The following is a 57,671-nucleotide window of genomic DNA, read 5'->3' as shown; positions in this document are numbered from 1 at the left end:
AATTTATATTTAACAGTTTGTTCTCCAGGCAAATCTTCAATCGATAACTTTTTCATTTGGACTCGATTCCTTTGAATGAAAGTCGGCTGGTAGGTTGGATCGGAAAATTTAACAGATCGAATTCTTTGTTGTTCATTCGATGGTGGATGAAGGATCGCAATTTGTGCTTTTGACAAAGAAACAGAATCAAGTTTGAATTTTAATGTCACTTCTAAATTGTATTCCTCTTCGCCAGAAGCAATAAAACGTTCTGTTTCTACGAAGGGAATGTTTTTGATTTCTTTATTTTCCCTATCTACAACCCAAAGTTTTGATCCACTGAGCAAAACACCACGAATGGAACGAAGGTTTGTTTTAATCGATCCTGTAATTTTTCCTGTTTTAGTATCATAACGGTAGATACTATTATCTGCCGAGTCTGAAATCCATAAAGAATCTCTACCATAACAGATGTCACGTGGTCTAGTCCGATCCGTAAAAAATCCGCCAATCAAAAGTGAAGTGGATTGATCATAAATTTGAACTTTTCCAGAATCCAAATCTAACATGTAATAATAATTTCCGACACTGGCAATCCCTGCAACATTGGAAAGGGGGATCTGAATTTTGTCTGTAATCCCGCCGGAATTGGGATCTAGTTTCAAAATCTGTTTCGGTGCCACTACAAGAAGTTTGCCTTCACGAGCATCAAAACTAATGCCTCGAAGGTTTGCTAAACCTAAGTTAAAGATCTCTTGTTCTCCAATTTCATTGATTTTGATAATCGCACGACGATTGGTATCGATGTACCAAAAATTGATGCCATCCCAAGCAAGACCATAAGCTTTCTCTGTAAGTTTGTATTCCTTACTTTCCTGAGCCAATAGTCCAAAGGAAAAAAAAGTTAATAATAATAAAATACGAATCATGAATCCAACCCAAAGTTATGTGTTATCAGACGAAAAATATCTATAAGTAAAGAGGAATCTTCAAATTCTGAACCCAAGATAATCGGTTTCGGAACAAAAATGATTAGGAATGTTACTAACATCGCAGCTCCAAAGTAAAAACGAAATTTTCCAATTCCCGATGCTGAATCACGTATGAAAGGGTGTTCGATCTTCACAACATAGTAGATGATAAAACCCCAAAGTAACCAAGTAAAATGAATCAGAGCAAAAATTAAAAAAAATACAAACAAACGATGAATCCAATTGCGATATTTTTCACCAAACATAGAATAAATGACATGACCTCCATCCAACTGCCCAAAGGGAAGTAGGTTTACTGCTGTGATCAAAAGACCTACCCATCCTGCTTTGGCGAGTGGATGCGCTTGTATATCCATCGTTGAAAGATCAATGGGCCCAAGGATCCACTGGGTTGTAAAATATGTGAAAAGACTATCTCCAAAAAACAAAAAACCAGATCGATCAAAATCTGGCGGTATTTCAATCACTTTGGACAAACTAATACCAACTAACCAAGCAATGACGGAAAGGATTAAACTTGCGGTGGGTCCTCCAATTCCAATGTCGAATAAAACTTTTTTATCAGGAATTTGTTGTTTGATTTGGATTACAGCTCCCATGGTTCCAATCGGCCCCACAGGTAAAGGAATGAAATAAGGCAATGTAGCCTTAACACCATAATGTCTTGCGGGTAAATAATGCCCCATTTCATGTGCAAATAAAATGAATAACAAAGAAACCGAATAAGGCCAGTTCTCAAAAAACATAAGTTTATAATTCTCTAATGTTTGAGGCACTTGAGGATTGAGAAATATATCAGAATAAGTCAAAGTAAAAAAAGTAAGAATGAATAAAAGAATGTGTATTGTTTTTTTTGATTCCAAAGTCGGAACAACCTAGAAATTTATTTATACTCGAAAGAATATAGAAGTTAACTATAGAAGCAATTAGAAACCTGATTAGTATAAGAAATTTAGAAGGGTCTATGCGATCTGAACTTAATTCAGATCCAAGTCTAACCCGGTACCATTTGGTAAAACTGTGTCAATTCCTTACGAATTCGGAAAGTTGATTCGCTTTTGCAGTCCCACCTAATGAAAATTTTCTTCCTCAAATGGGGACTTGGGATTCCATTGAACAAGTGAATTCTTTGTACAGAACCTCAAGCCTTTACTCTTTTAAATCTTTCCCAACTCTTGGAAAAGTTGACTAGTCTAATCAGTAATTTTAAAACCAATTAATCAATGTTTGAAAATATAAAAATTATCAAAAAATTTGACCCGGCGGCAAAATCCTATTTGGAAATTGTTCTTTGTTACCCGGGACTACATGCCCTTTGGCTCCATAAATTTGCTCATTTACTCTATAAACTTCGATTGCCCATCATCCCGAGACTAATCAATTACATTAGTCGGTTTTTGACAGGAATTGACATTCATCCTGGAGCCAAAATTGCCCCAGGTGTCTTTATCGATCACGGCTCTGGAGTTGTGATTGGGGAAACCGCAATTGTAGGCAGCGGCTCTCTGATTTTTCAAGGTGTAACCCTTGGGGGAACAGGAAAAGAATCTGGAAAACGTCACCCTACGATTGGTAAAAATGTAGTGATCGGAGCTGGAGCCAAGGTTCTTGGAAACATAACTGTCGAAGACCATGTTCGAGTTGGTGCTGGATCCGTTGTTATGCGAAATGTTCCAGCGGGTTGTACCGTGGTAGGAATTCCAGGTAAGGTTGTGAAAGCCGGTGACACTGCATCTGATAGCGTAGAACAAATGTTAGAGCACAATCAAATGCCAGATCCAATTGCCAAAGTTTTTTCTGTTCTATTGGAAAAAGTGGAAACCCAACAACAACTCATTAACAAACTATACGAAAAACAACAACGGTTAGAAAAATCTTCTATAGATGCTCCGGAAGATGATCGATTCATTCAAGAATTTATTCATGGAGATGGAATTTAAAATTCTTTTAAAAGTTCTGTTTTTTTGCTGTTGTATTCTTCATCTGTAATGAGTTTGTTTTTTCTCATTTCCTCTAATGCTTTTAGTTTTTCTGGAACTGACTTCCATTGTTCTACTGGTGCGATGATTTCTTCCTCTTTGGGATACCGATAGAGAGGGGGATTGGGAATCAGTTCTGGAATCTGGTAAACAACTACATTTCCATAAATTGCATTTTTGACTGCAAACTTATCTTTATATAGACTCATCTGTTGTTTATCTCGTAGCCAAAGTTCTGGTCTGTAAATTGGTTTGATTAAGGAAGGATGAAAAATCACCCAGTCTTCAAACGAATACTGTGTTTGGAAACTGATATTGGTATTGATTTCATGAAATAATAAAACCAAACCATCTTCTGTACCTAAGATATAAAAACTTGTTTTTAAAATTTTGACATTTGGTGAGAGGATGTCATCTAACTTAAATATACACAAATAGACTTTAGGTTCTTTGTTTGTAACTATCTTCTCAGCAAACTTTTGTATTTCAGGAAGGTAACTTTCTGGAATCAGAACATCCCATTCTTCATAAGCCAGGACACCACGTTTGTATTGGATGGATTTTAATACTCTAGGCAACTCGGCTAAATTTTTTGAATTTATATTAAGTTTAGAAATTTCAGTCGGGAAAATTTTTCGCCACTCCTCTTCCTCCACTTCAAAAAATGCTAAAGAGGCAGAAGAATCAATGAGTTTGATTTTGCTTGAAAAACTGGAGCAACCAAAGATAAAAAAAATAAGAATCAAAACGAAGAATTTTTTTGAACTTGCCGTTAATGAATTTATGAATACACTGAAGACCGTGGTTCGGTTTTTAATTTTTTTATTAGCCTTTGTTTTTATCTCTGGTGAAAAATGGAATGCACAGTCCATGCCACAATTTCAGATGAAGGACCAATATGGGCAATCGTATTCTGACAGTTCTGTAAAAGGAAAACCAGTAGTACTCATGGGATGTTTTCTCCGCGATCTGGAAATCTGCCGCAAACAAGGTCGAAAACTCTATTGGAAAATGCAAAATCTGCTTTGGAAAGATAGTTCAAAAGTCCAATTTCTTCTTTATTTGGATTTTCAAGAAACCAACAAACTTGTAGAGGATTACCTAGAAGAATCCAAAACTAAACAATATGAAAGTATTCTTTTGGATCGCAAAGGATACCTCTCCGTTGGTCTAACCAAAGGCGAATCCTACTTACGAATATTTAATAAATCGGGAAAATTGATTTCTTCATCCCATCAGGAACAAATGGATGAAGATCTCATCCAAGAAATATATGGCATTCTTAAAAAAGAAATATAACTTACAAAATTATTTATTATGTACACTAATCTTCGTTAGTGTTTCTAATTGTTTTCAAAAAAATAAAAACTATTATCAGTTTTGGAAAGGGTATGACCACCTACAACGTTCCATCAAATCCACTTCAAAAAACGAAATATATTTTGCAGCCCTTGCAGGTAGTCTCAGCGAAGAGAACGAATCCCAATTTCAAAAAACTCCTGAAGGTTATCCCTTCCTTTCCCTCTCAGGTAGCATTGACAACCAACAGAATTGGAATCTGCATTGGAACGAACCAGAGCCACCTAAATATGATTATTTGGCAAAAGTTACCTTCGTTCCAAAACTTTGGGAAGAACGAGAAATTTATGCCGTTGAAAAGAAGACCATTCATAAATTAAACGGATACCAACCGCGCGATTTTTTCAAATGGTTCCATGATTTCGCATTGGCGATCAATGACCACAACGCTTATCAATCCTTAAAATCAACTTCTCAAAACTTACAGTTTCTTTGCAGTGCTATGTTATGCCATGTAACGGAAAATGCGGAATGGCATACATTAGAATTTACAATCAACGAGGAAACCAAAAGTAGATTTCCAGGCTTCTACCAACGCACAGGATCTCGCTTAGAGAAGACAAAGTTAAACATTGAGGTCTGGGATAAATCCAACCCAACGCATAAATTTAAGATCACAAACCAAGGTAAAACAATTCAATTTCATTTTCCCATTAATCCACCTGCGGATTATTTTCTTTTTCCAAAGGAGATTCGTTTTTTAGGTGATATTGAAATTCGATCTTTTGGTATCACCGTGAAAATCAACAACTTGGAGTATAAATTAAAAACTAGTTTTGAAAATCAAACAGATATTCTAAGCGGAAATTTTGTACGAATTGGAAAAAAGGAAATTAACGGAAGTTTTTTCTATATCATCCCACAAGGCTTTGTAAACTTTTTTATCCCAGGCAACATGGATGAGTACTTTAATGATTTTTTTACCCTACTCATCCAAGGAAGCCAAGGAAGAGGAGGCTCTCAAATTCACGCAACATTTAGAAAAACACCGCGAGGACAAATCAATACAATTACTACATACAACGAAACCAAACGAAAACGTTTTTCTTTGTTTGGTGGTGATGATTCTCAAAAAGCTAGCAATGATTTTGATTTTTTTGTCGCATGGGAAGAGGCTATGTTACAAGATTTAAAATAATCTAAAAGATATAGGTCGCAAATATTTTATAATATCTTGCTATTGAAGAGTTATATTTTATAGATTTCTCTGTGCAGATTAAAGATGATCAGGAATTGATAAAATTTCTTAGTAGGTCTTTTCCTTCTTCCGATCCAAACGATTCTGGATGGAACTGTACACCTTCGATTTTTAAAGTTTTATGCCTTAGTCCCATAATTTCCCCCTTCCCCTCACCAGAAGAAACTCGGGCTGTAATTTCCAAATCCTTTGGCAGCAAAGTTTCTTTTGCAACTAATGAATGATAACGCATAATTTCTATTCCTTGTGTGAGGCCTTGGAAAACACCTCTTCCATCATGTTCAATGGGAGAAAGTTTTCCATGCATTGCCACATTGGCACGAACCACTTCCCCACCAAAGACTGTTGCCATACCTTGCATGCCGAGGCAAATTCCAAGTATCGGAGTGGTTTTACCCAACTCTCTTAGAATGTCAGCACTCACTCCAAAGTAAGCCGGATCTGCGGGATGGCCCGGGCCTGGAGAAATAATAATTTTATCATAGTTAGCTGATTGAATCACTTCAAAAGATTTTTCGTCATTTCGAATCACATCTAGTTGGAAGGGTTCTTCCCTTTCTTCTAATATTTCGCCTACAATTTGGTAGAGATTGAATGTAAAAGAATCGTAATTATCGAGGATGAGTACTTTCATATTGGTGTAATTTTTCCTTCGGTTTTTATTTGTTTCTCAATTGGTTTGGGCATTTTTGTTTAAGATTTTTTATGTAAATCGAGAGCTTTGCGAACAGAGGCCATTTTATTAATGATCTCTTGGTATTCATCTTCCGGTTTGGAATCAAAAACAATTCCACCGGATGCCCGAACAAATCCTTTGTTCCCATTCACAAAAAAACTACGAATCGGAATCGCAAAAGTACAATCTCCATTCAAACCAAAACTTCCCACAGCACCACCATAAGGACCTCGTGGTGACTTTTCAATGCGTTCAATGATTTTCATCGATTCAATTTTTGGTGCACCAGAAAGTGTTCCCGCTGGAAATGAGGAAGCAAGTCCCGAAAACATATCTTCTTTAGAAGAAAGAATTCCTACCACTTCGCTCGAGATATGTTGCACGTGAGAAAATCTTTTTACATCAAATCGCCTTCGCACTTTGACCGTTCCAAACTTTGCTACGCGTCCTACATCGTTCCGGTGAAGGTCGATGAGCATATTATGTTCTGCAATTTCCTTAGGATCGGTGAGAAGTTTTCTTGCAAGGAGAGTATCTTCTTTTGCATCAACTCCACGTTTGGTGGTTCCTGCCAACGGAAAGGATTCCATTTCTCCTTGTCGCAATCGAAAGAGTAATTCTGGACTCGCACCTAAAATAGCACGAGATCCAAATTTTACATAATACATATGGGGAGAGGGATTGATCTCCCGTAATGTTTCATAAATTGCCAATGGATTTCCATCCACTTGGTAAATTTCTTCGAATCCAATTTGGCATTGGAAGGTGTTTCCTGCTTTCACTTCTTCTAAAGCTTCTTCCACCATTTGTTTATGAACTTCTTTGGATAAACCTGGTTGCAGGAGAGAAACTTTGGCTTCTGGTTTCTCTGATTTTTGATTTACTGCAAGTTTCAGAATTTGGTTCACTTCTTCGATACGGTTGGTTCCATTATCAAAATAAATCAACTCACCTGTAAATTTATCGTAAATGAGTCCATCCAAATACAAACCGAAAATCATCGCAGGAAAATCAGGGTGTGGTTCTAGTTTTAATTTTGGTTCAAAGAATTGCATACTTTGATAACCCAAATAACCAACAAATCCTCCCGCATAACTAATGCTTAGCGAATTGTAATCAGTCAGTTCCCTGAGAGCATAGTATGGGTTTTCAACAGAGTATTTTTTTCCATCAATTTCTAAAACACCAGTCTCTCCCACAAGAAGATGGGAAGGTTGGAAACCCATAACCGAATAACGAGAGTCGTATTGGTTGTCCCCTGCCGATTCTAGTAAAAAACAATTCTCATATTTTGTCTCAACCACCCGAAAGAGTTCCCAAAACTCGATTCCTTCCGGCAATAGTAATGAAGTATAATTGGGTTTTTTGGGGATCTTGATTTTCGGAAGTGTTTGGCTCATAAAAAACTCTGTATTAGGTACCAAGATTCATTTTTGAATCTTTTTATGAAATAAAAAAGGCAGGAGCCGGATTCCGGAACCTGCCTTTCGTGCTATTGTTTTGAATCCGTTCTTATTTTAAGTTTTGGTTCGCAAAGTCCCAGTTTACTAGATTCCAGAATGTTTCCACATATTTTGGTCTGGCATTACGGAAATCGATATAGTAAGCATGTTCCCAAACGTCGATTGTAAGCAAAGATTGGAGTCCATCTTTTAAAGGGCTACCGGCATTGCTTGTATTCACGATTTCTACTCCGTCACCTTTTTTTACGAGCCAGGTCCATCCAGATCCAAAGTTAGTAATTGCCGATTGCGAAAACTTTTCTTTGAAAACATCAAAAGAACCAAAAGACTTTGTGATAAGATCTGCAACAGCGCCTGTAGGAGCTCCGCCGCCTTTTGGGGAAAGGGAATGCCAGTAAAAAGTATGGTTCCAAATCTGAGCTGCGTTATTAAAAATTCCGCCGGAAGATTTTTGTACGATTTCCTCAAGACTAGCGTTTTCAAATTCAGTACCTTTGATTAGGTTGTTAAGGTTTGTAACGTAAGTTTGGTGGTGTTTTCCGTAGTGAAACTCGAGAGTTTCTGCAGAAATATGGGGCGCAAGGGCATCCTTTGCATAAGGAAGTTCTGGGAGTTTATGTTCCATGGTGGGTGTCTCCTGATGGATTCAAGTGTATTTGTATTTTGTATCTAGTATGGATCGCAAAAGCAAATCGTAAACTAAAAAAGTAGAATGGTTCTAAGCATTCCCTCTATCAATTTCGACTGACTGTAGAACGAACTGTCTTTAATAAATTTAAAATTTCTGAATGTAAAACTCCATTAGAAGCCACTAATTCAGGAAGTCCGGTATAATAATGGACTCCATTCAAGTCAGTCAATTTCCCACCGGCTTCCGCTAAAATTACAGAAATGGCAGAAACGTCCCAATGTTTGACTGTTTTTTCCCAAATGGCATCCATCACACCTTCGGCGATAAAACATGCATCCAAAACAAAGGAACCTGTCCTACGAAAGGAACGTGCATAGGTTAAAAAACCAGAAAGATCAGCCATAATTTCTTGGATCATATGGGCTCGTTTTGTCGGAAGGTTGGGAGAAAAAATGGCCCGGTTTAATTCTGAAATTGTGGAGGTATGAATTTGTTCCCCATTTTTATAAGCGCCCTCTCCCATCACTGCTGAGTAAACAGATTCTTGAGGAGGAACAATCACCACTCCACCGACAGGTGTTTCTCTATGTTCTAAACCAAAGGAAATAGCATATAAAGGAAGCCCACGAACAAAATTCATAGAGCCATCCACGGGATCTAAGATCCACTTAAAATCGCCACCATCAATGGTTGGTTTGTCTTCGCAAATGATACCATCTTTTGGAAATGATTTTTGCAAAAATCGAATCAGAATATCACCTAACTTACCATCAGCGGCATCAATTCGTTCCTTTTCGTGCGCATCAGTCTCTGATCGGATGGATGAAACTTCTCGTTGGATCTTTTTTGCTTCATGGATAATTCCCATAGCATTTGCTTTTACGTATTCGATCCGTTTGATGGTTTCATCTACGGGGAAATTAATGGTTGGTGAAGATATGCCCATATGACCTGCTACTTAATTATCGGATGATTTCGGAATGACTTTCCACAAAATATTCCCAGACTTCGACTGAGTTCTTTCTACTTCGAATAAAGAAAGGTATTCATGGTATTTCTTTAAAGTTTCATCCGGAATTCCCGCATCTGTTTCCGTTAGAATCGGATAAAAGTTTTTGAACTGTTGGATGGTTTTTGGCAAACTAGGGATTAAAAATCTTAGAGATAGAGACAAATAGTCTATTCCAATGGGACTGTAGATCCTTCCTAATTTCCAAACCTCAGCATTGATTCCTAATTCTTCACGAATTGTAGATTCAGTTTCCGAAAAGTCAATTTCATCAAAAATTTCGGAAAACTTACGAATGGGTTTGTGGTCATCATTTTCTGATTCTACACGAAACACCCCACCTTGAAATCTTTTTGCTTCAAAATCAATAATATCCTCTCCGTCTTCTTTCGTGGAATGGAGGTGAATGATTTTGGTTTGAAAGTACAACCTGTCCGTAAGGATAGATGGAGTCATATTTTGAGAACCAGGTTTTTTAATCTCTTCTGACTTTGCTCCACCCAAATACAACATATCCACCGAAAATACATATAAAAACCGAGAAGAACCAAATAACATGGGTCTTACAAAAAACAATTTTCCTGTCTCTCTTTTGGGCCGAGGTTCTGGTAATAAACAAGTTCCCTCAATAGCTTCAGGAATGTATTTTAGAATTGTATGTACAAAATCTTTAATATCACCAAACTCTGGTTGTGTGACAGAAGTTCCCGAAATTACAAATTTTTCTGGAAATTGAATATAAGGTGAATGCAGATTATCTACAAAAATTTCACCAAGTTTATTTTTTGCGGATGTTTCGCTTAGAATTCGATTGATTGATTTATAATCTTGTATTCTCATTTTCTATTTTCAAATAACAGATTTCTATTTTGGAATTCTTCTGATTTTATAACCAAAGGGTTTCAAAATGGAAAGTCCAGCCAACTTGTAACGATTCGAATGGTTCATCGTAATTTCATAATCATATTGTTTTCCTTCACGGTGGTGGCGTTCAATGCTCGCACCCAGAAAACTAAATCGAACACCTGCTTCTTTTAATATCTTTCGGTATAAAAGGATAAAACTTTCAGGAGTTAAAGAAGTTCCTACATAATAGACTTTCCCTTTACCATAAGTATTGACAGAGATGGCCGGTTTTCCCGAATAAAACTTTTTTGAATCCTTGCATCGTGCGATCACTTTGGCGGTTGTAGGCTCTAAAATTTCACAAAACTTAGACCCTTTGAGTGGTAAAATTCCCATCCGAATTCCCACTTTGTCTGTAGCCGGTGCCTCAAATTGAAATACTTCCACACCCGCCATCTCGGAAAAAACACCTGGAACCGGTTCTTCTACCATCCAATGGTCTTTGTCCTTAATTCCAGCTCGGTATCCGAGAACCAAAGTTCCCCCATTTGCCACATAGGCTTTTAGTTTATCCACAACGATTGGATCAAACATTGTATAAAGAGGAAGTGTGAGAACTCTGTACTGAGACCAATCATTCTCAGCACGAACTGGTAAGGAATGGGAATTTACATTTAGCACATTGGTTCCCGCAAACCAGGTAGCAAGTTCTATGTCATAACCCACTTGTGCGAAAGGAACAGGTGCAAATTTTAAACCATCACTCAAAGGTTGGTGTTTGTAATTACGAGAATTTTCGATATCATGTAGGATTGCCACCTCTGCCTTGTAAGGCGAACCTGCCACATCAAAGGCAAATTCTTTGATATCCTCGATGGTATCTTTTAGTTCAAAGTATTTGGCTGTTTTTCTTTTCCCATGATCCAAAATCCCATAACATAATTGTTCCTGACCAAAACGAGCTGTCCGATAACGAAAGAAATAAATTTGATTGGCACCATTCACAATGGCTTGTGTCAACCAAAGTCCAATTTGTCCAGGGGGAGGAAGATACCCTAAGGTATCATGGCCTTGTACTCCAGAGAACTGTTCCATCACAGTGTATGGTATGTTTTTTAATCCTCTTGAATACTGTTGGGTTGCTGTGACGAGTGGATGTGGGTATGGTTCTTGTTGGTTCCCCCAAACAGGATAATTGTCCCAAGACACATAGTCTAACTTAGAGAATAATTCCGACATATCCGTCACTGGTAAAAATGGTGAGGGATAAAGATTGGTAGTCAGTAGTTTGTTTTTACTATACTTTCGCAATATGTCCGCTTGGAAGTGAATATAGGATACAAGTTCATCCGACTGGAATCTATAGTAGTCTTGGATCATGGCAGGATTAAAATTACTAGCTACGTGGGCGGCGGGTAAGGGAATTTCACTCCAATCAGAATAAATAACTCCCCAAAATACATTCCCCCAACGTTTGTTAAGCGAATCTAATGTTTTGTATTTATTCTTTAGCCAAATTCGAAAATTTTTTAATGCCAAAGGGGAATAATCTACATCCGAACCTTCGTGCCCTGGTTCATTATCAATTTGCCAACCAACAACAGCAGGATGATTCCCAAAATGTTTTGCCATTGCAGTTACCATTCGTTCTGTTGCTTTTTTATAGGCAGGAGAAGAAAAACAAGCTTGGCGTCTTGTGCCAATTCCTCGAACAATTCCCTCTTTAGATACCTGAACAATTTCGGGAAATTTTTTGTACAACCAGGGCGGGAAGGTGGCTGTGGGAGTTCCTAAAATTGCAGTCATCCCGTGTTCTTGAATTTTTTTTAAAACTGCATCAAACAAAGAAAAGTCGAACTTACCTTCCTTCGGTTCCATGATTCCCCATGCGAATTCTGCAAGCCTTACCGAAGAAAGACCCATTTCTTTCATTATTTTTAGGTCTTCATCCCAGTCCTTAGGGTTCCATTGTTCGGGGTAATAACAGGCACCAAAGATCATATTTTTCCTTTTTGCGATTGCAGAATCTATCTTGTGACACAAACTGAATCAGAAAACACCCCTTTCAATCAAATAATGTCTGACAAAGTTATTTTAGGTATATCCAACTCCCATCACTATCGATTTACTCTAGTGAATCTCACAGAAACTGCGAAAGAAGCGATGTTTCTACATTCTCTTAACAAAGAAATGTCCGTATTCCTTTCCAAAACCATGATGGGTGCGTTGTTTCTCGCAGAGATGACAAAAAACCAACAAAAGGTTAGCATTCAATGGAAGGATGATTCCAATAAACAAGCATTAGCCTATAGTGATCGCTATGGAAAAATGAAATCTGTGGCCTATTCGGCAAACCTGGAAGAGGGTGATATCCGAAACGAATTTATATTAGGACAAGGAATTATGAAAGTGATTCGTTGGGACTTTGATTCTGATACATATCAGTCTTATACCAACCTCGTAGAAGATACTTTCGAAGTTAATTTTATAAAATACCTAACTGAGTCTGAACAAATCAAAGGTATTGTCGGGATGGAAGTTTCCCCTTTTGATTTTCCTGGAAATGATTTTTCTGCTAAGGGTTTGTTTTTTGAAGCCCTCCCCGATGCACCTGAAGATAGTTTTTTATTTTTAATTTCAAAAATCCAACCTTTGATTCAAAAAGAATCCTTTTGGGCTTTGGGTTTGGATGAAATGTTTCTATCTTTACAAACCGAAATTGGATCCGATTTAGAAATTTTAAGTAACGAAGCTCCTGAATTTTTATGCGATTGTTCTAGGCATAAGGTAGCTGACATCATTGCTTCCCTTGGCAAACAAGAAGCCGACTCTATCATTGATGAAATGGGAAAAATCGAAATCACGTGTGAGTTTTGTAGAACCGCTTATCAATTTAATTCCTTCGATGTGGAGAAGTTCTTTAACCAATGAAGGCAACTTTTCTCTCCCTGAGAGAATCGGAACTGAGTTCCCTATTTTTAAGTTTAGACCAGTTAGTAACCCAGTTTCTAAAGAAAGGTCAATTCCCGATTCTACTGCTTACTGGAGAAATGGGAGCTGGGAAAACTACTTTCATTCGGGAATGGTTTAGTCGATTTGAAACGGAAAGTTCAATTAACTCCCCTACCTTTTCTTTGTACAATATTTACGATTCGCCTAAGTTTCGTTTGTATCACTTTGATTTGTATCGAATCAAATTTCCAGAAGAACTTGATGAATTGGGGTTTGAAGAAATTTGGGGAAAAGACGGAGTTTCGGCAATCGAATGGTGGCAAATTGCAGAACCTTACTTACCAAAAACAAATCGAATTTTACTTTCCATCGAGTCTGATTCAATCGACTTTCGCTCTTATACTTTAGAATGGTCAGAAAACGAGATTCTATGAATATCCTATACTTCGACACTACGCAGGATTGGATCCAGGTTCTTGTTGGATCGTATCAGCCTGAGTCCTCCCTCCAAATTTTATCAAAACTAACTGAAACTACTCCAAAAGAATCATCTTACAAATTAGTAGAGATGATTCGGATTTCTCTCGAAGAGGCAAAAGTAAACAAACCCGAGCTCATAATTGTCACTACTGGACCTGGATCATTTACTGGGATTCGCATAACAGTAACTACAGCAAGAGACCTATCACAGTTATGGAAGATCCCGGTATTTGGAATAGATAGTTTGGAAGCTTATTTGGTAGGTTTACAAAGCCAAGGGTCTGAGGGGAAAACATCCCTGCTTTGTTTAGATGGTAAACAGGGGAAATATTACACTAAGTATTCTACCGGAATAGAACTTTCTGAATCCCTTGACCTTACTCCAGAATTGATCGAACTAAAGATTAAAAATACTGAATGGACACCTAACAATTGGTACTATACTGGAAATTTACCTAAGTTTTACCCAGAATCAGCGACAAAAATTGAAGCGACAAACTTGAATCTTTCGTCTATACTAGAGTATAGTTTGAAACAATACAACAAATCTGAACTAAATAAAAACGACTATTTATCTCTCCTGCCCAATTACATTCGCGGGACCTATGTAGATCACAAATGAATTTATGGATACCTATAAAATACAAAGAAAAATAATAGAATTTCTGGACCAACGGTCTGGAAAGGACATCACAAGACAAGAGATCAAAATAAAATTTACCGAATCAAGTGAATTCAAACGACCCGACCCAAAAACAAAGAAGGTAAAATCCTTTAAACGCAAAGAAAAAGTTCCTAGAAAAGAAATCGAATCCCTTATCGACCAACTCATCGACCTGCTCGAAGCAGAGGGATTATTAATACCTAATAAAAAGTATTTAACAGTTGCCAACCCTTTTCGCCTAACAGGAAGAATCTCCATCTCCAGAAGAGGTGATGGTTTTATAGCCCTACCTTCTAAAAATGATATCTTTGTTCCAGGGCCAATGACCAATTCTGCCATCACAGGTGACAAAGTTGAAGTCATTCCGCTAGGAGTGGGAAAGAAAAACAAACTCGAAGCAGAAGTTACCAATATTGTCAAACGTGGCCGAGTTCTCTATAGAATGCGAGTCAGAGAAAAAACAAACAAATTTGTTTTTGGAAACTTTTTGGATATGTTGGGAGATAACAAAGAAGGTGTTCTTCACGTTAAATCCATATTAAAAGATACTTTTGATTCTATTAATGTAAACGACATTCTCATCGTAAAATTCAAAGAAGGGGCTCCACCTCAAGAGAACATGTATGATGTGAGTTTTATCCGTTTTGAATCGGACACGAAAGAGGATAGTGACTTACAACGGATTCTAATGAAATACAACTATGATCCGGTTCATCCAGATTTTATACCTTTGGATTTTCCAGAAGAAGTTTCTGAAAAAACTGTTTCCGATTGGAATCAGCGAACCGACTTACGTGAGTTATATGCTGTAACCATCGATGGAATTACTGCTAAAGATTTCGATGATGCGATCAGTTTTGTCGATGAAGGAAATAGACTTAGAATTTGGATTCATATCGCGGATGTTTCCTACTATGTAGAAAAAGATTCTCCACTAGATAAAGAAGCCTATGAGAGAGCTACATCCGTTTATTTAGCAAATCGTGTAGTTCCCATGTTACCACCAATCCTTTCCGAAGACCTATGTAGTTTGGTAGCCAATACCAATCGGCTTGCCTTTACAGTAGAAATGGAAGCAAGTAAAACTGGTGACATCTACAATGCAAAATTTTATAAATCGGTAATCAAAGTCAAAACACGTTATACCTACGAAATGGCCGAGGAAGAAATCAAAGCCAAAGATCCAAATAATTGGATGTATCAGGTTTCTCAATTCACGGAAGCCTTACGTAAACGCAGGATGGCTGCAGGCCGAATCGATCTGAACTTAAGAGAGACAACCATCACTTGGAATGAACGAAAAGAACCCATTGGAATTGAAAATCGAGAACGTTTGACAAGTCATATTCTGATCGAAGAACTTATGTTATCTGCCAACTTGAAAGTGGATGAATTTTTGCGAAAAAGGAAAGCACCTTCACTCCATCGAATTCATGAACCAATGGACGAAGAGAAATTAGAAACATTAAATCATTTTCTGCAACTGAACGGTTACAACGTCCAAATCAAAGATACAAGTTATGCAGAAATTATGAAAGCTGTGAAAGAAATTGAAGACAACTCTGTTGGAAAAATTTTCAATTATCTACTTTTGAGAAGTTTTATGCAAGCCTACTACGGAGCAGATCCGCTTGGCCACTGGGGACTCGGGTTTAAAGACTATTGCCATTTCACTTCCCCAATCAGACGTTATCCGGATTTGATTGTTCATAGAGTTTTACAAGCTACACTTCTAGAAACAGAAAGAACCTATTCTGAAAATGAAATTGCTGTCATGGGATTACATTGTTCTGAAGAAGAACGAAGAGCCGCTGATGCGGAGCGTGATATTGTCAAAATCAAATCCTTCCGGTATTTGGAATCCACCGGGATCAAAGAATTCAAAGGTTTTATCGTGGGAATTCGACCTTCTCAAATTTTTGTAGAATTGGATATTTCCAATTTGGAAGGAGTTTTGGATAAAGCGGAATTTACCGATGAGTTTGAAGTTGTGATTAAAAATGATTTCTCCTTCTATTCAAAAAAATATTCAAAGATATTCTTTATTGGTGATCCGGTTTCGGTAAGTCTTGATCGAATTGATTTTGAAGACATCAAAGTTTATTTGAAATTAAAAGACTTCAAAAAAGACGAAACCACTCCCAAAAAGAAGTAAAATAATCTCCGAATCTATTTTAGAAAGATAGATTCGGAATCTCTTCTCGTCTCCATACTTTTCGAAAAAACTTTTTTTCATTCACTTGGATCGAAAGAATTTTATTGATGATCGCTTCTTCACTTACATGATACATTTTCATAAGCTCCCTATCGAATGATAGTTGAGAATGTGCGACCCATTTAATCAAAGAACGTTTGTTTCTTTCCGATTCAGGTAATAATTCATTCACTGTCGCAAAAAATTGTTCATGGCTCAAAAAAAGACCATTGGAGATTTCAGGCATGGGAGCAGCACCATGATCAGCAGTTACCACCATAACAAAGTTATCTCCAAAATGGTCTTTTAAAAACTGAAAGATGGTTTCAATTTCTTTGTCAGTAGCTTTTAGAACCTGTTCTGCTTCTTTTGATTCCCAACCATACAAATGACCCACCGCGTCGGTTGCTTTTAGAGTCACATAAGCAAGATCTGTGATTCCATCTTTATCTTTTTTAGTATTAAGAATGGTCTCTGAAACAGTATCTCGAAACAGTTCCCCATCCATTTTCACTTGAAATTCTGAGCCTTGAAAATGATGGATTTTTGCAATCAGATCAATTGGATCCTTTGCCTCAAAATGTGTTGAAATTTGTTTTTTGTTCTCTAAGTAAAACTTATATAAATTGTATTTCTGCGCAGAGTTTGGTGTAAGAAATGCATTCGTGTAAGTGGACCAAGATAGACTTTTAATATCCTGCCAATACACATGATCGGAGTCTGAAGAAAGCGAGTTCTTTTGTTGTAAAGCAGTATTAAATAGTTTTCCATGGCCAGCCATGCCAACTGATGCTCTAGCCGCATAACATTGACTAATAACCACAGGTTCGTTATTGTTGAAGAGATCCCATTCATCTGCAAAACTTGGAACTGCTAATTCACTAAGATCCCAATCTTTATTTGCGCCTTGGTATACTGGTCTATGAAGGACTTTTCCATCAGCATAAGAATAGATTTCGTTTGAGAATATTTTTGAATCTTTGGGAAAAGCTCCTGTTCCAATCGCCATGTGGCCAACGGCTGTATGGGATTCCAAATGGCCCACTTTTGCTTTTTTAAAATAGGCAGAATTGTTTTTTAAACCCTCTAAAAAAGGATAAGAACCTTTGTGAGCTTTGTAAAGTTGCCTGCCACCTTGATCCACGACAACTGTGACAATGATCTCTGGTTTTTCTTTTTGGTTCTGGAATATTTTATCTAAATAGGAAGTATTGAGTGTATTGGAAAATTTGAAATCGAGGAGTCTTCCGTAAATAGAAGGGATATGCTGTTGGTTAATGGGATCAGAATATTGGCCGTTTCGAATCCATTTAGGACCATAGATCCAAATGGGAATTTCTGTATCATAAAAATATTGTGTATAATGAGAGGTATAATTTACTTCTTTAGAAAAATTTTCTTCCTCTGCATCCAATTTCCATTGGGTTTTTAACTCTTCCCAAGACAAATCGTGATCCTCTAAAATATTTTTAATCTCTTCTTTAGAATAATGAGAAAGAGTGATTGCATCTCTTGCCTCTCTATCAAATATATTGAATGGATAGGGAGCTAAAATTAAATCTGTATCAGGTTGCATCGATAAAAAGGCAGCACGTTTATAATCCTCTTCCCAACCACAATTGATAAGAATGAACAAAAAACCAATGATCAATCCATACTTTTGTTTTATACTATTTTGGTTTTTCACTATTTCCTTCCTATCTTGCTACACCTTACCTGATGTTTACTTTTCGAGGCAAGTGCGAATTAAAGTGGTGGGTGATCTCATGTGTCACAACTCACAAATCTCTACTTATTATAGACCAAAAACAAAAGACTATGATTCTTCTGGTAGTTTCGAATTCGTTTCAAAATTATTACAAGATGCAGATTTAACTTTAGGAAATTTAGAAACAACGATCGCTACTGACCCGAATGAATTCACTGGTTATCCAAGGTTTGGTTCGCCTATCGGATTTTTAACAGGAATTCAAAATGCAGGATTTGATATTCTATCTACAGCGAACAACCATTCTGCTGACAAGGGATCTTTTGGAATTGATTTTACAATCGATTCCGTTTTCACCAAAGGAATGATTCCTATTGGAACTTTTAAAGGTAACGCTGATTACTTGGAACGAAAAGATTTTTTTCAGGAGATAAATGGAATTAAAATTGCCATTTACAACTACACTTATTCTACAAATGGAATTCCTGTTAAAAATGATAGGATTGTTCGTCTGTTACATGAAGTAACGATTCAGGAAGACGTGCGTTTTGCCAAAGAAAATGGAATCCATTTTGTTATACTTTGGTATCACTATGGAAAAGAATACGAAGAGAAACCAGATAATTCTCAAACAAAATGGGTAAACATCGGACTTGCGGCAGGTGCCGATATCATTATCGGCGGCCATCCCCATGTGGTCCAGAGAGTGGATCTATTCCAAGAAGAGAAGAATTTTGAAGATAGGTTGGTTGCCTATTCTCTCGGAAACTTTTTATCCGCACAAAATAGGGAAGCAACCGATGGAGGAATCATCCTTTCCTTTCAACTTGAGATAGACTCACAACAAAAGAAACGAATCAAAGATGTGACTACGGAACCTGTTTGGGTTTTTCCACACGGGTATAAAGTTATCCCGATTCAAAAATACAAACAAAATGAAATTTCCGTAAAAGTCCCCAAACATTCAGAAAAACGAATGTATGCTTATGAATCTCATCTTAAGAAAATCCCAGGTTTGCTTTTTTAGTTTGGATCACTCATACGTTGAGAATGGTATTTTAATTAATTCTATCATTTGTTAAGTATTAGAAATTTCAGAAGATACCAATTCATACCCTTTTCCTTCACGGATTAAATCGATAGAATCATCATTGATTTGTAAAATTGTCGATAGTTCTGTTTTCACAATTCCGCCATCGATAATTCCCTCAACTTGGTTTCCGTATATGGTTTCCAGATCATCTATATCGATAATAAATTCATCATCACAAAATGCTGATGTTGATGTTAATGGAGAATCGTGAATTTTTAAAAGTTCAGAAAGATAAATATGGTCTGGAATTCGAATTCCAATTTGCCGGTCTCTATGATGAGCGACTGATGGTTTGGGTAGGTTTTTATTTGCCTTTAAGACAAATGTAAAAGGTCCAGGAGTGACTCTTTTCATCAGCCTATACGCTGAGTTGGGCAGGTATTCAATAAAATTCGAAGCCATTGAGATATCTTTACACATTAAGGAAAGTGGTTTGTCTTTGGATAATTTTCGAATTGCGTATATCTTCTCTACACCCAACTTCGAATGGGCGTCCGCAATGATTGCGTACACTGTGTCCGTTGGAAAAATATAAACTGCTCCATCCTTCAATCGTTCGGAAATCTGTTTGAGTTTTCGGATTTCTGGATTTTCAGGATGAAGGTATAAAATCATAATTTAAATTGCTGCTACTGTGCAGTCAGCCCCCCGTCTAGAACAATGCATTGGCCAGTCATGTAGGAAGAAGAATCGGATGCCAAATAAATCGCTGCCCCGAGAATTTCTTCAGGTTTTCCGAGTCGTCCCATCGGAATTCCAGCAAGCACTTGTTTCATGATAAATTCTTTATCTTTAATCATATCTGTCATCTCAGTATCAATGAGTCCTGGACAAATTACATTCACTCGGTAACCATTATTGCACCATTCAATAGCTAAGGCTTTGGAAAGTGTAATCACAGCTCCTTTAGTCCCTGAATATACAGAAGCAAGTTTACTACCGACCATACCCAAAACTGAAGCCACATTGATAATGTTCCCACCTTCTTTTTTATGGTGTTTGTAGTATGCTTGGCAATTGCGGAAAACTCCGACATAGTTTGTTTGAACAATATTTTGTAATTCGTCTTCTTTGAATCCAGAAGCAGGAGTGTTGGTGGCAATCCCTGCATTATTAATGAGTGTATCGAGCCTTCCGTGTTTCGTTTTGATTTGACCAATGACTTCAAAGGCAGCTCCTTCATTACGAACATCGAGGACTACTCCATTGATCCCTTCTTTGGCCATCCATTCAATTGATTCTGGCCGAGAACCTGCCCCATAAACAATAGCACCGGCATCTCGAAATCCTAAAGCTAATGTTTTTCCAATGCCACGGCTCGCACCAGTGATTAAAATTGTTTTTCCTTTTACATCAAACAAACTCATTTTACCTCGTGATTGGAAGGATAACAATCGCTAGCTTGAGGTTTTGTGTCTTCCATAAGTTTTTTATAATCTAACGTATTATCGTCCCGAACTAAATCTCTTCTTATGTAATGGGTTCCTTTATCGTAATAATCCGCCACGGGATTACAATCTTGGATGTCTTCCGAATAACCTCGTTTACATCCAAAAACCAAAACGAATGCCCATAAAATTATAGCCAAAAGTCGAGGATTCATCATTATGAAATGAAACAATATCCCGTAAGGAATAGCAAGAATTTGTTTATACTCAAATCGACGTCTCCCAGACGGATCCAAATCCTTACAGATCTTGGATTCCAATTTCGAGTAGAACCAGCAAACATAGATGAGACCCAAAACCAGGGAGAACCCCCTTTAGTTTATTTAGAACGAATGGTTCACTCTAAATTGGGTAGTCAAGGGAATGAAAATAATCTATATCTAGCTGCTGACACCATCGTGGTTTTTCAGAATGAAATTTTACACAAACCAATGGATCTGGACGATTCCATTCGCATTCTAAAAACACTTTCCGGGAACAAACACTCTGTCTTTTCGGGAGCTTCTCTAAGAACAAATTCAGTTACTGATTTTTTTTATGAAGAGACCATCATCGAATTCAAAAATTGGACGGAAGAGGAAATTCGAGAGTATATTTTACGATGTAAGCCTTTTGATAAGGCAGGTTCTTACGGAATCCAGGATGAAAATGGGCCGGTGTTTTCGAGAGAAGGTTCGTATACGAATGTTATGGGATTCCCACTCCGAAGTTTTTTTTCACGTTCTTCGGTGTGGTTGCCATTCTGGGGAAGATCTTAGGCGTAGATGTTGACTAAATTTCCTGGTTTGTAGGATGCTTTTGCATCCGGGCTAGTTTGGATTTCCGCCGCTTTTTTTTCTGTTTCACCAGAAACATATTTAGGTTGGTAGGCACGAGACTGGATCGCTTCTACTTGTTCGACTGCCTGGGTATTGTATGTGGGGGACACATACATATACGGTTCGCCTAGTCCTGAAACTCTTGCCACATTACTTGAGATTTCCATAGTATGAATATCGCCCTGATCCTAACGAAAGATTAGACCGGTTTACAGAAAATGGAAACAAAAAAATCGCAAGCAAGGGAATTTACCTCTCTTTTCCAACTCTTCAAAACCCAAACTTCGAATTTACCCCAGTTTTTTGCCTACTCAGGGGAAGACTCCTATGAATTTGAACTTATCATTGATCATTACAAGGAGACCCTTTCTAAATCCGCAGGAACTTACGAAATCATTCTGATTGTTTCTGAATCGGGAGAACAGGCAAAACTTTTTGCAGAACTATTCACACCGGATATGTTTTATCCGCGCAAACTGATCATTGTCAAACAAGCAACAGCACTTTTTAAACCTATTCTTGATACGAAGTCCGCACAGGAATGGAAAGACTTTGCTTCTGGATTTCGCAAAAACATTACTTCTGTATCCGATGAAATATTTCTATTGGTGCATTACGATAGTAAAGACATTCCACAAAGTTTAATCCAACTTTTTCAAAGTACACTTAACTTTTATAAAACAAAATTTTTATACCCAAGTGATTATCCAAAAGTATTCAAAGAAGTTTGTGACCAGGAACAAGTAAATTTTGAATCCAATGCTGCCGATGAATTCATACATAGAATTCCTGCAAACGTGGGTGCTTATCTAAAGAGTGTTAAAAAATTAAAACAATACCTGCACCGTTCTAAGTTTACAATCGAAGATGTGAATGCAATTTTATTCAGCCAAAACGAACTCAATACCAACACCCTTGTTGAATCATTAATTCAAAAACGAAAGGTGGATTTTTTCAAAGAGTTCACAAAATTTAGTGATCAAAACTCAGAGATACTTAGTTTTTTAACAAGGCTTACTTACAAATTGGATGAAATTCGTAAAATCAAAGTCATTCGCTCAAGGCATAACGGTGAAGTTCCGATTCCACTTATGGATGAACTTTTAAAAACAGGAAGTTATTCAGATGCTAGAAAAAACTTTGTCAGACGACAATTGGTTTCTGATTCTGCATTGTTTACTGATAAAATATTAGACCAGTTTTATGACCAAGTAATTGAGATGAATATTAAATTCAAATCGGGACTTCGGGATGAAGAAGGTAAAAACTATTTTTTACAAAAAATAATGCACTTGTTTTCTTTACTTCAAGAAAGATCTTCCAATTGATATTCATGAAGTTTTCGATATAAATTTCTTTCTGAAATTCCGAGTAACTTAGCTGCTTTTTCACGATTTCCTTTTGTATAAATTAGATTCGCTTTGATGATTTCTTTTTCATACAAGTCTAAACTGATCCCTGGTTTTACTTCTAAATCCGATAATTGGTTCTCAAAAAAATGAGAAGGAATTTGTTTCCAGTGTAATTGTTTCCCAGAAGAAAATCCTACTAGTGCAAATATCATATCCTTGAGTTCAGATATATTTGAAGTGAAGGTTTTGTTTTTAAAAAATACATAGAACTCTTCTTCAACGCCTGTGATTTTTTTATTTAACCCTTCATTTGCTTCCGCTAAAAATTGAGAAACCAACTGCGGTAATTCAGAAATTCTTTTTTTGAGATTGGGAAGTTCAAAACGAAAGGATTTTAATTGGTCATAAAAATCAGCATATACATTCTTTTGATTTAGTATTTCGAGTTCATCAGATTGAATTTCCCAATACAAATATACCTTTGACTTCTCTTCATATTTTTCGGATTTCCACCACTGTTGTAATTGAAGAACTTCTTCTGGTTTTGCCTTCGTGATTTGATCGATATAAATTGTGACTATTTGTTTAGAAGATTTAATTTTCTCTAACTTATCTGAAAAAGAAAACGGATATTCAAAATCCAAGTTGATGATCGCATTTTCCGGAATGTTCCTTTGTTCTAAACTCCTACGAATCCAAAAACTTTTTCCCACTCCCTTTTCTCCAATAACTAACATTGGCAAATTGGAGTTGGATGTTTCGATCCATTGGTTGCGAATCTTTTGTATGTCTGATCCGCTACAAATCCATTCTGTATTGGATTTACTTCTTTTTGATGACACTCACTGTCCCTTGTAGGTAGCCATTAAATTCCCTGATTTTATTTGTATCTAAAAACTTTTTAGCCTGCGAAGGTTTCACCATCAATGTCTTAGGATAAGTTGTATTTACCTTTAGCAGATTTGTTTCTGCAGGAGCATTTTTTACTCCCCAAGTTGATAAAGGATCGAGAACAAAGGTAGTTTGTATCAAATACTCTTTTCCTTTGGTAACAGCTACATCATAAGGTAATTGAATCCAAATGGCCTCACCTTTTGATTCTAAAAGAACTGTTTGGAATCTATCTTTTTCCGATTGGTCCGTATTAGATTCTGTGCGAAGTAAGTATTCCAAATCCGTTTTGATTTCTTCTTTTTCCAAAACTCGTTTGTCTGCAATCTTTTCATAAGCTAGATACAAATTGTAAGGAGTAATTACATCCACTGCGGCCCGAACTAAAGAAGCATCGTATTTTTTTATTTGGTTTTGGTTCCAATTGAAAGGCAACTGTAACTCTTCCACAGACGAATACACATTAAACTGGTTTAAATACAAGTATTCATAACCTTCTGAAGTTCCAATCCTTTGGTATTCCGTGATTCCTACAACGCGACTATTACTAGCCTTACCAATCCGTTGCAACTCTCTAATGGTGCTAAGATCGGAATGGTTAGGAATTAAGATGACAGGTTCAATTTCCATATGACGCAAATCATTCAGAGCCATAATGATGGAACTAGATTTATCCTTAACATTAGAGGAAAGTAGTAAGAATAGTTTTCTCGATTCTTTTTTGCCGGATGTTACTTTTGATTTTAATCCTTGTAATGCGGAAACTACCGAATCGGTTTGATTGTTGCCTTGCCATCCTGTTTCTTCCATAAGTTTTTTAATTTCAGTATGTTCTTTTGTTGGCGGAATAGTTATGGTTTTATCTTTTTTTATAAGAGTAACACCTAAGTACAATCCATCCTGATCATAAAGCGAAGATAAACTCTTAAGAACATCTTTCTTGTAATAAGCATAGGATGAATGAATGTCTATAAAGAGAGAAATTTCATAATTAGGAGCTATTTTATTTTTCTTTTCGTAGAAACGCGGCGGTAAAAAACGAAAACTCTTATCATTATGTTTTTCATAAGCTAATACAAAATTGGAGATGAGTTTTGATTGAATCGTTTGTCTGGTTTGATTTTTACAATTGTAAATTACAGTTTTAACAAGAATGGGATTTCCAAAATCAATTTGGTCCTGAACCACAAAATGTGAATCCCACTCACTGCAATAAGAATACAAATCCTGATCTTTTACATCTGCTTCCTCATTCCATTCCGTTTCATTTAAATACGTTTCTACCAATTTTGGATCGGTAATTTCAGTAAAAAAATTTCGTTTTAAATAATGTCGCGAAAGCCGGGACAATTCAAATCCTGCCTCACGTCTGGATCCAAGAACCGGAGGAACTTCTCCCGAAATATAAGCAGGTAGGATAGAAATTTCTTTCCCCAGAATATATTCGGGGAAGAATGCAATGAAAATAAGGATCAACGCATAAGAGATTCGGAAGGGCCGGCGAGACATAAAATTAGAATCGGTCTATTGAGGGAAAATGTAAATCTTTATCCTACGCGCATCATTCGTTTTCTTTGAGAAAAGATTGACAAGGTGTTTTTATGGGGTCAAATTCTTCGGAAAAGGAGTAGATTCTTTATGAAGAAATCGCTTATCGTATGTGCCTCTCTAATCGCATTTGTTGTATCTTGCGGATCCAATGATGGAGGCAGAAGAGACGCTACGACCGTAGGTAAAAATGGTTGGATTTTTGAAGGTTGGGCTTGTGCGCCTGACGCCGCTGCTGCAAAACGTGGTGAAAGCCCTGCTGAGTATTGCAAAGGAAAAGAGAAAGAATACGATTATCTTTACATGAAATTTTCTGCACGTGCTTCTGACAAAGCAATCAAAGCTAACTCAGTTGCAATGAAACAATCCACTTGCCGTGAAGCAGCTCGTCTTCAAGTTGCTGGTGATGGTTTGAAAAAAATCTTGGGTGAATATTTAGAACAAGCATCCGGTGTATCTGATGGTCAATCCACAGGTTCCGTGATCGTTTCTGAATCTAAAGGTATCATCAAAGGTGTTGGAGTTTATGACTGCTGCTCACTTAACAATGAAACAGGAATTTGCGCAAATGTTGGCGAACCTGAAACTTGGGAAGAATGTCAGTGTGTTGGATACTTGCGTTATGCAGGTGGACAAAAAGCTCTTGAAGCAAAGGCAACTGCAGCTCAGTAATCTGACTGTTGTAACTTAAGGTTTCAAAAAAGCCTCCTCTTTGGAGGCTTTTTTTTGCCTTCAGAACAATTTACTTTTTTGTTTTAGGGTCAAAGTAATGTTTGTGGATGAATTCTTGAACAATTTTATGATCTGCAGCACCTAATGGTTGAAAGATTACTGAGGTGGTTTTACCTGCTGTTCGATGAACAGTTCCAATAATTTCTAACGGATTTTGGTGGAGGGAAAAATGAATTTTCACTTGATCCCCTTCATAAAAGATGGCAGTCGTTTGAAAAGCCAAACCTCCCGTTCCTAAATCAGAAAGATGTCCACTGACAGGTGTATTTTTTGCTTTTACAAGTTCCACAGTGCAAGGCACATCTAACTTGACTCTTGCATCTTTACGTTTCTGTTTCACTCCGCCATATTTACTATAACTATCTGAAAATATTGACTGTCTTGAATCTGCCATTTTAACTTCCTCTACACGAGATTCATAAACGTTTCACAGTTTATACTCTCGTTTTTCATTTCGCTTGTTTCCAAAAATCTGGAATCCATAGAAGCGGACTCCAATCTATCTATAAATTGATTTACATTTGAAATCTGTAATAACTCTCGTTTTGCCTCATCAGGAAAACCAGTGTTTTCTATATAACGTATAAAGTGTTTTCGAAAAAGGATCAAAGCATAATCATCACCGGAAGGATAAAAATTTAACATTAGATCTAGATGTTCTCGAATCACATTTTTTATCTCTAACCAAGTTTGGGTTTCTTTTGGTTCGTTAGAAAAGATCCAAGGATTGCCAATGGCTTTGCGACCAATAAGAACCAAATCCACTCCATACTTTTTTTTCTTATCTAAAGCTTCTGTAAAACTAACTACATCTCCGTTTCCAAAAATCGGGACGTTGGCTTTAGATTTGATTTCGCCAATGGCGTTCCAATCCGCAAGCCCAGTGTAGGCCATCGCTTTCGTTCGACCGTGAACGGAAATCGCAGAGACTCCCGATCCTTCTAATACTTTGACTGTTTCTAAATAATTTAAAGAATTAGAATCCCAACCCAGACGAATTTTTGCAGTTACAGGAATGTCTGTTTTTTTCCGTATCCCTTCGATCATGGAACCTGCCAAACGCACATTCCGTAAAAGTCCCGCACCGGAACCATGATGAGATACTTTTGCCACAGAACATCCCATATTGAGGTCTATCACGTCTGGTTTTTTGGAAGCAGCAATTTCAGAAGCATTCACAACAGTTTCTAAATCGGAACCAAAGATTTGAAAAAAGATGGGTCGTTCTATTTCTAAATAACGAAACATATCAAGAGATTTTGTATTTCCCAGTAATAACTGTTCTGTGGAAACAAATTCCGTATATGCAAAAGCAGAGCCAAAGCGTCTAGTAATTTGTCTATACGGACTGTCAGAAATACCAGCCATCGGAGAAAGAACAACATCACCTTTGATTGTTACATTCCCGATGGTTATCATACGATCTCTCTAACTATTCAGATTCAGTTTCTGAGTCCCGAACAACTGCAAAGTCTTTTACAAAGTCTTCGTCTTTGGTATTTACAACTTTGACACCCATTGCGGAACGCCCTACCATAGAAATAGTTTTCACTTCCACTCGAATTGCCATACCAGACTGAGTGATGACGAGTAGTTCATCGTCGTCTTTCACAGTAGCAATACCAACAGAGCGCCCGTTTTTTTCGCCAATCTTAAAGTAGGTCATCCCTTTGCCACCACGACCTTTGGTTGAGAATTCTTCGAAATCCGTACGTTTTCCAAATCCATTTTCAGAAATACAGAATAATGTAGTTTCAGGTTCTACTTTTGTAATCCCGGCAATCGCATCATCGTCTTCTAACTTCATTGCAGTGACACCGGAAGCAGTTCTACCTTGCGACCTAAGTTCATTCAAATTCATTCGAATCGCCAGACCGTTTTTACTTCCGATAAACACATCGTAGTTATTTGGATTGGCAATCACATCGATGAGTTCATCTCCATCGCGTAACCCTATGGCAATGATTCCCGATTTTTTTGTATTTGTGAATTCATCCAGTTGGATCTTTTTCACAAATCCTTCTCTTGTTACCATAAGGAGATAGGATTCATCAAAGTTTCTAAAAGTGAATAACGATGTAATGATTTCATCATCATTCAAATTGATCACTGCTTTGAGGGACTTTCCACGTGCTTCTTTGGATCCAATTGGCAGCTCGTAAACTTTCATTAGGAAAGCGCGACCTTTGTTCGAGAAGAGCATCAAGTTGTCATGAGTCATCGCACTACTTAGTTTTTTAACAAAGTCTTCTCGTTTGTTCGAGATTCCTTGAACTCCCTTTCCACCGCGTTTCTGACGTCGGAAGGTATCCATAGGTAGACGTTTGATAAACATATCTTCTGAAAGTTGGACCACCACTTCTTCATCAGCAATCAAATCTTCTGCGTTAAAGGTGGAAGATTCTAAAGACTCAAGACTGATTTCAGTAGAGCGGGTGTTTCCAAAAGACTGTGCCACTTTTCCAAGTTCATCACAGATGATGGATTTCACTCGTTCTGGTTTGGAAAGGATGTCTTCTAAGTCTGCAATGAGAAGTCTCACTTGTTCTAATTCTTCAATGATCTTTTGCACTTCGAGTGATGTGAGTCGTTGCAAACGCATTTCTAAAATGGCATCGGCTTGCAACTCAGAGAGAGCGAAAGTGGACATCAAAGAACCTTGCGCTTCTCTCGCATCTTTCGAAGCCCGAATGATTCGAATCACTTCATCGATATTATCGAGTGCAATCCGTAATCCTTCTAAGATATGAGCTCGTTTCTGAGCTTTATCTAAATCAAATTCAGTTCGTTTGATAACGACTTCATTTCTGTGATTGGCATAAGCTTTTAGAATTTCTTTCAGAGAAAAGATTTTAGGACGGTTGTCCAAAATCGCAAGCATGGTGATTCCATAACTCACTTGTAGTTGTGTGAGTTTAAAAAGTTGATTTAGAATCACTTGAGCATTCGCATCTTTTTTGATATGGATCTCAACACGAATTCCCTTTCGATCGGAAAGATCTAAAATTTCAGAAATCCCTTCAATGATCTTTTCATTCACCAAGTCCCCGATTTTTTCGAGTAGGTTCTTTTTGTTTACTTGGTAAGGAATTTCATTAATGACAATGATCTCGCGACCTTTGTTGTTTTCGATGATATCAACTTTGGAACGAATCCGAATGGAACCCTTACCTGTGGCGTAAGCTTGGTAAAGGCCTTCCCCACCGATAATGGTTCCACCAGTAGGGAAATCCGGGCCTGGAATGATTTTCATGAGTTCCGGAAGTGTTATATCAGGATTTTGAATGAGAGCAATTACGGCACTTACCGATTCTTTTAGGTTATGCGGTGGAATGTTGGTTGCCATACCCACAGCAATTCCAGTAGATCCATTCACCAAAATATTTGGAAAATTGGCAGGTAATACATCGGGTTGTTGTCTCGTATCATCAAAGTTTGGTGAAAAACTTACCGTATTTTTTTCGATATCTTTTAGAAGTTCTTCAGCAAGTTTTGTGAGCCTTGCTTCTGTATAACGATAAGCCGCCGCATTGTCACCGTCAACGGATCCAAAGTTACCTTGGCCATCAATCAGAGTTTCTCGCATCGAGAAAGTTTGGGCCATCCGCACCATGGTTTCATAAACAGGTGAGTCACCATGAGGGTGGTAGTTACCAATTACTTCCCCAACAATTTTCGCTGATTTTACATAAGGACGGTCTGATCTCCAAGCTCTTTCATTCATCGCATGGAGAACACGTCTGTGAACTGGTTTTAATCCATCTCTGACATCGGGAAGGGCGCGACCTACAATTACGCTCATCGCATAATCTAGGTAAGCTTCCTTCATTTGGTCTTCGATTTCCACCGGAATGACCCGTACGCCAGCTTTTAGTGCTCCGGCTACGTCTGGTCTACCGGAAAGATTCAATGCTAAGGTTTTGTTTGATTCGTTTTCTTGGCCGTTTTGTTCGGTCATTTTTCTTTCCTAATTCCGATTAAAGATCTAAATTTGCGACTTTGTATGAATTCGCTTCAATGAAACGACGGCGAGGAGATACTTCGTCTCCCATAAGGATATTGAATGTATCCTCTGCTTCTACAAAATCTTGTAACTTAATTTGTAACATAACACGTTCTTTTGGATCCATTGTGGTATCCCAAAGTTGTTCCGGGTTCATCTCCCCAAGTCCCTTGTAACGTTGGATGGTAACTTTATCATTTGGTCTAGCTTTTAGGATTTCATCCTTTTCCCGATCGGAATAAACATAAACTGCCTCACGTCCAAACTTTAAAAGATATAACGGAGGTTGTGCGACAAATAAAGATCCTGTTTCAATGATGGGTTTCATATAACGAAAGAAAAAAGTAAGCAACAAAGTTCTGATATGTGAACCATCCACATCCGCATCCGTCATGATAATGATTTTTTTATACCGAAGTTTATCGATATTAAACTCATCATCCCCAATTCCCGTTCCCATAACGGTGATTAGAGTTCTAATTTCTTCGTTTGATAAGATTTTATCCAAACGCGCTTTTTCTACGTTTAGAATTTTTCCTTTGAGTGGGAGAATTGCTTGGGTATTGCGATCACGACCTTGTTTGGCTGAACCACCCGCCGAGTCCCCCTCAACAAGATACAACTCACAATGTTCAGGATCTTTTTCGGAACAATCGGCAAGTTTTCCCGGTAGACCACCACCTTCCAAAACCGTTTTCCTTCTGGTAAGGTCTCGCGCCCTTCTTGCAGCTTCCCGCGCTTTGGATGCTAAAATACATTTTTCTAAAATCTTTTTAATGACAGCAGGATTTTCTTCAAAGAAACGATTGAGTCCTTCTCCCGTGATGGTTTGCATAAGACCCTTCACTTCTGCGTTTACTAATTTCTCTTTTGTTTGTGAGTTAAACTGGGGTTGTGGGATTTTAATCGAAATGACGGCACAAAGTCCTTCTTTTATGTCATCCCCTTGCAAACCATTGGGTTGTTTTTTAAAAAGAATTTGGTCTTTCTTTAGATGGTCATTCAGAGTTCTTGTGAGGGCAGTTCGGAAACCTTCTAAGTGGGTTCCACCTAAGTTGTTGTTAATCGCGTTGGTAAAACAAAAAATATTTTCACTATATGTATCACAGTATTGAAGAGCAATCTCTGCCCAAACATTTTCTTTTTCTCCCACAAAGTGTAAAACTTTATGAAGCGGATGTTTGGCTTCTGTGATATATTCCACAAAGGAAACAATCCCACCATCAAACTTAAACTCATGTTTGGCAACTTCTTCCTTTCTTTGGTCTTCAATACGAATAAGAAGGCCTTTATTCAAAAAAGCTATTTCTCGAAATCGTGCAGAAAGTGTATCATAAGAAAAATCAACAGTTGTAAAAATAGTATCATCAGCTTTAAAGCGAACAACTGTTCCACGGTGAGTTGTCTCTCCAATGACTTTTACATCCTCTACTGGAACACCGGCTTGGTATTTTTGGTAATGGAGTTTGCCCTCTTGGTGAACTTCCACTTCTAAATAAGTGGAAAGTGCGTTCACAACAGAAACCCCTACCCCATGGAGACCGCCGGAAACTTTATAAGCATCGTTTTCAAACTTACCACCGGCGTGTAAAATGGTAAGCACCACTTCAATTGTGGACTTACCTTTGTCGGGATGGATTCCCGTAGGAATCCCACGACCATTATCACGCACTTCTATGATATGATCAGGTAAGATGCGAACATCAATCTCAGTACAGTGGCCGGCCATCGCCTCATCCACTGAGTTATCCACCACTTCATAAACCATCTTATGCAGGCCTGACTCATCTTGGGTTCCGATATACATTCCGGGACGTTTCCGGACCGCTTCAAGACCCTCTAGGATCTTGATTTTCGAGGCTGAATAGGCGTTTGGATCGGTTTGGTTCGACATAGATTTATAAGATACCCTAAAGGAAGTATCCTAGAAAGACCTTCGAAGGGCAAGTGAAATCGGGGGGATTTGGGTGGCTTTAAGACCTAGGATTTTGGAATTCGTTTCCTGTTTTGAAGTGGATTTTCTCCAGTAAAACCGGGTTCGTAATTGAGTTCACTTTGGTCAGAAGTTCGGCCTTTTGGAACTCCAATTCTTGGGAAATCATGGAGTGACGACAAACAACTGTGAGTTTTTTCCCATCTATGGTTTTAGGGAAACTTTGTTTGCCAAAATACTCACCTACGATCTCATTCCATTGCAATCGGAGTTTTTTTAGGATCTGGTCACGAAAGACAGTTTCCCGATCCATACCCATTTTTTCCAAACTTTGGAAGAGCTCAGAGAGTTCTACTTTCTTCATAATCTAAGAAAACACCTTCACTTTGCCATTTTCTACTTGGTATATTTCTTTATCTACTGTTAGGTTGCCTACATATTCATTGATTCCTTCTAAATCAGTGGTGGTAAAAAATGCCTGTCCACATTCCGAAATCAAATTCACGAAGTATTCTCTCCGTTTGACATCCAATTCTCGAATGATGTCATCAATGAGAAGTACCGGTGCTTCTCCCGTTGTATCCCGGATCATCTGGAAACAAGCAGTTTTTAGAGCAATGACAGCACTCCGTTTTTGGCCCTGAGATCCAAACCCACTTAGGTCTCTATCATCAAAACCTATCGGGAGTGTGTCCCTATGATTGCCGCAGCTCGTGTAACCGATAGCTCTGTCTTTTCGTAAGTTATCGATTAACCTTTGTCTATGTTCTTCTTTGGAAGTTAGGTTTGGTTTATAAGTCAAAAAGAAGGGATCTTTTCCTGAACTTAACTGTTGTAAGTTTTTATGAAAGTATCCCGCAAGACTCTCAATAGTTTTAGTCCGAATCTCACGAATTTCCGCATCATGTTCAATGATGGGTTCATCCCAAATTCCAATTTCACGATCTGTGGAGTTTTCCTTTTTTAGCGCCGCATTCCTTTGTTTGATAAGTCTATCATATTCAATGAGTTGTTTTAGATAGTATCTGTTTGTGGAAGAGATAAAGGCATCTAGGAATCGCCTTCTTTCCACATTCCCATCCTCAATAATCAGAATGTCCGGTGGGCTCATCACGATCGAACGAAAGTATCCTACATAGTCGGAAATCTTTTTAAACTCTTCTCCATTGACTTTTAGTTTCTTTCGTTTGGAATAAGAATGTTCAATTCCATATTCAAAAAGGTATTCATTCCCTTCGGATTCAAATTCAGCTCGAATGAAAGTATCAGATGTATCCCAACGAAGGAGTTGGTTTTGATCGGACTCACGAAAACTTTTTAAATAAGATAAAAGGGAGATTGACTCTAGAAGGTTTGTCTTACCTTCTCCATTGTTGCCAATAAAAAAGATAAGACGTGATTGGAAAGTGAGTGTTGTTTCTTCGTGATTACGAAAGTTCTTTATGTAAATTTTCTTTAGAAACATTAAAGTTTCATTGGCATGATGACTGAAACAAAGTCACTATCCGATGGATCTTTGAATAGAACCGGTGCACTAGACGTAGTGAACTCTAAAATCACTTCAGGATCGTCCACAGCTTTTACCACATCACTCAAATAATCACCCTTAAAAGCAATGGTGATTGGTTCTCCATTGTAATCGATTGGCATGTTGTGATCAAACATCATAGTTCCTGGATTAGAAGAACTGATATTTACACTTCCTTTTGTAAAAGCCAAACGAATTTGTTTCGAAGGTTCTTCTGCGGAAATCAAAGCTTGTTTTAAGAAAGTTAAAAAGTCAGCTTTAACCACACGAACAGACTCGGAAGTTTGTTTGGGAATGACTTGTTCATAATCAGGAAAGTTTCCATCAATCAATTTAAAGAGAAGTTCAACGTTTCCAGAAGAAACATAAATTTGTTCTTCCACAAAACCAATCTTTGCTGTTTCTTTTCCTTCCATCATCTTTAGCATTTCACGAACTGCTTTGTGAGGAATGATCACTCCATTTTTAAATGGAAACTGTTTTGGAAACTTACGAACAATTTTAGAAAGACGACGTCCATCCGTTCCCACCACAATTAAGTCTGTGTTATCTGGTTTTAAGAAAAGACCATTGAATACAAAACGAGTTTCTTCAATCGCCATTGCATAAGAAGTTTTACGAAACATCTCGCGAATGGTTTGGCAAGGAAACTCAACCACACTTGACTCATCGACTTTAGGAATCGTTTTGATATCTTCCGAATCGATTCCATTGACTTTAAACTTAGTGTCCATCTTTCCTGAAGCATCAGTAATAGTTGTCTCTGAATTTTCTGATTGGTCAGTAGTTGTGAGTAAACTTGTATCAAAGTTTAAATTTTTAAAAATACTGGAGAGTTGTTTGGCGGGTAATGATGCCGTTCCTTTTTCTCCAATGGTGGATGGAACAGAAGTTTTGATCGCGATCTCTAAATCAGTCGCAGAAAGATAAACTTCATTGTCCCCAGTTTGGATTTTCAAATTGGAAAGAGCCGATTTGATCTCTCGAACCGAGATGACACCATCCACTGAGTTGATTGCTTTTAGGAAGTCTGTAGTATTGACAGTGAATTTCATTTTTCCTCTTCTTCTTTATTATATTATATATCTTTATATATATTATGTCGTTTCCGTTGGTTCTGTCAGTATGTCGATAAAGCCTGGAAACATCAATTTTTATTGAATTATGTCAGTTTTTTTCCTTTTTGCAAGTGTCAATATTTATGTCGCTTTGAACAGTTACCGACTCGCTTAAGGGACAATAAGGACTGACTATGTCCTATCGACAGTTTATCGACAGGTAGTCATCGGGTTAATCACAGGTTATTGGAAACTTATTTTGTGTTTGATGGAGTGGAAAATGTCTTCCCACTGAGAATCCGATTTCATTCGTTCTTTGAATTTATCAATTCCATGAATGACAGTGGAATGTGTGGTAGAAAAAATCCTGCCAATTTGTGCTTTAGGCACGTGAAGGACGTCATGCAGGAGGAGCATACATAAATGCCTTGGTGGGATAAAATCGGCCTTACGGCTCTTCCCTAGTAAATCCTTGCGGGCCACATTCGTTCTTTCACAGACCAAATCAATGACCATATCAGGACTGAACCCAATTCTCTTTTTATTCGTGAGAAATCGGGCTTCAGCAATTTCCTGAATTTTCTCTTCGGTGAGTAAAAAGTATTCATAGGCTTTTTTGTACAATACCAAATCGTTTACAATTCCAATAAGCGCTCGGGAGTCACCTTCCAAACGTTCGGCGAGCCAAAGAAGAAGTTTGTCACTAGCAGGAATGTTAAATTCGGAAAAGCTGGCGCGCAAAAGTTCAATGCGTAAGGCCAAGTCATGGGATTTGATATCTGCTTGGAGACCATGCACAAATCGAGATTTGAGTCTTTCGTGTAACGGAAGTTCGTAACTTGGTCTGTCCGATGCGATTACAATCTGGCGTTTTCTATCATAAAGGAAATTAAATAGTGCAAAAAACTCTTCTTGGGTTTTTTCTGCTCCACCATTTAAAAACTGAATGTCATCAAAGAGTAAAACATTATAAGACTGGTAACGTATTTTGAAAGACTCAAGAGACTCACGATTGTTCTGCCGGACTGTAAAAATAAATTCATTTAAAAAAGAGGTACTGTTCACATAGCGAACTGTTTTCCAAGGATCCTTCTTTTTGATCTCGTTTCCGATCGCATGAAGCAAATGAGTTTTTCCAACCCCAACTGGTCCAAAGATATACAGTGGATTGTATTTTCCCGGTTGTTCCGCTACACTTTTGGCAGCAGTAAAAGCGATCCTGTTGGAATCAGAAGTAATATAATTACTAAAAATAAATTCTGGATTTAGGTCTGAGTCAGATTCATCGAACTTTGATTGGATGACTTCTTTAAAAATTTGTGATGAGGCTTCGGATTCTGCAAGAATGGATACTTTGAAACGATCACCGACCACTTGGTAGAGGGCATCCTCTATAAAACTCACATATTTGGTTTCCACATGGCGTTTGATTCCTGTGGATGGTGCCATCAAGTGAACCACTTGGTTCTCCCATTTCTCGAATCGGAGTGGTGCAATGAAATTGGAAAAGTACTTGGGAGGTATCTGTTTCGATATTTCTTCTAAAATTTCTTCCCAACGTTTGTCCAAGTTTCCCGCCCTAAATGTGAAATCGGGTACTATACTTTTAGCAAGTAGGTAGAATTCAAATGAAAAATCGAGAAACGATCCAAACTAGAAAAAATAGTCGACTCTGATAAAAAAATTATGTCTCCAAAAATATTTTTCTAACGATTGCCGAATATTATTTGTTAGGTGGTTGTTGTTAAGTAGCTAGTCTTAAAAAAAGTTGTGATAAAAGAATGTACTCTAAGGCAGGGATTTCATAATGTAGCTTCATTTTGAAATCTAAGATGGCTTCGATTCGTCCTACATTGGCTTCAAAGTTTTTTTGTCTGTATTCATAGAGAAGTAAAAGACAAATCATTTCTAAAAAGTCAATTCCGGTAAGTCCTTCTTTGTTGGATCGAAATTCTCCCAACTGATCGCGCACCCAATTTTCCAATTTGAATAACAAAATGGAATCATGACAATGTTCTTTTACGTTCTCATGCCATTCCTCTAAAAATTCATCTGCGATTTCAAATGGATTGAGAGATCCACCATAATAAAGTTTAGATTCGGAAATTTCATTTCTTCGGATTTTTTTGATCTCATCTTGAGGGAGATAGTTAAAGGGAATACAAACTGATCGTGATACAATGGTTTGTTTTAAATTTCGTAAGTCATTAACAATGAGGATAAACTTTGTATGGGGAGGTGGCTCTTCTAAAGTTTTAAGAAGTGTGGTTTCTGCTTCATTGTTTATGCGGTTGGCTTCTGGAAATAAAACCACTCGGTAATCGGATGTATGAGGTTTGTAAGGAATCCGTGAAGACAAAAGCCAACGAATCGTGAAGTCTTCAGGATCTTTTTCTTTTCCAATCGCAATGTTCTTTCTTCTGGGAAATTGAATGAAGTCAGGATGGACTCCTTTCATAAATTGCCTACAGGAATCACAAACACCACAAGACGTCCCATCCAAACAAAGGAGTTGTCTTGCAAATCTTTCTGCCGCAATCCACTTCCCTACTCCATCGGGACCATGAAAGATAATTGAACCTGGAATTCTGGATCTATCTTTTACAAAAGATTTCAGGTAAGTCAGTGCAACATCTTGGCCTGACACTTGGTCGAAAGAAAACAAAGTATCAGACATTGTGACTAGTATACCGGAGTGAGCCAACTCATGTAGTTTGGTTGGTCGCCACGCACTGCTTCAAAGAATACCGATTGGATTTTTTTGGTGATTGGACCAATCGTTCCTTCGCCGATCATTCTTCGATCCACTTCTTTCACCCAAGCGACTTGTACACCTGTGCCCGAAAAAAATAATTCATCAGCAATGTAGAGTTCCGAACGAGCGATGTCCCTTTCGACTACTTGGTAACCCAAGTCTTTCGCAATTTGGATGATACTGCGACGAGTGATTCCTTCCAAAATAGAAGAAGGAATGGTGGGTGTATGGATCACTCCGTCACGAACGATAAACAAATTTTCCGCAGATCCTTCCGATACAAACCCCCGCGCATCTAAAAAGATCGCTTCATCCATTCCATTTTGTACGGCTTCTGATTTGGCTAGAGCTGAGTTTACATACCCACCACTGACTTTGGAAAGTGTAGGAATTTGGTTATCCGAAAATCTTTGCCAAGATGATACAATCGTCGTGAGACCATTTTGCGTATCTAGGTAATCGTCCAACTTCAAAGCATACACTGTGATGTCTGCTTTCACATCATGAAATCTGGGAGAAAGTTGTAAGGCAGAAGTATAAATGAAAGGCCTAAGATAAACATTTTGTTTCACTTCATTTTTACGGAGCAGTTCCAAAATGATCGATTGGATTTCTTCTGGTGTGATTTTGATTTGAAGCTGCATGATCTTTGTGGAGTTCACAAGACGTTTGCAATGTTCCGGCAATCGAAAGACATAGAGATTTTTTTTGGTTTCGTTGTAGTATCCACGGATCCCACCGAAAACTCCGGTTCCATATTGTAATGCATGGGTTTGGACACTGACTTTTGCGTCTTCGGAAGGAACGATCTTACCTTCAAAGTATGAATAAGGGAATGAATTCTGAGCCATTGAGATTCCTATCACTCCAATCTTCTGAAGTTTCAAAATTAGAAAATGAATTTTATCTTTTTTTCTCTCGAACCATAGGCCGATGGTTTTGATATCGTTCTAAAGAGTAGAACAAGAATTAGAACTCACACTCGTTTTTGATACGAACGAATACTTAAGAAGACATAATATGAATCCATCCTTTTATCCCAACCAATTTGATTGTATCGTTGTCGGTGCTGGACATGCCGGATCAGAAGCGGCTTACATTTCTGCCAAAGCCGGTCTCAAAACTCTCCTCATCACAATGAACCTAGATACCATCGGCCAGATGAGTTGTAATCCCGCCATTGGTGGAATTGCCAAAGGACATATGGTTCGTGAAGTTGATGCCCTTGGTGGTCTTATGGGCCGAGTCATTGACCAAACTGGAATTCAATTTAAGATGTTAAACACATCTAAAGGTCCTTCGGTTTGGGCTCCTCGTGCACAAGCAGAGAAAAAACAATACCAATTGATGATCAAACACCAGTTGGAAAAATTAAAAACTCTTTCGATCAGACAAGACACTGTGGAAGATTTGATTGTGGAAGGAAACCAAGTGACTGGTGTCATTACTGGGCGCGGGTTTACGTTTTATACCAAACATGTAATCTTAACTACAGGAACTTTTCTTTCTAGTGTGATTCATATTGGAACTTACCAAAAAGAATCCGGCCGTATTGGGGAGCCGACAACGAAAGGTCTATCTCATACACTTGCGAGATTTGAATTGCGACTTGGAAGATTAAAGACAGGAACCCCTGCTCGTGTTCACAAAAACTCAATCAACTTTGAGGGTCTTGATGTTCAAGAGGGAGATGAGAACCCGCGTCCCTTTTCTTTCTCCACTCCTAAGATTGATCGTAAACAAATTCCTTGTTATATCACTTATACAAACGATACCACTCATGAACTGATCAAACAAAACTTGGAGTTCTCTCCGATGTATTCTGGTCAGATCAAAAGTATTGGGCCAAGGTATTGTCCTTCCATTGAAGACAAAGTAGTTCGCTTTGCCGAACGGGATCGCCACCAAATTTTTATCGAACCCGAAGGTTATGAAACCAACGAGATGTATCTGAATGGTGTCTCCACAAGTTTGCCTGAAGAAGTGCAATGGAAGTTTCTTCGTAGCATCAAAGGATTAGAAGAAGTGGAACTGATGCGGCCGGGTTATGCTATCGAATATGATTTTGTAGATCCAACAGAATTAAATCCCACACTCGAAACAAAGAAGGTGAAGGGCCTCTATCATGCAGGTCAGATCAACGGCACTACAGGTTATGAAGAAGCGGCCGCACAAGGACTTGTTGCCGCATACAATGTGATTCGATCTGTCAAAAAAGAAGAACCCATTCATTTCAAACGAAGTGAATCTTACATCGGAGTTCTTGTAGATGATTTGGTTTATAAGGGAGTCGAAGATCCCTACCGAATGTTTACGAGCCGTGCAGAATACCGCCTACTCCTTCGCCAAGACAATGCCGACAGAAGACTTATGAAGTATGGATACGAGATGGGACTTGTAGAAGAGCCTCTCTATACAGATATGAAAGATCGTTACGCTCGGATTGAAAAAATCAAAACACAGATGTTTGTGACTTCCATGAAGCCTACAGAAGAACTCACAAAAGTTTTAGAAGAGAGGAAGATCGAAAATTATAAATTCGGTCACACAGTAGCTTCGTTTTTAAAACGTTCCGATATCAAAATCAAAGATATCGAACCAATTCTTTCTGAGTTACAATCCTTGAATGAAGATGAGAAAGCAGTTCTCGAAATGGAAGTTAAATACGAAGGGTATCTAAAACGCGAGTTGGAAACTATCGAATATCGTAATAAGTTTTTAAACTTTCAAATCCCTTCTGATTTTGATTACGCCAGCGTGAAAGGTTTGAAGACTGAGGCCGTGGTGAAGTTAGAAAAACATCGACCTTTGAATTTAGAAAATGCACTCCACATCTCTGGTGTGGATCCTTCCGATGTAGATCTTTTACTCTATCATCTCGTGGACAGACGATAGATATTGATTCGTGATAGAGAATCCATTCAGCATTCGAAAAAGAATTCTCCTCAAATAAAAAAACCAAGAAGGATATCCTTCCTGGTTTCTACTTCTCATTGTTCGTAGTAATATCTGAATTACTTTCGATACCTTCTGAATTTACATTTCCAATCAGTTCCTTGATTTACTGATTTGGATACGTTGCAAAATACTCTTAAACCTACGAAAGAAAATCTAAATATTAAGTGCTCAAATGAGTCTCTTTCGATGTTCAATTTCTGATTCAAACTGAATCGAGATTAAGATCACCAGGATCTATCCATTCAAACTTTCCAACTTTTGTTTTATCAGCTCTTTGTTCGAGCGATCAACTTGCACAAAATTAGTTTCAATTTCTTTTAATCGTAAACGAGCACATGGGTCTTTTCTAGGAGCCAGTTGTCGCCCTGTTTCACGTGAAACGAATGGGACTCCAAACTTCCATCTGCTTTGTATTTGAGTTTGTGCACACGTCGATTCTCACCTTGAAAGAATTCTCTTTCGACAAGATTTCCTTTCGCATCAAACTTGAAATGAATCTCACCGAGACCTTTTTTCTTATCATCAGTCAAGTATTGAATTTGGACATTGGGTCGTTTCGGATCGATTTGAAAACGAAAGGATTCATTGTCTTTGGTTTCTAAGTTTTTACCTTCAGCAGCAAAAACATTTCCCTCTCCATCACTTTCAATGGAATACACAATGAGTAGTCGTCCTTCACCATCTTTGACATTCATCTTTTTCAAAGCACGACCTTTGAATTGAAAGTCTTTACGTTCAACAAGGTGACCACCGTTGTCATAGACTTCCTCACTGGAAACGAGTCCATCGGTGTATCGAAAGGTTGTCTTGCCATCACCATTTCCCTCTTTATCAGAATAGGTTTCGCTGATCAATTTTCCATCAGTGTTATATTCATACTCTGCGACATAAACCACCTGTCCTTCTGCGTTGCGGACGATTTCCTTGTTAGGAACTTTTTTAATTTTTTTAAAAAGATAAGCATCTTTGTGGGACCACTTGCCGGGTGTGTAACCTAAAATAGGAAAGGAAAGGATGATTAAAAAACTGATGATTCGAATCATGGAAAAGAGTTCTCCTACAGGAGACATCGGCGAATTCATTTAAAACGATAACGAGATTATGTCAGAAAAAACAATCCAAGAAGAAATCCAAACCATCATCCCTGATCTATTTCCAGCACTCGAACCCGAGTTTGATTGGGAACTAGTGAAGAATTTTTATGAGTTTCTCAAACGAGACAATGAGAAAGGCGGATTCTTTTCTCGAAACGATTCAGAAAAAATCCTCGAGAGACATATTCTGGAATCGATGATCTATGTTTGGAAATTAAAAAGCACAGGATACGTTTCACGTGAAACAAATGTTGCCGATGTCGGAACTGGGCCCGGACTTCCCGGTTTTCTTTTTGCCCTCTTAAAAAAAGCTCCTCATGTATTTCTTGTCGATTCTCAGAAACGAAAACTGGCACTCCTAGAAACAGAGATAGAGAGTGGTAGTCTTTCCAAAGTAAAAAAGCGAGTCGAGTTTATCTACGCACGCACGGAAGAGATTAACTCCAATTTCGATGTGGTTACTTCACGAGCGATGGTTCCTTATCCATACATTGCGGAAGTAACAGCTCGGATGGTGAAACAAAAAGGAATCTTATGTCCCTTCCTTGCACAACCCTACCAAGATTTGGAGAAAGAAACAGAGGTTCTTACGAACAACGGTTTCTATATGAAAAAAGAAATTCCCATTCCCGAATTAGAGTTTGTGGGAAAGAGACATATCAAAATACTGCAAAAGAATTCCCTTCCTAAAAAGGGATATCCCCGCGACTGGAAAGAAATCGTAAAGGAGACTAAAAGCAAGAATGGGTAAAATCGTTTCGATCAGTAACCAAAAAGGTGGAGTTGGTAAAACGACCACGGCGATTAACTTGGCATCCAATCTTGTTGAATTGGGGAAAAAAGTTCTTCTCCTCGATATTGATCCGCAAGGAAACTCAGGCTCAGGTCTTGGGTTGGAAGTACAGTCTTTACATAAAACTACTTATGAAGTTTTGATTGGAGAACTCTCTGCAAGAGAAGCGGTTCAAAAAACTTTCGTAAACAATTTGGATATCATTCCTTCAAACATCAATCTCTCCGGTTTGGAAGTCGACTTTCTAGGAATGGAAAAAAAGGAATTCAAATTGAAAGATGCTTTGGCTTCGATCAAAGAATCCTATGATTATATTTTAATCGATTGCCCTCCTTCTCTTGGTGTTCTTACCATCAACGCACTTTGTGCTTCACAGTCAGTGATGATCACTTTGCAGACAGAATACTTTGCACTCGAAGGACTTTCGCAGTTGATGCGAATTATTTCTCTCGTGCAGTCACAATGGAATCCTTCTCTTGCACTTGAAGGTGTACTACTCACGATGTATGACAAACGAACCAACTTAGCAAACCAAGTAGCAGAAGATGTTCGCAACTACTTCAAAGAGAAAGTGTATGAAACTGTCATTCCAAGAAATGTAAAATTATCTGAAGCGCCGTCCTTTGGAAAACCAATCAACTATTATGATCCTGATGGTGTAGGTGCTAAGAGTTATAAAAGTTTAGCGGAAGAAATTGTAGGGAAGGCATAACGTTATGGCACTCGGCAAAGGTAAAGTTTTAGGAAGAGGACTTGGGAATTTAATTCCAGTCAATGAAAACAATGTAGAGATTTCAAAAGAGGAACTGAGTGGTCTTCGTGAAATCAAAGTCACAGAAATTTTACCAAACCCGCACCAACCAAGAAAACAATTTTCGGATGCCTCGATCCAAGAACTATCCAACACCATTGTAGAACATGGAGTGATCCAACCCATCGTAGTACAGAAGAACCCTTCTGGTTCTGGATTTCTTTTGGTGGCAGGTGAGAGGAGACTTCGGGCTTGCAAACTTGCCGGCTTTGCAAAGATACCAGCGATCGTACGGGACATTTCTGAAGCAGATATGATGGAGCTTGCTCTGATTGAAAACATCCAAAGGGAAAATCTAAATCCCATGGATGAAGCATTAGCTTACCAAGCCATCATCGACAAACGCGGGTTAAAGGTAACGGATCTTGCGACTCGGGTGGGGAAAAACCGAGCGACCATTTCCAATTTGATTCGGCTTTTGGCACTTCCGAAACCATTACAAGATTGGGTTAAGGAAGGAAAACTTTCGGAAGGCCAAGCTCGTCCCCTTCTCTCAATTCCCGATTCCAAAAAACAATTCGAAGTGGGACAAAAGGTTATCGCAGAAGGATGGAATGTTCGCGAGGTAGAAAACTACGTTTCCAATCTTTTGAACCCAGATAAAAAATCAAAGTCATCTTCAGTGGGTCCAGACAAACGCGATGCCAGTATTGTAAAGTTAGAATCCAAACTCAGAAACAAATACAGTTCCAAAGTAGAAGTGGCTCACAATGAAACGAACGGAAAAGGAAAGATCGTTTTCTCTTATGCGAACCTAAGTGACATGGAAAGAATTCTAGAGCAGCTCGGTGTGAAACTGTAGTTTCGCCAATCGTTCATACAATTCACTTTTTTTCATGAGTTCGTCATGTGTACCGACGGACTCAATCTCCCCTTCCTTAATCACTACAATCTGATCTGATTTCACAACTGTCGATAGTCTATGCGCAATCATGATGGTTGTTCTTTCCTTTACCAAAAAATCCAAAGCACGTTGGATCATTTGTTCTGATTCAGAATCGAGTGCCGATGTAGCTTCATCTAAAAGAAGAATTCTTGGATTGCGAAGTATGGCTCTTGCAATCGCGATCCTTTGTTTTTGTCCCCCGGAGAGTCTCGTTCCCAAATGACCTAGATTACTTTCATATCCATCGGGAAGTTGGTTTAGAAATTCTGTGACATAGGCATTCTCTGCTGCTTTCTTTATTTCTTCAAAACTTGCATTGGGCTTTCCATAGGCAATGTTCTCACGTAAGGTTCCGCTAAAGAGAATGGGTTGTTGGGGAACAAAACCAATGAGGGATCTCAAATCTTTTAGAGCCAGGTCTTTCAGATCAATTCCTTCAATCCGTATACTTCCTTTCGTTGGATCATAAAATCGTAGGATGAGTTCAAAAAGTGTACTCTTTCCTCCGCCAGAAGGACCAACAAGAGCCGTTGTTTTGTTTGCTGGAATTTCTAAATGGATTCCTTTCAGAGCCTGGTGGTCGGGACGGGATGGGTAAGAAAAGTATAAACTTTCTAAATTGATTTTCAGACCGTTCCGTTTGGAGGAACCATTGAGAGAATGGTTTTCTGCAATTGGTTGGATGATAGTAGAGATGGGTGTTGGCAATTGTGGATCTTTAATTTCTGATTCGGATAATAAGAGTTCCATCAATCGTTCTGTAGCGCCAGCTGCCCGTTGCAAGTCTCCTAACACTTCGGATACGGCTCCGACACTATTGGCAACCATTATCGCATAAAAAGAAAATGCGATCAGTTCCCCACCAGTGATCTTTCCTTCTAACACATCGGTTCCTCCTATCCAGAGCATTACGCTGATGCCGGTAAGGATAAAAAGAATCACAGCTGCAATGAGGAGTGCTCTTTGTTTGATACGGGCAACAGCAACATCAAATGCGCCTTCCACCGTCTGGGTAAACTTTAGGATGTCTTCTTCTTGGTGGTGGAAGGATTGCAGAATTTTAATATTAAGAAGGGATTCACTTACGTAAGTTCCAATACTTGCAATTTTGTCCTGTGTGCTACGGGAAAGATTACGCACTCTCTTTCCATAAAACAAAATCGGAAATACAATGAAGGGAACACTAAGGAGGACAATCATTGAAAGTTTGGCATTGGTGATAAAAAGAAAAATAATCCCACCCACAAACATCAAAATATTTCTGAGGGCAATCGATGCGGATGACCCAATCACTGTTTGGATGAGTGTGGTATCAGTTGTGATTCGGGACTGAATTTCTCCAGGGGAATTGGTTTCAAAAAAACTGGGATGGATGAAAATGATATGTTTAAATACATCCCTTCGAATGTCAGAAGCAACACGCTCTCCAATCCAAGAAACTGTGTAGTGACGAATATAGGTTCCGATCGCAAGAAGAATCCCAACTAAAATAATAAAGGCGAGAGAATAACCTAACTCTTGTTTGGATCTAGCCGAAAAACCGGCATCCACTAAATGGCGTAATCCCTGCCCTAATCCTAAAGTAACTCCTGCAGTAAAAAGGAGGGCAAAGGAAGAAAGTGCCATTTGGAATCTGTAGGGTTTTAAATAAGAAAAAGTTTTGGAGAGAACGCGGATGTTTTTCGACTTAGGCCGATCAGGTGTTTGCAAAGAATTATCCTTTTAGATCAATAAGTAGACCTCTGATTTCATCTAATTGTTTCAAAATTACAAAGGCACTGTTGTTCGGTGAAAACATAGTTTTTGCAAGTAAATCTAATTTTTCATCCACAACCTTGACATAACGAACATCCTTTTGGTCATTTCGTCCGCGTTGTGGGGCTTGCATCACTTTGTAATTTTTTTTGAGGATGAGCTCCGCAATTTGTTTGATATGTTTTTTATACGATTCGAGGTTTTTGTGGTTTGGATCTTTGATGAGTTCTTTTTCCAAATCAGGTAGGTCTTTCCAAAGTTCATTCAGCTCTCTTGTTTCTTCTTTTCCTGCGGGAACAATAGATTCTAAAATATCTAAAAAACTTTGTTTGGATTCATCCACTGGCCCAAGGGAGCCGGAGAGTTTTTCTTTGGACCCTTTTTTCGCCTGAGTGGATACCGACTTAGGGTTGTTGTTTTGGATGATCATAAACCCGCCTAATGACGAGTGGGGTTAATCGTGCATTTTCCGTGAAACACTACACCTTCTTCAACGATTAAACGAGGAGTAACAATATCTCCTTCTAATCGACAACTGGAAAGTAACGTGACTCGTTCTGTTGCATAGATGTTCCCTCGGATTTCTCCTCCGGCAACTACCACACGTGCTTTGATATCTGTATCGACGATTCCGGACTTTCCTATAAGTACCTTTCCGGTGGTTTCGAGCACCCCTCGAAATTTTCCATCGATACGAATGAGGCCTGGGAATTTGAATTCGCCTACGAACTCGGCGCCTTCCCCAATGATGCTATTAACTAAAAATTCTTCTTCTGTAGATGGATTGGACATTATTCTTGAATTTGGTTGAGAAATGAAAATGGATTCAACGCTTGGGTACCAACATGTACTTCATAATGAAGATGGTAAATCGGATTTTCTGGAGATTTTCCAACATAACCTAGGATGTCGCCCTTGGAGAGTTTTTCATTTTTCTTAACACGAATTCGATCGAGATTGGAGTAGATAGTTTTCCATCCAAACTTATGAGATAATTTTACGTAATAACCTGTGGCTGGCGAGTATCCTGTGTCGAATACAATTCCGGGAGCTGTGGCAATGACTTCCGCACCAGGAAAGGATCCAATGTCCAAACCTCGATTCACTTCTTCTTTACCTGTAACAGGAGAGATATAATTTCCAAAAGGAAACAAAACATATCCCTTCGTTGGCCAAATGGATGGGGTGTTTCGAATGATACTCTTTCTTTTTTTGATAAGTTTGATGATCTCTTCTGAAAGTTCGGAAGATAACTTTAAATTATGAATGTCTTCTTTGATGCGAAAGGATTCATCCGTAATGTCGGATTGAGGTGTTCCTTGTAATGCGAGAAATTGTCCTGCTTGTCCACCCATTCCTTTCGAAACTCGAGACGGATCACCACCTAATTTGATATAGAGGTTAGAAATTCTTTCATAATAGTATTGAATGGTTTCGTGAAGAGAATTTACCTCTTCCTTCATTTTGGAAGATTGTCTGATAAAATCTTTGTTGGTTAAATTGAGTTCTGTGAGTTGGTGGATGGATCCACTATGTGATAAAACGTTCACAGCACTGATCACAAGAAGAATGACCATAATCCCAATAAAGATAGAAATGGCTTTGTAGGAGATGACAAAGTTTATGGTTTTGCGGTCGGTATGAGGAATGACCATAATGGTCAGACGTTCACGGCCTTTTTTGTCAAGATCCTCATAACGTTGGGATAACTTAAGCTTCCATTCCTGGACTTTATACCGCAAACGGTAGAAAATTAAATGTAGTCTTTGTTTTACTTCCACGTTCTTTCGAGACCTTCGACTATTTAAACAAAAGTTAATGGACCCACTATATCTTTCGATTGAATTTTCATTTTCATCCAGTGGAAATTACAAATCTTGCTATTTATGGGATATTCAACCATCGACACACACTGCCACCTAGACATAATTCGGGAACAAGGCCAAGAGATTGAAGAAACTCTGGCGAAATCCCGAATTGCTGGAGTAGACCGAATGGTGCAAATTGGGATTGATTTACCTAGTTCTATCGAGGCTGTTCGTATTTCAGAAACTCATTCCTCTAAAGACTTAGAGATTTTTTATTCAATCGGTTGCCATCCTACGGAAACTCATGAATTTCCTAATGCCGATCAAATTTTAGATTTAGCAAAATCCCGAATGAATGACCCAAAATTTTCAGCCATTGGAGAGATTGGTGTCGATCTCTATCATGATGCGAGTACTCGATTGGCGCAAAATGAAGTCCTTAGAAAGTTTTTACAGTTTTCTTCCGATTATAAATTGCCTGTTGTGATTCATTCGCGCGATGCCTTTGCAGATACTTATGAAGCATTAAAAGAATACAAAACAAAAGCGTTTGGTGTGATTCATTGTTTTACTTATGATTATGAAGCAGCCAGACAGTTTGTTGATTTAGGTTACTATGTTTCCTTTTCTGGGATTGTTACATTTAAGTCTGCTACTGATATCCAAGAAGCAGCGCGTAAAATTCCATTGGAAACAATTCTCATTGAAACGGATGCACCATTTTTATCACCGATGCCACATAGAGGAAAACGAAATGATTCCTCACATCTTCCATTTGTATTAGAGAAGATGTTTTCCTTACGAACAGAAACCAATTCGGAAGTAGCAGATCGCATTTACCAAAATTCCATAAAATTTACAGAAAGAAAGGCCTATCACCATGCTTGATATCAACCGTATTGTCCAAAACCCAGAGGAACTACTTTCCACCTTACAAAAGCGAGGTGTTGCTTCCGCAGACATTGAAGCAAAAATTAAATCTGTTTCTGAAAAACAACGAAAGTTAAAATTAGAAGTGGAGGATCTTCGTGCAGAACGAAACCGAGTTTCCAAAGAAATTGGAATCCAAAAATCCCAAGGCAAAGACATCACCGAAATTTCTGCATCGATGAAGGGAGTTGGCGACCGAATCAAAGCCATCGAAGAAGAATTAACTAAAGAAGAAGAGTCATTACATGATCTTAATTTAGGACTTCCTAACTTACTGGATCCGTCTGTTCCGGAAGGAAAATCAGAAGCAGACAATGTCCTAGTTCGAGAGTGGGGAGAAGTTCCGAAACTGTCCTTCGAAGCAAAAACCCATTTTGATATTGGGGAAAAATTAGGTATTTTTGATTTTGAACGGGGAGTGAAACTTTCGGGAGCAAGGTTTTACACCTATCGCGGCCTTGGTGCCAAATTAGAAAGGGCTCTCATGAACCTAATGCTTGATACTCATACAACAGAGAATGGTTATGAAGAGATGTGGGTTCCGGTGCTTGTGAATGATGAATCCATGACAGCTACAGGTCAACTACCGAAATTTGCGGAGGATTTTTACAGACTGGAAAAAGACGGCCTCAATTTAATTCCTACTGCGGAAGTTCCTCTCACCAATTACTATCGTGATGAAATTATTTCTGAAAAAGAGTTACCAATCTCTGTATGCGCCCACACTCCTTGTTTTCGTCGTGAGGCCGGTTCTTATGGACGCGACACGAGAGGCCTTGTTCGTGTGCACCAATTCCAAAAAGTGGAGTTGGTAAAATTTGTAGAACCAGAGACTTCCCAAACTGAACACGAAAAGATGCTTCAAGATGCAGAGTCGATTTTGCAAAAACTGAAACTTCCTTATCGAATCATGCTTCTGTGCAGCAGAGATATGTCCAGTGCCTCTTCTAAAACCTACGATATTGAAGTCTGGATGCCGGGTCTTGGTCGATTTATGGAAATTTCCTCTGTTTCTAACTTCAAAGACTATCAAGCAAGACGGGGAAAAATTCGATACAAGTCAAAGGAAGGAAAAAACCTGCTCGTCCATACTCTGAATGGTTCCGGTCTTGCGATCGGTCGAACACTGGCTGCAGTGATCGAAAATTATCAATCAGCGGATGGAACCTTCCAAATTCCGGATGTATTAAAACCATACATTCGCTAAAAATTTAGGGCAGATGACCGAGGTGTCAAATGCCCTATTTGTTTTTATCAATCTTTACAACTATTAAAAACGTTTGTTATTCAGTTGGGGAATATACCTTATTCAGTTATTGGAAACAAATAGGTGGGATTTATGCGCAATGCGTAAAAGCGCAATTCCGCGGTGCTTATACGCTAAGCAGAAAATCTATAATAATCGGAAGTTATGCGAATCACGTTTATTCCCGAGGAGTAATTATTTTTAATCGTTATGCGTCTATTCGCAAAACTAAAGAGCATCTAAAGTCAAAAATTACCGGATATATATCGCATCGCGTTTATTGTGCATTGTATCTTAGTCTTTTGTTTTCCCTTCTTTCAATTCCTAAATCTGTTTATAGCCAAACGCCCGACCTGGAACCAAGTTTGGTCGTAGCACCAATCCAAGGTCCGATCAATACTGAGTTTCAGGAATTTGGTCCTACGATGACTCCTGATGCTAAGACTTTATATTTTTATTCCAAACGTTCGAGTCGTGGATACACAGAGATTTTTAAATCAGAACGCAAAAAAGACGGAACATGGGATTTTCCAGAAGAAGTTGATGTATTAAATTCTGCTTTCGATGACCAAAGCCCCTTTATCGCTAGAGATGGAAAAACACTATTGTTATCATCAAACAGAGACGGCTCCGTTGAAGTGATGTTACCCGATGGTAAGGTTGGCATTTCTAGAGATTTGTATGTTTCAAATTGGAATGGAAGGTCTTGGAGTAAACCAGTCGCTTTGCCTAGTCCAATCAATACAGAAGAAATTGAAGAAAATCCCCATTTACTGGGAGACACTTTACTCTTTACAAGATATCCATTCGGTAAACCAAATATGGCTAAAGTATACTTTAGTCAGTTTAAGGATAATTCCTGGTCTAATCCAAAACGTTTGCCATCACCCATTAATGATAATTATGCGACTATCGCAGCTGCATTTAATGATGATGGAAGTATTCTCTTTTTCTCATCCAATAGACCTGGTGGTTACGGTGGTTTTGATTTGTATATGGCAAAAATTGCTGGAGATACTTTTAAGGATATTGAGAATTTAGGGGCTCCTATCAATTCAACAGAAGACGAAGCCTATATCGTTTTCCAACAGGTTAAGAAAACTTTTTTATTCTGCCGAAGGGTAGAGGGTAGATCTTTTGATGTGTTTACGGCATCCGTTCCCAAACAAGAAAATCTAGTGCAAAAGAAACTAGAAGAGACTAAAAAAATCTCTTTGGATTCAGTTTACTTTGAACGTGCTTCCTCAGTTTTAAAACCAGAATCCTCTGCACCTTTAGATGCTATCGTTGACTACTTACATGAAAATTCTACCAAGAAAATGAAGATCATCGGTCATACTGATTTAACGGGAACTTTTGAAGATAATATGGTTCTGTCAAAGGAAAGAGCAGAGTCCGTAAAACAGTATTTAGTCTCAAAAGGGGTGGATTCTAATCGCCTATCTACCGATGGAAAGGGACCTACCCAACCGATGGTGCAAGGGACAGATGAGGCATCGTCTAAAAAAAATAGAAGAACAGAATTTGTACTGACCGATCCTTAATTTTTCCTTGCCGTTTCTCTTTCCAGAGAAAAGGTAGTGGGGATGTTGCCTCTTTTCAGGATCCATAATTTTGCGTTGGTTTCCTTTTTTATATTTTTTCTCCCACTTTCCCTTTCTGGAGAATCAAGCCAGGTTTTAGAGAAAATTAGAAAAACAAAAACTCTCACAGTTTCAGTAAATGAATTTTATGATCCCTTTTATATAGAGAATCCAAATCCTAATTTTCCTGGTTTGGATGTTGAGTTAGCTCAAGAATATGCAAAATTTCTAGATGTAGATTTAAAAATTATTCCCCTTCGTACTTTTGATCAACATGCAAGAATGTTAGAAAAAGGTGATACGCAAATTGCTATGGCTGGGATTTCTTCTTCCATCAATCGATTCAGAGATGTTTATTTCACAGACCCTTATCTGATTTCTACACCAGCAGCCTTGGTAAATCGAACAGCCCTTCCCCCAGAACCTGAAGGACAGATTGTAACTGTGCAGTTGTTTCGTAACCTAAATGACCTAACAAACATTACTGGAATTTCATATTCGGTTCTTGCTAATAGTTCTAATCACCTTTTCTTAAGAGAAGCTTTTCCTAAGGCACAAATTTTCTCCTACTTTACAAATGAAGCTGCATTAAATGAATTAAAAAAGAATAACGTAAATGCTTTCGTTGCTGATTCATTTTATATTCAAGCTCTCTTACAAAAAGATTCCTCCTTACGAGCGAACTATTTACCGATTTTGGGGGTTGTGCAGGAAGACCACATCAGTATGGCAACTGCCAAACGAGATGTTGAATTTCTTTATAACTTGAATTTCTTCATTAAAGAGCTGAAACGTACAGGCAAAATCCAAGTTTTGATTAATAAATATTTTAAGTCCAATCAGTGGGTTAAAAAAGAATAAAGTCGATGTCATTACGAAATTTTCTTTCTATCTCTTTGCTCTTTGTTTTAATTCCTTCAGGATTTTTATTTTCACAAGAAGAAGAATCACAAAGAACCTTTATGAACTTCAATGGTTCGTTTCGTGTTCGTGCTACAAACGTTGGTCGGGATGTATTATTAGAAAGAAAAACACCCGTTACTCCAATTAATAATTTAGAAAAAGAAAATGCGGAACGTCAACAAACGGAACAACAAACCATACAATCTGATTTAGAAAGAAGGCAACAAGGACTGCCGAGCCAAATCACTCGTAGGAAGGAAGACGTAAGTTATTACGATTCTCGATTTTTATACAATATGAGTTTTTCCGCCAATAAATATGTGGAAGGAGTTTGGGGAATGCAAGTTGGTGATATTCCCTTTGGTGGAAAAGGATTACGTGCTACTGGCCCCGATGGTTTTGATCCTGGTTTGGTCGGTCCAGGATCTGGGGGAGAACGAGGACGAACTGCTGCAGTAAATGTACAGACAAACTTTTTATATTTAAACTTTAGAATTCCTGAATCGGGGCTTTTTATTAAAGTGGGACAGCAGCTTTTTAGTTCTGCCCAAGGTCGTGTTTTATTTTCTACCGGAACAGGTGTTAGTATTTTAAAGAATTTCCAATTTTTGCGACTTTCTTTGGAAGGTGGAATTCTACGAGCACGCGACCAAAGTTTTATGGATGTTGATAAAAATGGATTTGCTGATAAAAATTATCAAAGTTCCAATATTTATTACAATCGATTGAAGTTTGAATACTTTCGAAATATTCGTAATGAAGTATACGCCTATTTTTTGGATGATAATGACAAGTCCGATAATGAAACAGCAAGACTCGCATGGTATGGGATGCATAATGAGTTTAATTTTCAGAAATTTTCATTTATTGTTCATGGAATTTTAAATACAGGTACTGTGAGAAAATTAAGACCAGTCAATGATACTAACGATCTAACAATTTATAATACTACGCAGAGGCATTTTATCAAAGGTGGTATGTATGACTTTCAATTTACTTACCGCTGGAGCGAATCGCTTAACTTCAATTTAATTGCTCTTGGGACCACAGGAAGACCCGGTTACGATGAGAAAGGAAACGAGGCAAATTTAAAAAGTAATGGATATCGTACTTTGGCTCCTGGGTTTTCGATATCTAACATAGCTACAGATTTTACAGGAGGTTATGTATTATTCAACGGTTCCAGTTTTTCTGGTTTGAATGAATATGGTTTGTATTCCAATATTATTGCCTTTGGTCCTTATCAATTTACCTTCGGTTATTACCAATTATGGGCAACAAAATCACCGGAGATTCGCATCAATAGAGAATTTAGTGAACGAAATGGATATAGAACTTCCACCTATATGGGTATGGAGTATAATTTCAACATTCGTTATAATGTTACCTCGGATTTTCAAATCATTTTTCGGTCTGGTTACTTTGTAGCGGGCGATGCGTTATTTGTTTTGTTAGATTCCAAATATGGCCGGGTTCTAAGAGAAGGTTTTATTGTATTTGAACATAGATTTTAGAGAACTTTTATTTTTTTTTAGCCGCTGAATAAAAACTTATAGAGTAAGTCTTGATTTGATAGCTTTGCCTAGAGTGTATTGATCGGAATACTCTAAGGTTCCTCCAATCGTAATACCATGGGCAATTCTTGTGATTTTAATTTCCATCGGTTTGATTACTGTAGAAAGGTAAGACGCAGTTGCATCCCCTTCCAGTGTTGGATTGGTTGCGATAAGAACTTCCTTCACACCCGTGTCTTCTAGTCGTTCTATCAATTGACGAATTCGTAACTGGTCAGGGCCAATTCCATCTAGTGGAGAGATAGCACCATTCAGTACATGGTATTTGCCAGCATATTCTTTTGTGTTTTCTATAAAGAAAATATCTTCTGGCTGTTCTACAACACAGAGAATTCCATTATCTCTTCTATCAGAGAGGCAAATGGAACAAACAGGATCTTCTGTAAGACCACCACATTCATCACAAAACCGAAGTTTGGCTTTGGCTTCCTCGATATTGGAGAGCCATGCGCGGAAAGTAGAAGGATCCATACGTAGAACATGAAATCCAATTCTCGTTGCACTTTTTTTACCAATGCCAGGAAGACTGGAAAAGGATTGGATCAGTTTTTGGAATTGTGGATCAGACAGGTGGAAATCCTCCATCCTTTTGGAGTTGGTTGAAAACACCTTCAAAGTCGCTTGGGTTAAAACCGAGGACATTTTTCATTTCATGTGCCATGGTTTCTTTGGCCTTTCTTTGCACTTCGTTTGTTGCAGAAAGAATCAAATCTTCTAACATTTTTTTGTCATCAGCATTGAACATAATCGGATTGATATTAAGATTTGTAAGGGTGCCATCAGCAGATGCGGTCACTTCGACCATACCGGCACCAGCCGAAGCTGAGACTCGAATTTGTGCGAGCCGTTTTGTGAGCTCTTCTTGTTTCTCTTTGATATTGCCGAGTTGCGAAAATGCTTCTCGCATTTGTTTCATTTGATCAAAAATTCCCATACGTACCTTTTGGACTTATAAATTCTTAAATTGGTTGGGGTCTACTTCCATACCGGAGAATTTTTCTTTCAAAAGTTTCTCCATATCTTCAGAAGCAGCTGGACTTGCCGTCGCTGGTTTGGTCGGAGGAGCCTGTTCTTGTTTTTGAGGATTCGGTTTGGCCTCGAGTTCGATATTCTGTTTTGGTTTATCGAGAACTGGTGGTGTAGGCTCTGTCTTTTGTGGACTGGATTCCACTACCGGCGAAGGTTGTTTCTTTGTAGGTTCCAAATTTTCGGGAATATGGGAAATATCACCTTGGACAAGTTTGGTGAGTTCTGAGATTTTTGCCAACAATCCCGATACACTTGGTTTTTCACGATCCAATATCAATTTACGAAATTGAATTTCTAAATAAACTTTCATCTCGTAAGAACTTCGTAGTTTCATTAGATTTAACTTTTCATGGATCGAAAAAATTCTTTCTGCGAGTAAAACTAAAATTTCACGATCTAAATCACGATAGTTTTGTTTTAGTTTTTGTAAATCTTCTTGTGGGATGTTGATGGATTCCCTATCTGCTAGATTGTCTTTAATAAGGAGAAGGGAATTTAAAAATTCAACAAAGTCCCAAACAAATTTACTGAGGTCAATTCCAGCTTGAAAAAGATTTTCAAGAGTTTCAAAGATTTGTGCACTTTGAGAAGAATCTAATAATTGGTTTAAAAAATCGGTAAAGGTATCAATTCCGTGATAACCAATCATTTTTCTAAGTTTGGCGCCAGTTAGATTTCCATCTGTAAAAATTACAGCTTGTTCCATAAAGGAAAGTGTATCTCGAACAGAGCCATCTCCCTTCTTTGCGATCCAAAACAAACCTTCGGAATCGTATTTGAGACCTTCTTTTTCACAAAGAGTTTCAATGTAGTTCTGTAATGCAGTGACAGGTACTTTTCGAAAGTGAAAATCTTGGCAACGAGAGAGAATGGTTTCAGGAATTTTATGATACTCAGTGGTTGCTAAAATAAAAACAACATGGGCCGGAGGTTCCTCCAATGTTTTGAGCAGTGCATTGAAGGCAGCCCCACTTAACATGTGTACCTCGTCCAAAATATAAACTCGGTACTTTCCACCCATTGCGTTGAATTTTACATTTTCTCGTAATTCACGGATATTATCAACACCGCTATTGGAGGCCGCATCAATTTCGAATACATCATTCGAATTACCTTTCGTGATTTCTAAACAAGAAGTACACTCATTACAAGGTTCTACCCCATCTGGCCTCTCACAATTCAAACGTTTGGCGAGGATTCTCGCAATGGTTGTTTTACCAACCCCACGTGGTCCAATGAAGATATAAGCGTGACCAATTTTTTTAGACTTAAACGCATTTTGTAAGGATCCCACGGCGAGATCCTGATAAATCACGTCGCGAAAAAATTGTGGTCTGTATTTTCTAAAGAGTACTTGGTGGTTTTCGCTCATTTAAGTCCGTATCAAAATCCCATTCATTGGAAATTTGATTCTACCGCTTTGATAATGTATATTTGTAAGCGTTCCGAGAGGTTGCAACTAAAAATGCCGAAACATTCTTTAGTGGCTTAGGGAAAGTAAAAGAAGGATAGAACCTGGCGGAGAGACCGGGATTCGAACCCGGGGTGCTTTTGGCACACATGCTTTCCAAGCATGCACAATAGACCACTCTGACATCTCTCCAATGGTTTCTACTGGCTTCCATAAAAAGAAACGGTCAAAAGAATTCTACCTTTTCTCTTTGAAAAAACTAAGAAATTCAAATTTTATGTGGGATCGTGGGATGAGAGTGCACTTGGGGAAGTGATTTAATAGATAAATGGATTCCGTAGTATAAGAAGAAATCCCCTCGCCTGGTTTTGCTGGAACAAAATAAACAACTTCTGGAATTTTCACTCGTAAGATGGCACCTGCACACAAGAGACATGGCTCTAATGCGGTAATTAAAATGGCATCAGTGAGATAACGTCCCTCTGTTTTGGAAAGTGCATCTTCAATTGCTAGGATTTCGCTATGTTTTGTAGGATTTAATGTCTGTTCTACGGAATTAAAAGAACTAGAAAGAAGGGTTCCTTCTTTGGTAACGATTTCAGAATAGGAGGGAATTTCGTTTGGATGGTTAGAAACTGCTTTGAAGTATCGCTCTAAAAACGAGTCGAATGCTTCCACGTGCGCCCAAGAGGATTTGAACCTCTAACCTTCTGATCCGTAGTCAGATACTCTATCCAGTTGAGCTATGGGCGCAATGAATGCTTGAAGCATTTTTACCCAGTCCAAAAGAACGGGTATCTCTATGGTTTTTTTCAAGCGGATGGAGTAAATCAAAAATCCAGCGATTCCTAGATAAAGTAGTATAGATAGGAGATGGATGGTGGCAGCGAAATAGAGGCCAACGAAGGGAAGAACTGAGACAACTTGGGCAAATAACAAGCCAAGTAAGAACAAACAAGTATTAACTGCCGAATACAAACAAACAGTTACAAATTCAGGAATGTTTCGTTTCCAAGAATATACCGGAACCCAAGAAAAATACAATGGCAATACAGCAAATATTTTAGCCGCTTCGTCGGTGACTAAATAGGCCTTTATCTTCTGTAATTTGTCTTTGATTTGGGTGGTATTCATCGTGATTATATCGGAGACGCAGGGATTCGAACCCTGGGTACGATTGCTCGTACGACGGTTTAGCAAACCGCTCCTTTCGGCCACTCAGGCACGTCTCCAGCGACTCGGAGAAGGTAGGATTCGAACCCACGGTGGGATTACCACGACGGTTTTCAAGACCGCTGCTTTAGACCACTCAGCCACTTCTCCAAGAGTACCTATCCGTTATGTTAAATGCGAGTGCAGTGTCAAATGAATATTCAATGAATGGTTCTAGAGAATGGAAAAGTTGCGCATAAAATTGGAAAAGTGGGTGAATGGTGGGTTTTGTTTGGCACATCATGAGGGACATGCCGTCTTCGTTGAAGGTGGATTGCCTGGCGAATTGGTAGACATAAGTCTCTATAAAACAGGAAACAAAGAATGGTTTGGATCTGTTTCCGAAGTCATTGAAGCCTCGGAAAAAAGGACTCCTTCCGATTGTTCTG

At 38.3% G+C, this 57,671-nt stretch carries 56 protein-coding genes and 4 tRNA genes (2 of these 60 running past the window's edge); 21 read left to right on the top strand and 39 right to left on the bottom strand.

Annotated features, from left to right (window positions below):
- Positions 1-908, bottom strand: the 5' portion of a protein-coding gene (locus LEP1GSC199_RS08285; protein ID WP_002980247.1) for an NHL repeat-containing protein. 490 nt of this gene lie to the left of the window's left edge; the window shows 908 of its 1,398 coding nt (coding positions 1-908); its start codon is at positions 906-908; the stop codon falls past the left edge of the window.
- Positions 905-1,834 carry a site-2 protease family protein gene (locus LEP1GSC199_RS08280; protein WP_002980379.1) on the bottom strand — a complete coding sequence of 310 codons (930 nt, stop codon included), beginning with the start codon at positions 1,832-1,834 and terminating at the stop codon, positions 905-907. Before LEP1GSC199_RS08280 ends, LEP1GSC199_RS08285 begins: the two co-directional genes overlap by 4 nt.
- A 360-nt stretch (positions 1,835-2,194) precedes the next feature.
- Here LEP1GSC199_RS08280 and cysE point away from each other — a divergent pair, with 360 nt between their 5' ends.
- Positions 2,195-2,911: a serine O-acetyltransferase gene (cysE, locus tag LEP1GSC199_RS08275; RefSeq protein ID WP_002980374.1), complete on the top strand. Its 717-nt coding sequence runs from the start codon at positions 2,195-2,197 to the stop codon at positions 2,909-2,911.
- On the opposite strand, the gene LEP1GSC199_RS08270 is transcribed toward cysE, so the two are convergent.
- Positions 2,908-3,696 (bottom strand): SHOCT domain-containing protein, encoded by a 789-nt coding sequence (locus LEP1GSC199_RS08270; protein WP_002980471.1) that lies wholly within the window; start codon positions 3,694-3,696, stop codon positions 2,908-2,910. The two genes, cysE and LEP1GSC199_RS08270, sit on opposite strands and share 4 nt — an antisense overlap.
- A gap of 37 nt (positions 3,697-3,733) precedes the next feature.
- On the opposite strand from LEP1GSC199_RS08270, the gene LEP1GSC199_RS08265 reads away from it, so the two are divergent.
- Both LEP1GSC199_RS08265 and LEP1GSC199_RS08260 read left to right on the top strand, forming a co-directional pair.
- A complete protein-coding gene (locus tag LEP1GSC199_RS08265) occupies positions 3,734-4,249 on the top strand; it encodes a TlpA family protein disulfide reductase (RefSeq protein WP_232420724.1) in 516 nt (171 codons plus the stop codon).
- Complete coding sequence (locus tag LEP1GSC199_RS08260) at positions 4,224-5,447, top strand: LIC10025 family lipoprotein (protein WP_002980270.1); 1,224 nt, start codon at positions 4,224-4,226, stop codon at positions 5,445-5,447. The genes LEP1GSC199_RS08265 and LEP1GSC199_RS08260 overlap by 26 nt, the downstream gene beginning before the upstream one ends.
- An 88-nt stretch (positions 5,448-5,535) precedes the next feature.
- On the opposite strand, the gene LEP1GSC199_RS08255 is transcribed toward LEP1GSC199_RS08260, so the two are convergent.
- From LEP1GSC199_RS08255 to LEP1GSC199_RS08230, 6 genes are all read right to left on the bottom strand, one after another.
- Entirely contained in the window at positions 5,536-6,141 is a 606-nt protein-coding gene (locus LEP1GSC199_RS08255) for an anthranilate synthase component II (RefSeq protein ID WP_002980436.1), read from the bottom strand.
- A 59-nt stretch (positions 6,142-6,200) separates the two neighbouring features.
- Positions 6,201-7,583, bottom strand: a complete 1,383-nt coding sequence (locus LEP1GSC199_RS08250; protein WP_002980285.1) for an anthranilate synthase component I family protein — start codon at positions 7,581-7,583, stop codon at positions 6,201-6,203.
- A gap of 112 nt (positions 7,584-7,695) precedes the next feature.
- Positions 7,696-8,271 carry a superoxide dismutase gene (locus LEP1GSC199_RS08245; protein ID WP_002980434.1) on the bottom strand — a complete coding sequence of 192 codons (576 nt, stop codon included), beginning with the start codon at positions 8,269-8,271 and terminating at the stop codon, positions 7,696-7,698.
- Positions 8,272-8,380: 109 nt separating this feature from the next.
- Positions 8,381-9,223 (bottom strand): inositol monophosphatase family protein, encoded by an 843-nt coding sequence (locus tag LEP1GSC199_RS08240; protein ID WP_002980459.1) that lies wholly within the window; start codon positions 9,221-9,223, stop codon positions 8,381-8,383.
- A 12-nt stretch (positions 9,224-9,235) separates the two neighbouring features.
- Complete coding sequence (locus tag LEP1GSC199_RS08235) at positions 9,236-10,126, bottom strand: LIC_10030 family protein (protein WP_002980394.1); 891 nt, start codon at positions 10,124-10,126, stop codon at positions 9,236-9,238.
- Between the two features lie 24 nt (positions 10,127-10,150).
- Entirely contained in the window at positions 10,151-12,133 is a 1,983-nt protein-coding gene (locus tag LEP1GSC199_RS08230; RefSeq protein ID WP_002980326.1) for a beta-galactosidase, read from the bottom strand.
- A 75-nt stretch (positions 12,134-12,208) separates the two neighbouring features.
- Here LEP1GSC199_RS08230 and LEP1GSC199_RS08225 point away from each other — a divergent pair, with 75 nt between their 5' ends.
- From LEP1GSC199_RS08225 to LEP1GSC199_RS08210, 4 genes are read left to right on the top strand one after another with little or no spacing between them, the layout of a single operon-like run.
- Positions 12,209-13,063 carry an Hsp33 family molecular chaperone HslO gene (locus LEP1GSC199_RS08225; protein ID WP_039926392.1) on the top strand — a complete coding sequence of 285 codons (855 nt, stop codon included), beginning with the start codon at positions 12,209-12,211 and terminating at the stop codon, positions 13,061-13,063.
- The gene (gene tsaE / locus LEP1GSC199_RS08220; protein ID WP_002980475.1) at positions 13,060-13,518 is read left to right on the top strand and encodes a tRNA (adenosine(37)-N6)-threonylcarbamoyltransferase complex ATPase subunit type 1 TsaE; all 459 of its coding nucleotides are present in this window, start codon (positions 13,060-13,062) and stop codon (positions 13,516-13,518) included. The genes LEP1GSC199_RS08225 and tsaE overlap by 4 nt, the downstream gene beginning before the upstream one ends.
- A complete protein-coding gene (gene tsaB / locus LEP1GSC199_RS08215) occupies positions 13,515-14,186 on the top strand; it encodes a tRNA (adenosine(37)-N6)-threonylcarbamoyltransferase complex dimerization subunit type 1 TsaB (RefSeq protein ID WP_002980259.1) in 672 nt (223 codons plus the stop codon). The genes tsaE and tsaB overlap by 4 nt, the downstream gene beginning before the upstream one ends.
- A gap of 4 nt (positions 14,187-14,190) precedes the next feature.
- Positions 14,191-16,383, top strand: coding sequence for a ribonuclease R family protein (locus tag LEP1GSC199_RS08210; RefSeq protein WP_002980504.1), 2,193 nt, complete (start codon positions 14,191-14,193; stop codon positions 16,381-16,383).
- Positions 16,384-16,402: 19 nt separating this feature from the next.
- Here the strand turns inward: LEP1GSC199_RS08210 and LEP1GSC199_RS08205 are convergent, their stop codons facing one another.
- Complete coding sequence (locus tag LEP1GSC199_RS08205) at positions 16,403-18,109, bottom strand: alkaline phosphatase family protein (protein WP_002980483.1); 1,707 nt, start codon at positions 18,107-18,109, stop codon at positions 16,403-16,405.
- A gap of 52 nt (positions 18,110-18,161) precedes the next feature.
- Here LEP1GSC199_RS08205 and LEP1GSC199_RS08200 point away from each other — a divergent pair, with 52 nt between their 5' ends.
- Positions 18,162-19,157: a CapA family protein gene (locus tag LEP1GSC199_RS08200; protein ID WP_083901934.1), complete on the top strand. Its 996-nt coding sequence runs from the start codon at positions 18,162-18,164 to the stop codon at positions 19,155-19,157.
- Positions 19,158-19,208: 51 nt separating this feature from the next.
- Here LEP1GSC199_RS08200 and LEP1GSC199_RS08195 read toward each other — a convergent pair whose 3' ends face one another.
- From LEP1GSC199_RS08195 to LEP1GSC199_RS08185, 3 genes are read right to left on the bottom strand one after another with little or no spacing between them, the layout of a single operon-like run.
- Positions 19,209-19,838 (bottom strand): L-threonylcarbamoyladenylate synthase, encoded by a 630-nt coding sequence (locus tag LEP1GSC199_RS08195; RefSeq protein ID WP_002980469.1) that lies wholly within the window; start codon positions 19,836-19,838, stop codon positions 19,209-19,211.
- A gap of 14 nt (positions 19,839-19,852) precedes the next feature.
- Positions 19,853-20,590, bottom strand: coding sequence for an SDR family NAD(P)-dependent oxidoreductase (locus LEP1GSC199_RS08190; RefSeq protein ID WP_039926390.1), 738 nt, complete (start codon positions 20,588-20,590; stop codon positions 19,853-19,855).
- The gene (locus LEP1GSC199_RS08185; protein WP_039926405.1) at positions 20,587-20,811 is read right to left on the bottom strand and encodes a hypothetical protein; all 225 of its coding nucleotides are present in this window, start codon (positions 20,809-20,811) and stop codon (positions 20,587-20,589) included. The genes LEP1GSC199_RS08190 and LEP1GSC199_RS08185 overlap by 4 nt, the downstream gene beginning before the upstream one ends.
- 57 nt (positions 20,812-20,868) lie before the next feature.
- On the opposite strand from LEP1GSC199_RS08185, the gene LEP1GSC199_RS08180 reads away from it, so the two are divergent.
- Positions 20,869-21,429 carry a Maf family protein gene (locus LEP1GSC199_RS08180; RefSeq protein WP_002980377.1) on the top strand — a complete coding sequence of 187 codons (561 nt, stop codon included), beginning with the start codon at positions 20,869-20,871 and terminating at the stop codon, positions 21,427-21,429.
- Here the strand turns inward: LEP1GSC199_RS08180 and LEP1GSC199_RS08175 are convergent.
- Positions 21,426-21,656 (bottom strand): hypothetical protein, encoded by a 231-nt coding sequence (locus LEP1GSC199_RS08175; protein ID WP_002980515.1) that lies wholly within the window; start codon positions 21,654-21,656, stop codon positions 21,426-21,428. The two genes, LEP1GSC199_RS08180 and LEP1GSC199_RS08175, sit on opposite strands and share 4 nt — an antisense overlap.
- A 51-nt stretch (positions 21,657-21,707) precedes the next feature.
- Here LEP1GSC199_RS08175 and holA point away from each other — a divergent pair, with 51 nt between their 5' ends.
- A complete protein-coding gene (gene holA / locus LEP1GSC199_RS08170; RefSeq protein ID WP_002980401.1) occupies positions 21,708-22,817 on the top strand; it encodes a DNA polymerase III subunit delta in 1,110 nt (369 codons plus the stop codon).
- On the opposite strand, the gene LEP1GSC199_RS08165 is transcribed toward holA, so the two are convergent.
- Entirely contained in the window at positions 22,796-23,683 is an 888-nt protein-coding gene (locus LEP1GSC199_RS08165; protein ID WP_002980403.1) for a helix-turn-helix domain-containing protein, read from the bottom strand. The genes holA and LEP1GSC199_RS08165 overlap by 22 nt on opposite strands.
- Positions 23,664-25,241: an LIC10012 family protein gene (locus tag LEP1GSC199_RS08160; RefSeq protein WP_002980317.1), complete on the bottom strand. Its 1,578-nt coding sequence runs from the start codon at positions 25,239-25,241 to the stop codon at positions 23,664-23,666. The genes LEP1GSC199_RS08165 and LEP1GSC199_RS08160 overlap by 20 nt, the downstream gene beginning before the upstream one ends.
- A gap of 129 nt (positions 25,242-25,370) precedes the next feature.
- On the opposite strand from LEP1GSC199_RS08160, the gene LEP1GSC199_RS08155 reads away from it, so the two are divergent.
- Positions 25,371-25,952, top strand: coding sequence for a lipoprotein LipL21 (locus LEP1GSC199_RS08155; protein ID WP_002972335.1), 582 nt, complete (start codon positions 25,371-25,373; stop codon positions 25,950-25,952).
- Positions 25,953-26,022: 70 nt separating this feature from the next.
- On the opposite strand, the gene LEP1GSC199_RS08150 is transcribed toward LEP1GSC199_RS08155, so the two are convergent.
- From LEP1GSC199_RS08150 to LEP1GSC199_RS08105, 10 genes are all read right to left on the bottom strand, one after another.
- The gene (locus LEP1GSC199_RS08150) at positions 26,023-26,406 is read right to left on the bottom strand and encodes a PilZ domain-containing protein (RefSeq protein ID WP_002980513.1); all 384 of its coding nucleotides are present in this window, start codon (positions 26,404-26,406) and stop codon (positions 26,023-26,025) included.
- 11 nt (positions 26,407-26,417) lie between these two features.
- Positions 26,418-27,431, bottom strand: a complete 1,014-nt coding sequence (locus LEP1GSC199_RS08145) for a tRNA dihydrouridine synthase (RefSeq protein ID WP_002980495.1) — start codon at positions 27,429-27,431, stop codon at positions 26,418-26,420.
- A 13-nt stretch (positions 27,432-27,444) separates the two neighbouring features.
- Positions 27,445-29,970: a DNA gyrase subunit A gene (gene gyrA, locus LEP1GSC199_RS08140; RefSeq protein ID WP_002980356.1), complete on the bottom strand. Its 2,526-nt coding sequence runs from the start codon at positions 29,968-29,970 to the stop codon at positions 27,445-27,447.
- A 19-nt stretch (positions 29,971-29,989) separates the two neighbouring features.
- Complete coding sequence (gene gyrB, locus LEP1GSC199_RS08135; protein ID WP_039926389.1) at positions 29,990-31,909, bottom strand: DNA topoisomerase (ATP-hydrolyzing) subunit B; 1,920 nt, start codon at positions 31,907-31,909, stop codon at positions 29,990-29,992.
- Positions 31,910-31,988: 79 nt separating this feature from the next.
- Entirely contained in the window at positions 31,989-32,312 is a 324-nt protein-coding gene (locus tag LEP1GSC199_RS08130; protein WP_002980361.1) for a DciA family protein, read from the bottom strand.
- A gap of 3 nt (positions 32,313-32,315) precedes the next feature.
- Positions 32,316-33,413: a DNA replication/repair protein RecF gene (gene recF, locus LEP1GSC199_RS08125; RefSeq protein WP_002980518.1), complete on the bottom strand. Its 1,098-nt coding sequence runs from the start codon at positions 33,411-33,413 to the stop codon at positions 32,316-32,318.
- Positions 33,413-34,531: a DNA polymerase III subunit beta gene (dnaN, locus tag LEP1GSC199_RS08120; RefSeq protein ID WP_002980410.1), complete on the bottom strand. Its 1,119-nt coding sequence runs from the start codon at positions 34,529-34,531 to the stop codon at positions 33,413-33,415. The genes recF and dnaN overlap by 1 nt, the downstream gene beginning before the upstream one ends.
- A gap of 246 nt (positions 34,532-34,777) precedes the next feature.
- Positions 34,778-36,103, bottom strand: a complete 1,326-nt coding sequence (dnaA, locus tag LEP1GSC199_RS08115; RefSeq protein ID WP_002980289.1) for a chromosomal replication initiator protein DnaA — start codon at positions 36,101-36,103, stop codon at positions 34,778-34,780.
- 175 nt (positions 36,104-36,278) lie between these two features.
- Positions 36,279-37,211, bottom strand: coding sequence for a hypothetical protein (locus tag LEP1GSC199_RS08110; RefSeq protein ID WP_002980441.1), 933 nt, complete (start codon positions 37,209-37,211; stop codon positions 36,279-36,281).
- A gap of 5 nt (positions 37,212-37,216) precedes the next feature.
- Positions 37,217-38,140: a branched-chain amino acid transaminase gene (locus LEP1GSC199_RS08105; protein ID WP_002980249.1), complete on the bottom strand. Its 924-nt coding sequence runs from the start codon at positions 38,138-38,140 to the stop codon at positions 37,217-37,219.
- Positions 38,141-38,309: 169 nt separating this feature from the next.
- On the opposite strand from LEP1GSC199_RS08105, the gene mnmG reads away from it, so the two are divergent.
- On the top strand, positions 38,310-40,184 hold the full coding sequence (gene mnmG / locus LEP1GSC199_RS08100) for a tRNA uridine-5-carboxymethylaminomethyl(34) synthesis enzyme MnmG (protein WP_002980275.1): 1,875 nt from the start codon (positions 38,310-38,312) through the stop codon (positions 40,182-40,184).
- A 380-nt stretch (positions 40,185-40,564) separates the two neighbouring features.
- Here the strand turns inward: mnmG and LEP1GSC199_RS08095 are convergent, their stop codons facing one another.
- Entirely contained in the window at positions 40,565-41,290 is a 726-nt protein-coding gene (locus LEP1GSC199_RS08095) for a hypothetical protein (protein WP_002980395.1), read from the bottom strand.
- 58 nt (positions 41,291-41,348) lie between these two features.
- On the opposite strand from LEP1GSC199_RS08095, the gene LEP1GSC199_RS08090 reads away from it, so the two are divergent.
- The 3 genes from LEP1GSC199_RS08090 to LEP1GSC199_RS08080 are packed head-to-tail and all read left to right on the top strand — an operon-like array spanning position 41,349 to position 43,747.
- Positions 41,349-42,092: an RsmG family class I SAM-dependent methyltransferase gene (locus tag LEP1GSC199_RS08090; protein ID WP_002980301.1), complete on the top strand. Its 744-nt coding sequence runs from the start codon at positions 41,349-41,351 to the stop codon at positions 42,090-42,092.
- On the top strand, positions 42,085-42,846 hold the full coding sequence (locus LEP1GSC199_RS08085; RefSeq protein ID WP_002980384.1) for a ParA family protein: 762 nt from the start codon (positions 42,085-42,087) through the stop codon (positions 42,844-42,846). The genes LEP1GSC199_RS08090 and LEP1GSC199_RS08085 overlap by 8 nt, the downstream gene beginning before the upstream one ends.
- 4 nt (positions 42,847-42,850) lie before the next feature.
- Positions 42,851-43,747 carry a ParB/RepB/Spo0J family partition protein gene (locus LEP1GSC199_RS08080; protein ID WP_002980449.1) on the top strand — a complete coding sequence of 299 codons (897 nt, stop codon included), beginning with the start codon at positions 42,851-42,853 and terminating at the stop codon, positions 43,745-43,747.
- On the opposite strand, the gene LEP1GSC199_RS08075 is transcribed toward LEP1GSC199_RS08080, so the two are convergent.
- From LEP1GSC199_RS08075 to LEP1GSC199_RS08060, 4 genes are read right to left on the bottom strand one after another with little or no spacing between them, the layout of a single operon-like run.
- Complete coding sequence (locus LEP1GSC199_RS08075; protein ID WP_002980337.1) at positions 43,721-45,541, bottom strand: ABC transporter transmembrane domain-containing protein; 1,821 nt, start codon at positions 45,539-45,541, stop codon at positions 43,721-43,723. The two genes, LEP1GSC199_RS08080 and LEP1GSC199_RS08075, sit on opposite strands and share 27 nt — an antisense overlap.
- A 4-nt stretch (positions 45,542-45,545) precedes the next feature.
- Positions 45,546-46,016 carry a YaaR family protein gene (locus LEP1GSC199_RS08070; protein WP_002980282.1) on the bottom strand — a complete coding sequence of 157 codons (471 nt, stop codon included), beginning with the start codon at positions 46,014-46,016 and terminating at the stop codon, positions 45,546-45,548.
- Positions 46,017-46,024: 8 nt separating this feature from the next.
- Positions 46,025-46,378, bottom strand: a complete 354-nt coding sequence (locus tag LEP1GSC199_RS08065; protein ID WP_002972551.1) for a bactofilin family protein — start codon at positions 46,376-46,378, stop codon at positions 46,025-46,027.
- Complete coding sequence (locus tag LEP1GSC199_RS08060; RefSeq protein WP_002980319.1) at positions 46,378-47,367, bottom strand: M23 family metallopeptidase; 990 nt, start codon at positions 47,365-47,367, stop codon at positions 46,378-46,380. Before LEP1GSC199_RS08060 ends, LEP1GSC199_RS08065 begins: the two co-directional genes overlap by 1 nt.
- 105 nt (positions 47,368-47,472) lie before the next feature.
- Here LEP1GSC199_RS08060 and LEP1GSC199_RS08055 point away from each other — a divergent pair, with 105 nt between their 5' ends.
- The 5 genes from LEP1GSC199_RS08055 to LEP1GSC199_RS08035 are packed head-to-tail and all read left to right on the top strand — an operon-like array spanning position 47,473 to position 53,570.
- A complete protein-coding gene (locus LEP1GSC199_RS08055) occupies positions 47,473-48,282 on the top strand; it encodes a TatD family hydrolase (RefSeq protein ID WP_039926387.1) in 810 nt (269 codons plus the stop codon).
- Positions 48,275-49,531, top strand: a complete 1,257-nt coding sequence (gene serS, locus LEP1GSC199_RS08050) for a serine--tRNA ligase (protein WP_002980499.1) — start codon at positions 48,275-48,277, stop codon at positions 49,529-49,531. Before LEP1GSC199_RS08055 ends, serS begins: the two co-directional genes overlap by 8 nt.
- Positions 49,532-49,560: 29 nt before the next feature.
- Entirely contained in the window at positions 49,561-51,114 is a 1,554-nt protein-coding gene (locus LEP1GSC199_RS08045; protein ID WP_002980358.1) for an OmpA family protein, read from the top strand.
- 42 nt (positions 51,115-51,156) lie between these two features.
- Positions 51,157-52,014, top strand: coding sequence for a substrate-binding periplasmic protein (locus LEP1GSC199_RS08040; protein WP_002980509.1), 858 nt, complete (start codon positions 51,157-51,159; stop codon positions 52,012-52,014).
- A gap of 5 nt (positions 52,015-52,019) precedes the next feature.
- Positions 52,020-53,570, top strand: a complete 1,551-nt coding sequence (locus tag LEP1GSC199_RS08035; protein WP_002980297.1) for a hypothetical protein — start codon at positions 52,020-52,022, stop codon at positions 53,568-53,570.
- Between the two features lie 36 nt (positions 53,571-53,606).
- On the opposite strand, the gene recR is transcribed toward LEP1GSC199_RS08035, so the two are convergent.
- The 8 genes from recR to LEP1GSC199_RS07995 form a co-directional block, all read right to left on the bottom strand.
- Positions 53,607-54,215, bottom strand: a complete 609-nt coding sequence (gene recR, locus LEP1GSC199_RS08030; protein ID WP_039926385.1) for a recombination mediator RecR — start codon at positions 54,213-54,215, stop codon at positions 53,607-53,609.
- On the bottom strand, positions 54,193-54,558 hold the full coding sequence (locus LEP1GSC199_RS08025; RefSeq protein WP_198288767.1) for a YbaB/EbfC family nucleoid-associated protein: 366 nt from the start codon (positions 54,556-54,558) through the stop codon (positions 54,193-54,195). The genes recR and LEP1GSC199_RS08025 overlap by 23 nt, the downstream gene beginning before the upstream one ends.
- Before the next feature lie 21 nt (positions 54,559-54,579).
- Positions 54,580-56,031, bottom strand: coding sequence for a DNA polymerase III subunit gamma/tau (gene dnaX / locus LEP1GSC199_RS08020; protein ID WP_039926382.1), 1,452 nt, complete (start codon positions 56,029-56,031; stop codon positions 54,580-54,582).
- 144 nt (positions 56,032-56,175) lie between these two features.
- A tRNA-Ser gene (locus LEP1GSC199_RS08015) sits at positions 56,176-56,262 on the bottom strand.
- Positions 56,263-56,307: 45 nt separating this feature from the next.
- Positions 56,308-56,748: a nucleoside deaminase gene (locus LEP1GSC199_RS08010; protein WP_002980334.1), complete on the bottom strand. Its 441-nt coding sequence runs from the start codon at positions 56,746-56,748 to the stop codon at positions 56,308-56,310.
- 1 nt (position 56,749) lies between these two features.
- Positions 56,750-56,823: transfer RNA gene (locus LEP1GSC199_RS08005), tRNA-Arg, on the bottom strand.
- 392 nt (positions 56,824-57,215) lie between these two features.
- A tRNA-Ser gene (locus LEP1GSC199_RS08000) sits at positions 57,216-57,302 on the bottom strand.
- 7 nt (positions 57,303-57,309) lie between these two features.
- A tRNA-Ser gene (locus tag LEP1GSC199_RS07995) sits at positions 57,310-57,393 on the bottom strand.
- 70 nt (positions 57,394-57,463) lie between these two features.
- Here LEP1GSC199_RS07995 and LEP1GSC199_RS07990 point away from each other — a divergent pair.
- Positions 57,464-57,671, top strand: the 5' portion of a protein-coding gene (locus tag LEP1GSC199_RS07990; RefSeq protein ID WP_002980287.1) for a class I SAM-dependent RNA methyltransferase. 908 nt of this gene lie beyond the right edge of the window; 208 of the gene's 1,116 nt are visible here — the first part of the coding sequence; it begins with the start codon at positions 57,464-57,466; its stop codon lies off the right edge, out of view.

Source organism: Leptospira vanthielii serovar Holland str. Waz Holland = ATCC 700522, from assembly GCF_000332455.1.
Taxonomy (GTDB): Bacteria; Spirochaetota; Leptospiria; order Leptospirales; family Leptospiraceae; genus Leptospira_A; species Leptospira_A vanthielii.
This window is presented reverse-complemented; position numbering and strand designations above follow the sequence as displayed.

What these genes read in the sequence shown, in the direction of transcription:
- tsaB (WP_002980259.1), top strand. Translation starts at nt 13,515, where the DNA reads ATGAATATCCTATACTTCGACACTACGCAGGATTGGATCCAGGTTCTT.
- LEP1GSC199_RS08230 (WP_002980326.1), bottom strand. Translation starts at nt 12,133, where the DNA reads ATGATCTTTGGTGCCTGTTATTACCCCGAACAATGGAACCCTAAGGAC.
- LEP1GSC199_RS08110 (WP_002980441.1), bottom strand. Translation starts at nt 37,211, where the DNA reads ATGTCTGATACTTTGTTTTCTTTCGACCAAGTGTCAGGCCAAGATGTT.
- LEP1GSC199_RS08130 (WP_002980361.1), bottom strand. Translation starts at nt 32,312, where the DNA reads ATGAAGAAAGTAGAACTCTCTGAGCTCTTCCAAAGTTTGGAAAAAATG.
- LEP1GSC199_RS08195 (WP_002980469.1), bottom strand. Translation starts at nt 19,838, where the DNA reads ATGATTTTATACCTTCATCCTGAAAATCCAGAAATCCGAAAACTCAAA.
- LEP1GSC199_RS08090 (WP_002980301.1), top strand. Translation starts at nt 41,349, where the DNA reads ATGTCAGAAAAAACAATCCAAGAAGAAATCCAAACCATCATCCCTGAT.
- LEP1GSC199_RS08175 (WP_002980515.1), bottom strand. Translation starts at nt 21,656, where the DNA reads ATGGAAATCTCAAGTAATGTGGCAAGAGTTTCAGGACTAGGCGAACCG.
- LEP1GSC199_RS08260 (WP_002980270.1), top strand. Translation starts at nt 4,224, where the DNA reads ATGGCATTCTTAAAAAAGAAATATAACTTACAAAATTATTTATTATGT.
- dnaN (WP_002980410.1), bottom strand. Translation starts at nt 34,531, where the DNA reads ATGAAATTCACTGTCAATACTACAGACTTCCTAAAAGCAATCAACTCA.
- recR (WP_039926385.1), bottom strand. Translation starts at nt 54,215, where the DNA reads ATGGAGGATTTCCACCTGTCTGATCCACAATTCCAAAAACTGATCCAA.
- LEP1GSC199_RS08085 (WP_002980384.1), top strand. Translation starts at nt 42,085, where the DNA reads ATGGGTAAAATCGTTTCGATCAGTAACCAAAAAGGTGGAGTTGGTAAA.
- mnmG (WP_002980275.1), top strand. Translation starts at nt 38,310, where the DNA reads ATGAATCCATCCTTTTATCCCAACCAATTTGATTGTATCGTTGTCGGT.
- tsaE (WP_002980475.1), top strand. Translation starts at nt 13,060, where the DNA reads ATGAAGGCAACTTTTCTCTCCCTGAGAGAATCGGAACTGAGTTCCCTA.
- gyrB (WP_039926389.1), bottom strand. Translation starts at nt 31,909, where the DNA reads ATGTCGAACCAAACCGATCCAAACGCCTATTCAGCCTCGAAAATCAAG.
- cysE (WP_002980374.1), top strand. Translation starts at nt 2,195, where the DNA reads ATGTTTGAAAATATAAAAATTATCAAAAAATTTGACCCGGCGGCAAAA.
- recF (WP_002980518.1), bottom strand. Translation starts at nt 33,413, where the DNA reads ATGTTTCTAAAGAAAATTTACATAAAGAACTTTCGTAATCACGAAGAA.
- LEP1GSC199_RS08240 (WP_002980459.1), bottom strand. Translation starts at nt 9,223, where the DNA reads ATGGGCATATCTTCACCAACCATTAATTTCCCCGTAGATGAAACCATC.
- LEP1GSC199_RS08250 (WP_002980285.1), bottom strand. Translation starts at nt 7,583, where the DNA reads ATGAGCCAAACACTTCCGAAAATCAAGATCCCCAAAAAACCCAATTAT.
- LEP1GSC199_RS08045 (WP_002980358.1), top strand. Translation starts at nt 49,561, where the DNA reads ATGCCCTATTTGTTTTTATCAATCTTTACAACTATTAAAAACGTTTGT.
- LEP1GSC199_RS08080 (WP_002980449.1), top strand. Translation starts at nt 42,851, where the DNA reads ATGGCACTCGGCAAAGGTAAAGTTTTAGGAAGAGGACTTGGGAATTTA.
- holA (WP_002980401.1), top strand. Translation starts at nt 21,708, where the DNA reads ATGGAAACAAAAAAATCGCAAGCAAGGGAATTTACCTCTCTTTTCCAA.
- LEP1GSC199_RS08150 (WP_002980513.1), bottom strand. Translation starts at nt 26,406, where the DNA reads ATGGCAGATTCAAGACAGTCAATATTTTCAGATAGTTATAGTAAATAT.
- LEP1GSC199_RS08255 (WP_002980436.1), bottom strand. Translation starts at nt 6,141, where the DNA reads ATGAAAGTACTCATCCTCGATAATTACGATTCTTTTACATTCAATCTC.
- dnaX (WP_039926382.1), bottom strand. Translation starts at nt 56,031, where the DNA reads ATGAGCGAAAACCACCAAGTACTCTTTAGAAAATACAGACCACAATTT.
- LEP1GSC199_RS08210 (WP_002980504.1), top strand. Translation starts at nt 14,191, where the DNA reads ATGGATACCTATAAAATACAAAGAAAAATAATAGAATTTCTGGACCAA.
- LEP1GSC199_RS08235 (WP_002980394.1), bottom strand. Translation starts at nt 10,126, where the DNA reads ATGAGAATACAAGATTATAAATCAATCAATCGAATTCTAAGCGAAACA.
- LEP1GSC199_RS08155 (WP_002972335.1), top strand. Translation starts at nt 25,371, where the DNA reads ATGAAGAAATCGCTTATCGTATGTGCCTCTCTAATCGCATTTGTTGTA.
- gyrA (WP_002980356.1), bottom strand. Translation starts at nt 29,970, where the DNA reads ATGACCGAACAAAACGGCCAAGAAAACGAATCAAACAAAACCTTAGCA.
- LEP1GSC199_RS08265 (WP_232420724.1), top strand. Translation starts at nt 3,734, where the DNA reads ATGAATACACTGAAGACCGTGGTTCGGTTTTTAATTTTTTTATTAGCC.
- serS (WP_002980499.1), top strand. Translation starts at nt 48,275, where the DNA reads ATGCTTGATATCAACCGTATTGTCCAAAACCCAGAGGAACTACTTTCC.
- LEP1GSC199_RS08065 (WP_002972551.1), bottom strand. Translation starts at nt 46,378, where the DNA reads ATGTCCAATCCATCTACAGAAGAAGAATTTTTAGTTAATAGCATCATT.
- LEP1GSC199_RS08035 (WP_002980297.1), top strand. Translation starts at nt 52,020, where the DNA reads ATGTCATTACGAAATTTTCTTTCTATCTCTTTGCTCTTTGTTTTAATT.
- LEP1GSC199_RS08245 (WP_002980434.1), bottom strand. Translation starts at nt 8,271, where the DNA reads ATGGAACATAAACTCCCAGAACTTCCTTATGCAAAGGATGCCCTTGCG.
- LEP1GSC199_RS08070 (WP_002980282.1), bottom strand. Translation starts at nt 46,016, where the DNA reads ATGATCATCCAAAACAACAACCCTAAGTCGGTATCCACTCAGGCGAAA.
- LEP1GSC199_RS08225 (WP_039926392.1), top strand. Translation starts at nt 12,209, where the DNA reads ATGTCTGACAAAGTTATTTTAGGTATATCCAACTCCCATCACTATCGA.
- LEP1GSC199_RS08055 (WP_039926387.1), top strand. Translation starts at nt 47,473, where the DNA reads ATGGGATATTCAACCATCGACACACACTGCCACCTAGACATAATTCGG.
- LEP1GSC199_RS08105 (WP_002980249.1), bottom strand. Translation starts at nt 38,140, where the DNA reads ATGGCTCAGAATTCATTCCCTTATTCATACTTTGAAGGTAAGATCGTT.
- LEP1GSC199_RS08160 (WP_002980317.1), bottom strand. Translation starts at nt 25,241, where the DNA reads ATGTCTCGCCGGCCCTTCCGAATCTCTTATGCGTTGATCCTTATTTTC.
- LEP1GSC199_RS08040 (WP_002980509.1), top strand. Translation starts at nt 51,157, where the DNA reads ATGTTGCCTCTTTTCAGGATCCATAATTTTGCGTTGGTTTCCTTTTTT.
- LEP1GSC199_RS08190 (WP_039926390.1), bottom strand. Translation starts at nt 20,590, where the DNA reads ATGAGTTTGTTTGATGTAAAAGGAAAAACAATTTTAATCACTGGTGCG.
- LEP1GSC199_RS08095 (WP_002980395.1), bottom strand. Translation starts at nt 41,290, where the DNA reads ATGATTCGAATCATCAGTTTTTTAATCATCCTTTCCTTTCCTATTTTA.
- LEP1GSC199_RS08145 (WP_002980495.1), bottom strand. Translation starts at nt 27,431, where the DNA reads ATGATAACCATCGGGAATGTAACAATCAAAGGTGATGTTGTTCTTTCT.